General features: G+C 68.4%; 48 protein-coding genes and 7 pseudogenes (1 of these 55 running past the window's edge). 31 read left to right on the top strand and 24 right to left on the bottom strand.

The window, feature by feature from the left end:
- A protein-coding gene (locus IPZ69_RS17480) for a GNAT family N-acetyltransferase (RefSeq protein ID WP_235455055.1) crosses the window boundary here: on the top strand, positions 1-464 show its 3' portion. Its footprint begins 112 nt before the window's first position; the window shows 464 of its 576 coding nt (coding positions 113-576); its start codon lies beyond the left edge, outside the window; it ends in the stop codon at positions 462-464.
- Between the two features lie 138 nt (positions 465-602).
- Here IPZ69_RS17480 and IPZ69_RS17475 read toward each other — a convergent pair whose 3' ends face one another.
- Positions 603-1541 carry a squalene/phytoene synthase family protein gene (locus IPZ69_RS17475; RefSeq protein ID WP_235455054.1) on the bottom strand — a complete coding sequence of 313 codons (939 nt, stop codon included), beginning with the start codon at positions 1539-1541 and terminating at the stop codon, positions 603-605.
- A gap of 537 nt (positions 1542-2078) precedes the next feature.
- Between IPZ69_RS17475 and IPZ69_RS17470 the strand changes: the two genes are divergently transcribed.
- The 3 genes from IPZ69_RS17470 to IPZ69_RS17460 all read left to right on the top strand — a co-directional run bounded on the left by IPZ69_RS17470 (position 2079) and on the right by IPZ69_RS17460 (position 3846).
- The gene (locus IPZ69_RS17470; RefSeq protein ID WP_235455053.1) at positions 2079-2564 is read left to right on the top strand and encodes a DUF2975 domain-containing protein; all 486 of its coding nucleotides are present in this window, start codon (positions 2079-2081) and stop codon (positions 2562-2564) included.
- Positions 2564-2785: a helix-turn-helix domain-containing protein gene (locus tag IPZ69_RS17465; RefSeq protein ID WP_232650045.1), complete on the top strand. Its 222-nt coding sequence runs from the start codon at positions 2564-2566 to the stop codon at positions 2783-2785. Before IPZ69_RS17470 ends, IPZ69_RS17465 begins: the two co-directional genes overlap by 1 nt.
- Positions 2786-3174: 389 nt before the next feature.
- Positions 3175-3846 carry a hypothetical protein gene (locus tag IPZ69_RS17460; RefSeq protein WP_235455052.1) on the top strand — a complete coding sequence of 224 codons (672 nt, stop codon included), beginning with the start codon at positions 3175-3177 and terminating at the stop codon, positions 3844-3846.
- Positions 3847-4040: 194 nt separating this feature from the next.
- Here the strand turns inward: IPZ69_RS17460 and IPZ69_RS47810 are convergent, their stop codons facing one another.
- The gene (locus IPZ69_RS47810; RefSeq protein WP_374293332.1) at positions 4041-4430 is read right to left on the bottom strand and encodes a transposase; all 390 of its coding nucleotides are present in this window, start codon (positions 4428-4430) and stop codon (positions 4041-4043) included.
- Between IPZ69_RS47810 and IPZ69_RS17455 the strand changes: the two genes are divergently transcribed.
- The 3 genes from IPZ69_RS17455 (at position 4409) to IPZ69_RS17445 (ending at position 7660) form a co-directional block, all read left to right on the top strand.
- Entirely contained in the window at positions 4409-4582 is a 174-nt protein-coding gene (locus tag IPZ69_RS17455; RefSeq protein WP_235455051.1) for a hypothetical protein, read from the top strand. The genes IPZ69_RS47810 and IPZ69_RS17455 overlap by 22 nt on opposite strands.
- A gap of 361 nt (positions 4583-4943) precedes the next feature.
- Complete coding sequence (locus tag IPZ69_RS17450; RefSeq protein ID WP_235455050.1) at positions 4944-5420, top strand: hypothetical protein; 477 nt, start codon at positions 4944-4946, stop codon at positions 5418-5420.
- 140 nt (positions 5421-5560) lie between these two features.
- Complete coding sequence (locus IPZ69_RS17445) at positions 5561-7660, top strand: tetratricopeptide repeat protein (protein WP_235455049.1); 2100 nt, start codon at positions 5561-5563, stop codon at positions 7658-7660.
- Positions 7661-7774: 114 nt separating this feature from the next.
- Here IPZ69_RS17445 and IPZ69_RS17440 read toward each other — a convergent pair whose 3' ends face one another.
- The 9 genes from IPZ69_RS17440 to IPZ69_RS17400 form a co-directional block, all read right to left on the bottom strand.
- Positions 7775-8143: a hypothetical protein gene (locus tag IPZ69_RS17440; protein WP_235455048.1), complete on the bottom strand. Its 369-nt coding sequence runs from the start codon at positions 8141-8143 to the stop codon at positions 7775-7777.
- Positions 8144-8242: 99 nt separating this feature from the next.
- A complete protein-coding gene (locus IPZ69_RS17435) occupies positions 8243-10939 on the bottom strand; it encodes a fumarate reductase/succinate dehydrogenase flavoprotein subunit (RefSeq protein ID WP_235455083.1) in 2697 nt (898 codons plus the stop codon).
- A gap of 56 nt (positions 10940-10995) precedes the next feature.
- Complete coding sequence (locus IPZ69_RS17430) at positions 10996-11790, bottom strand: ABC transporter ATP-binding protein (protein WP_235455047.1); 795 nt, start codon at positions 11788-11790, stop codon at positions 10996-10998.
- Complete coding sequence (locus tag IPZ69_RS17425) at positions 11774-12706, bottom strand: ABC transporter permease (RefSeq protein ID WP_235455046.1); 933 nt, start codon at positions 12704-12706, stop codon at positions 11774-11776. The genes IPZ69_RS17430 and IPZ69_RS17425 overlap by 17 nt, the downstream gene beginning before the upstream one ends.
- On the bottom strand, positions 12703-14049 hold the full coding sequence (locus tag IPZ69_RS17420; RefSeq protein ID WP_235455045.1) for an ABC transporter substrate-binding protein: 1347 nt from the start codon (positions 14047-14049) through the stop codon (positions 12703-12705). Before IPZ69_RS17420 ends, IPZ69_RS17425 begins: the two co-directional genes overlap by 4 nt.
- Positions 14050-14063: 14 nt before the next feature.
- Positions 14064-14291, bottom strand: coding sequence for a 4Fe-4S dicluster domain-containing protein (locus IPZ69_RS17415; RefSeq protein ID WP_030180763.1), 228 nt, complete (start codon positions 14289-14291; stop codon positions 14064-14066).
- Positions 14292-14324: 33 nt separating this feature from the next.
- Complete coding sequence (locus IPZ69_RS17410; protein WP_235455044.1) at positions 14325-15113, bottom strand: GntR family transcriptional regulator; 789 nt, start codon at positions 15111-15113, stop codon at positions 14325-14327.
- Positions 15114-15673: 560 nt separating this feature from the next.
- Positions 15674-16666, bottom strand: coding sequence for a DUF6924 domain-containing protein (locus IPZ69_RS17405; RefSeq protein WP_235455043.1), 993 nt, complete (start codon positions 16664-16666; stop codon positions 15674-15676).
- Between the two features lie 100 nt (positions 16667-16766).
- A complete protein-coding gene (locus IPZ69_RS17400) occupies positions 16767-17144 on the bottom strand; it encodes a NucA/NucB deoxyribonuclease domain-containing protein (protein ID WP_235455042.1) in 378 nt (125 codons plus the stop codon).
- Between the two features lie 661 nt (positions 17145-17805).
- Here IPZ69_RS17400 and IPZ69_RS17395 point away from each other — a divergent pair.
- Positions 17806-17991, top strand: a complete 186-nt coding sequence (locus IPZ69_RS17395) for a hypothetical protein (protein ID WP_235455041.1) — start codon at positions 17806-17808, stop codon at positions 17989-17991.
- A 28-nt stretch (positions 17992-18019) separates the two neighbouring features.
- A complete protein-coding gene (locus IPZ69_RS17390) occupies positions 18020-18409 on the top strand; it encodes a hypothetical protein (RefSeq protein WP_235455040.1) in 390 nt (129 codons plus the stop codon).
- 12 nt (positions 18410-18421) lie between these two features.
- Here the strand turns inward: IPZ69_RS17390 and IPZ69_RS17385 are convergent.
- From IPZ69_RS17385 to IPZ69_RS17370, 4 genes and pseudogenes are all read right to left on the bottom strand, one after another.
- Positions 18422-19721, bottom strand: a pseudogene (locus IPZ69_RS17385) (IS110 family transposase).
- Between the two features lie 375 nt (positions 19722-20096).
- Positions 20097-20225: pseudogene (locus tag IPZ69_RS17380) on the bottom strand (IS21-like element helper ATPase IstB); the annotation flags it as partial.
- Between the two features lie 189 nt (positions 20226-20414).
- Positions 20415-20723: a hypothetical protein gene (locus tag IPZ69_RS17375; RefSeq protein ID WP_374293326.1), complete on the bottom strand. Its 309-nt coding sequence runs from the start codon at positions 20721-20723 to the stop codon at positions 20415-20417.
- Positions 20724-20740: 17 nt separating this feature from the next.
- Positions 20741-21157: pseudogene (locus IPZ69_RS17370) on the bottom strand (transposase); the annotation flags it as partial.
- 134 nt (positions 21158-21291) lie between these two features.
- Between IPZ69_RS17370 and IPZ69_RS17365 the strand changes: the two are divergent.
- Positions 21292-22374 carry a protein kinase family protein gene (locus tag IPZ69_RS17365; RefSeq protein WP_235455038.1) on the top strand — a complete coding sequence of 361 codons (1083 nt, stop codon included), beginning with the start codon at positions 21292-21294 and terminating at the stop codon, positions 22372-22374.
- 21 nt (positions 22375-22395) lie between these two features.
- On the opposite strand, the gene IPZ69_RS17360 is transcribed toward IPZ69_RS17365, so the two are convergent.
- Entirely contained in the window at positions 22396-22539 is a 144-nt protein-coding gene (locus IPZ69_RS17360; protein ID WP_374293324.1) for a hypothetical protein, read from the bottom strand.
- 396 nt (positions 22540-22935) lie between these two features.
- Here IPZ69_RS17360 and IPZ69_RS17355 point away from each other — a divergent pair, with 396 nt between their 5' ends.
- The 4 genes from IPZ69_RS17355 to IPZ69_RS17340 all read left to right on the top strand — a co-directional run bounded on the left by IPZ69_RS17355 (position 22936) and on the right by IPZ69_RS17340 (position 27243).
- Positions 22936-23217: a hypothetical protein gene (locus IPZ69_RS17355; protein WP_235455087.1), complete on the top strand. Its 282-nt coding sequence runs from the start codon at positions 22936-22938 to the stop codon at positions 23215-23217.
- Positions 23218-23414: 197 nt separating this feature from the next.
- Positions 23415-25145, top strand: coding sequence for a sensor histidine kinase (locus IPZ69_RS17350; RefSeq protein ID WP_235455037.1), 1731 nt, complete (start codon positions 23415-23417; stop codon positions 25143-25145).
- On the top strand, positions 25133-25780 hold the full coding sequence (locus IPZ69_RS17345) for a response regulator transcription factor (RefSeq protein WP_235455036.1): 648 nt from the start codon (positions 25133-25135) through the stop codon (positions 25778-25780). The genes IPZ69_RS17350 and IPZ69_RS17345 overlap by 13 nt, the downstream gene beginning before the upstream one ends.
- A gap of 23 nt (positions 25781-25803) precedes the next feature.
- Complete coding sequence (locus IPZ69_RS17340) at positions 25804-27243, top strand: sensor histidine kinase (protein ID WP_235455035.1); 1440 nt, start codon at positions 25804-25806, stop codon at positions 27241-27243.
- On the opposite strand, the gene IPZ69_RS17335 is transcribed toward IPZ69_RS17340, so the two are convergent.
- Positions 27233-28750, bottom strand: coding sequence for a TRAP transporter substrate-binding protein (locus IPZ69_RS17335; protein ID WP_235455034.1), 1518 nt, complete (start codon positions 28748-28750; stop codon positions 27233-27235). The genes IPZ69_RS17340 and IPZ69_RS17335 overlap by 11 nt on opposite strands.
- Positions 28751-28942: 192 nt before the next feature.
- On the opposite strand from IPZ69_RS17335, the gene IPZ69_RS17330 reads away from it, so the two are divergent.
- From IPZ69_RS17330 to IPZ69_RS17320, 3 genes are all read left to right on the top strand, one after another.
- Positions 28943-29929 (top strand): hypothetical protein, encoded by a 987-nt coding sequence (locus IPZ69_RS17330; RefSeq protein ID WP_235455033.1) that lies wholly within the window; start codon positions 28943-28945, stop codon positions 29927-29929.
- A gap of 251 nt (positions 29930-30180) precedes the next feature.
- Positions 30181-30444: a helix-turn-helix domain-containing protein gene (locus IPZ69_RS17325; RefSeq protein ID WP_308407488.1), complete on the top strand. Its 264-nt coding sequence runs from the start codon at positions 30181-30183 to the stop codon at positions 30442-30444.
- A gap of 71 nt (positions 30445-30515) precedes the next feature.
- Positions 30516-30812 carry a hypothetical protein gene (locus tag IPZ69_RS17320; RefSeq protein WP_235455032.1) on the top strand — a complete coding sequence of 99 codons (297 nt, stop codon included), beginning with the start codon at positions 30516-30518 and terminating at the stop codon, positions 30810-30812.
- 361 nt (positions 30813-31173) lie between these two features.
- Here the strand turns inward: IPZ69_RS17320 and dnaK are convergent.
- Positions 31174-32877: pseudogene (gene dnaK, locus IPZ69_RS17315) on the bottom strand (molecular chaperone DnaK); the annotation flags it as partial.
- Positions 32878-33102: 225 nt separating this feature from the next.
- Between dnaK and IPZ69_RS17310 the strand changes: the two are divergent.
- A complete protein-coding gene (locus IPZ69_RS17310; RefSeq protein ID WP_235455030.1) occupies positions 33103-33264 on the top strand; it encodes a hypothetical protein in 162 nt (53 codons plus the stop codon).
- Positions 33265-33309: 45 nt separating this feature from the next.
- Here IPZ69_RS17310 and IPZ69_RS17305 read toward each other — a convergent pair whose 3' ends face one another.
- Positions 33310-34131, bottom strand: a complete 822-nt coding sequence (locus IPZ69_RS17305; RefSeq protein ID WP_235455029.1) for a hypothetical protein — start codon at positions 34129-34131, stop codon at positions 33310-33312.
- A 727-nt stretch (positions 34132-34858) separates the two neighbouring features.
- Between IPZ69_RS17305 and IPZ69_RS17300 the strand changes: the two genes are divergently transcribed.
- The 6 genes and pseudogenes from IPZ69_RS17300 to IPZ69_RS17275 all read left to right on the top strand — a co-directional run bounded on the left by IPZ69_RS17300 (position 34859) and on the right by IPZ69_RS17275 (position 39487).
- A complete protein-coding gene (locus IPZ69_RS17300) occupies positions 34859-35047 on the top strand; it encodes a hypothetical protein (RefSeq protein WP_235455028.1) in 189 nt (62 codons plus the stop codon).
- A gap of 457 nt (positions 35048-35504) precedes the next feature.
- Entirely contained in the window at positions 35505-36122 is a 618-nt protein-coding gene (locus tag IPZ69_RS17295) for a DinB family protein (RefSeq protein ID WP_235455027.1), read from the top strand.
- Between the two features lie 274 nt (positions 36123-36396).
- A complete protein-coding gene (locus IPZ69_RS17290) occupies positions 36397-36966 on the top strand; it encodes a hypothetical protein (protein ID WP_235455026.1) in 570 nt (189 codons plus the stop codon).
- Positions 36967-37102: 136 nt separating this feature from the next.
- A complete protein-coding gene (locus IPZ69_RS17285; RefSeq protein ID WP_235455025.1) occupies positions 37103-37663 on the top strand; it encodes a hypothetical protein in 561 nt (186 codons plus the stop codon).
- A gap of 330 nt (positions 37664-37993) precedes the next feature.
- A pseudogene (locus tag IPZ69_RS17280) lies at positions 37994-38335 on the top strand (MauE/DoxX family redox-associated membrane protein); the annotation flags it as partial.
- Between the two features lie 114 nt (positions 38336-38449).
- Positions 38450-39487 carry a peroxiredoxin family protein gene (locus IPZ69_RS17275; RefSeq protein ID WP_235455086.1) on the top strand — a complete coding sequence of 346 codons (1038 nt, stop codon included), beginning with the start codon at positions 38450-38452 and terminating at the stop codon, positions 39485-39487.
- A 166-nt stretch (positions 39488-39653) separates the two neighbouring features.
- Here the strand turns inward: IPZ69_RS17275 and IPZ69_RS17270 are convergent, their stop codons facing one another.
- Entirely contained in the window at positions 39654-39863 is a 210-nt protein-coding gene (locus tag IPZ69_RS17270; protein WP_235455081.1) for a DUF6207 family protein, read from the bottom strand.
- 693 nt (positions 39864-40556) lie between these two features.
- Between IPZ69_RS17270 and IPZ69_RS17265 the strand changes: the two genes are divergently transcribed.
- Entirely contained in the window at positions 40557-41012 is a 456-nt protein-coding gene (locus IPZ69_RS17265) for a hypothetical protein (protein ID WP_235455024.1), read from the top strand.
- A gap of 823 nt (positions 41013-41835) precedes the next feature.
- Here the strand turns inward: IPZ69_RS17265 and IPZ69_RS17260 are convergent.
- Complete coding sequence (locus tag IPZ69_RS17260) at positions 41836-43773, bottom strand: S41 family peptidase (RefSeq protein ID WP_235455023.1); 1938 nt, start codon at positions 43771-43773, stop codon at positions 41836-41838.
- An 848-nt stretch (positions 43774-44621) separates the two neighbouring features.
- Here IPZ69_RS17260 and IPZ69_RS17250 point away from each other — a divergent pair.
- Both IPZ69_RS17250 and IPZ69_RS17245 read left to right on the top strand, forming a co-directional pair.
- Positions 44622-45623, top strand: a complete 1002-nt coding sequence (locus tag IPZ69_RS17250; protein WP_235455022.1) for an NAD-dependent epimerase/dehydratase family protein — start codon at positions 44622-44624, stop codon at positions 45621-45623.
- A 195-nt stretch (positions 45624-45818) separates the two neighbouring features.
- Positions 45819-46418: an SMI1/KNR4 family protein gene (locus IPZ69_RS17245; protein WP_235455021.1), complete on the top strand. Its 600-nt coding sequence runs from the start codon at positions 45819-45821 to the stop codon at positions 46416-46418.
- 63 nt (positions 46419-46481) lie between these two features.
- Here IPZ69_RS17245 and IPZ69_RS17240 read toward each other — a convergent pair whose 3' ends face one another.
- The 3 genes from IPZ69_RS17240 to IPZ69_RS17230 form a co-directional block, all read right to left on the bottom strand.
- A complete protein-coding gene (locus IPZ69_RS17240) occupies positions 46482-46682 on the bottom strand; it encodes a hypothetical protein (protein ID WP_235455020.1) in 201 nt (66 codons plus the stop codon).
- Positions 46683-47238: 556 nt separating this feature from the next.
- Positions 47239-47538: a hypothetical protein gene (locus tag IPZ69_RS17235; protein WP_235455019.1), complete on the bottom strand. Its 300-nt coding sequence runs from the start codon at positions 47536-47538 to the stop codon at positions 47239-47241.
- 97 nt (positions 47539-47635) lie between these two features.
- Positions 47636-48862 carry a PP2C family protein-serine/threonine phosphatase gene (locus tag IPZ69_RS17230; RefSeq protein ID WP_235455080.1) on the bottom strand — a complete coding sequence of 409 codons (1227 nt, stop codon included), beginning with the start codon at positions 48860-48862 and terminating at the stop codon, positions 47636-47638.
- Between the two features lie 1305 nt (positions 48863-50167).
- Between IPZ69_RS17230 and IPZ69_RS17225 the strand changes: the two genes are divergently transcribed.
- The 4 genes and pseudogenes from IPZ69_RS17225 to IPZ69_RS17210 form a co-directional block, all read left to right on the top strand.
- Positions 50168-52699, top strand: a complete 2532-nt coding sequence (locus tag IPZ69_RS17225) for a SpoIIE family protein phosphatase (protein ID WP_235455018.1) — start codon at positions 50168-50170, stop codon at positions 52697-52699.
- Between the two features lie 92 nt (positions 52700-52791).
- Positions 52792-56382 carry a sodium/proline symporter PutP gene (putP, locus tag IPZ69_RS17220; RefSeq protein WP_235455017.1) on the top strand — a complete coding sequence of 1197 codons (3591 nt, stop codon included), beginning with the start codon at positions 52792-52794 and terminating at the stop codon, positions 56380-56382.
- Between the two features lie 323 nt (positions 56383-56705).
- A pseudogene (locus IPZ69_RS17215) lies at positions 56706-57195 on the top strand (integrase); the annotation flags it as partial.
- Between the two features lie 254 nt (positions 57196-57449).
- Positions 57450-57671 (top strand): annotated as a pseudogene (locus tag IPZ69_RS17210) (dipeptidyl aminopeptidase); the annotation flags it as partial.

The following is a 57671-nucleotide window of genomic DNA, read 5'->3' as shown; positions in this document are numbered from 1 at the left end:
TCCTGGCGGAGCTGGTCAGGGGAGGTGCTGCGCTGGGCTGGGTCGAACCACCCTCGCGGGACGAGGTGGCGGAACACCTCGGCCTCGTCATCTCTGCGGTGCAGGTTGGGGATGCGGCCCTGCGTGCCGCTTACCTCGACCGTCGGCTTGTGGGGTTGGGGTACTGGCTGCGCTACGCCCGACCGACCCATCGGCCACACGCCGATCTTGAGAAGATCGCGGTAGATGCTGCTGCCCAGGGGCGTGGCGTCGGTCGGGCGCTGGCAGACGCCTTGATCGCTGACGCCCGGGCGTCGGGTGTCGAGGTCCTCACCCTGGACGCCCGTGGTGACAACACCAGTGCCCTGCACCTCTACCGGTCGCTGGGCTTCACTGAATACGGTCGTCTCGCCGACTTCGTCGCCGTCGGCGAACACCGCTACGACAAGCTCTTCTACATGATGGACTTCCGCCGGCAAGACTGACCACTCATCCTCCCGGCACAGCGCCGCCCACGGCATCCGTCACGCCCCGAAGTAACCTGCACCGTTAAAGACCTCTAGCCGTTCCGAGTCGCCCTTCTGCTCGGTGCGGTAGGTGGCCGGTACTCGGCATCCCAGCTACTACTGCGCGCGACGCTGTTGGATGCGTGCGCGACGGTACTGCCGGGCGAGGACCCGCAGGGAAGCCGGCCCTGACGGCCCCGTCCCGTGGCGAAGCAGTGATCCCCCCGCGTGTCTTACCGCGTGAAGCTGAAGCTCCTGGACAGCAATGAGGGCATCAAGGAACGGCTGATGCTCGGCCGCAACGAGTGAAGGAAGCGTCCGGCACCCCGCGAGAGCCGCCTCGGCGAGATCGGCCTGTGCACGGACCAGTTTCTCCAGCGCGGGCGCGCACGCCTCCGAGCGGGCGCGCAGGTCGTCAAACTTCAAGCCGTACCGAGCCAGTTCATCTGCCGGGATGCCGATTCGGCCGCTCGCGGCATCTTCGGGCAGGTCGGCCAGGAAGTCGCATCGCTGCCACCCTTCGATCAGGGCCCGGCACCCGCGAACGAACGGCTCGTCCGCTCCGGCGGTCGGATCGGGCGCGAGTAGCGAGGCGGTCAGCATCAGGCCGGGCAGTGAGTAGCTGTCCACGTAGGCCTGGAAGTCGTCCTCCGTGTCGAAACCGGTCCAAGCAGCTTCGACCGGAGCGCCGTCAAGGAAGGCGCGCACCCGTGCACCCATGTGGGGGTGACGGCGCGTGGTGTCCCACAGAGCCAAGAGGGCGTCTTGGGCAGGTGGCCCGCTGCTCGCCAGTGCTTTTGTGGTCTCGGCGTCCCAGGCACGCAGCGCCGCCTGACGGGCGGTCACGTCGCCCGCATCGATCAGTTCGTCGGTCGCATGCATGTACGCCACCGCAGCGATGACGGGCGGGTGAAGGCGCGCCGGCAGCAGCAGGCGCACGGCGACGTACTCATGCAGCGCGAATCTGCGCACTGGCCTTCGCTGGGCATCGTAGGTCTCCCGCAGACGCGGATCAGTGATTCCGGCCCTTGTCAGGGCGGCAGACCAACGGATCATGGTTCTCCTAGTGTTCGGCTGTTCGGCTGTTCGGCTGTTCGGCAAGCACGGTGGGCTGGATCGGCTAGCCGTACATGAGCATCCGGGCCGCCCTGAGAAGGACACGGGGTCGGGTGAGTCGAGCGTCAGGTGCGGAACGCGCTTCGGTGCAGGGAGGTTTGATGGCGCAGAACGCACTGTCCTTGGTGTGGCGGTTGCTTCCCTTGATCATAGGATCGAATCCTTGCCGGCGACCACGGTCAGGGCCCTCTACACGTTGCTCTCCACCTTCTACGTGAAGATCATGCCGAGTGCCGCCACCGTGTTTTGCGGGGCCACCGAACAGCCAGGGCTTCGGCGTCGTTGAGTGGCGTCCGATTTGTGCTCGAGCGAGGCCGACTTCTACAGGATCAAGAAGGTTCGCGTGAACGCCATGCCACGGGAGGGGGCGACGGCGTTCCGCCACAGTGTGAAACCGCCCCCACCCTCCGTCCCGACTCTTGCTCTGCCTATCGAAAGTCGATAGATTTCCATCGCAACTCGTTGGAAGGGTGGGTCATGGGAAAGCTGACAGTGCGTGCGCTGCGTGCCGTGCTCGTGGTGGTGCTCGTCGGCACCGTGTTCGTACAGGCAGGGATGGTGTGGGCATTGGCCACCGACCCGGAGGACGGGTCGCTCCCGCTGACCCCGCTGCGCGTGATGACGATCCTGGGCATGGTGTCCGCCCAGTTCGCCCTGGTCTGCGTATGGCGGCTGGTGACGATGGTGCGACGCGGAACCGTGTTCTCCCACGCCGCTTTCCGGTACGTGGACGGGATGATCGGCGCGATCGTGGCGGCTGCCCTCGTGTGGTTCGCGGTCACGGCCATCAATGCGCCGGGCCAGCGGGACGACCCGGGCGTCACCGTCATCATGGCCGGGATCGGCGTGGCCATCCTGGGGGTCGCACTCATCGTGCTCGTGCTCCGGATGCTGCTTGCCCAGGCCGTCGCACGCGACGTCGAAGCGGCGCAGATGCAGGCCGAGTTGGACGAGGTGATCTAATGCCGATCGCCGTCGACATCGACGTGATGCTGGCCAGGCGGAAGATGTCCGTGGGTGAGCTCGCCGAGCGCGTAGGGATCACGCCCGCCAACCTGGCGGTACTCAAGAACGGCCGCGCCAAGGCGGTGCGCTTCGCTACGCTCGCCGCCCTCTGCGAGGTACTCAAGTGCCAGCCGGGCGACCTGCTGCGCTGGGAGGCCGAGGACGCCGCGGGCGGATGACGTGCCCCAGGGTGGGCGTGAAAACCTCGAGGTCGCGGGCATCACGGACCTGGATGCCGTCCTGGACGATCCGCGGTGGGTCGAATGGCGCGGCCGGTGCCGCCCACGCGTGGAGCGACGCCTGACCTCACCGTGGCCACTGACACATGCACACGTCGTGTCGCAAGCGCAACGAGCCCGCCTCGGTGAGCGACACAGTACGTCGCGGCGTGCGTCTCGTCCGCCGTGGACCTGCGGGTACCCGGGACGGCATGCGACTTCATGGCGCGTGTGCTGCGCTTGTAGGAGTGGACGGGCCCGCGGCACGCCCCGGGCCCGTTCATCGGCGGGCCGCTGCCGACGGGCGGTCCGGGCGCTGGCGCGGAGAGCGGCTGTCAGAAAGAGGAGCCATGTCCCACACCACGAAAGCGGCGCGGCACCTGAGCGGTCTGCGGAACGCTCGTTACGGTGAGATCCTTCTCATCTCGCCGTGCGAGGACGGTCATATCAAGGCGTCCGTTTACAACACCTTTGGTCTCAACGACTGTCCGCTGCAGCTGTGGAACGCGCTCGACCCCCGCGCGCTGGCAGAGCAGCTCCAGGTGTCGATGGTGTTCCTGAACGGACCTCGCTTCTGGACGATTGACGAGGTCACGGCGTTCGAGTGGGGGGACATCGCGACGTTCGACAGTCTTGAGGCCCGCTGCGTGGCCGAGGTCCGCATCCCCCCGGAGATCGACCTCACCGGGGCAGCGGCCAAGAAGTTCTACGTCGATACCACCGTGAAACGCGACACCGAATACGTCCTGTCCCGCAAGAAGCCGGTGTACGCACTGGTCGCCCCGGGCGACCGCACCTACATTTTGCAGGCGTACTCCCACACCGTGGATGACAGCCAGACGCTGGACTCTTTGGCCACACTCGGCCAACGTCTTCGGCTTCCACAAGGCTGGGAGTACCGGGTCCGTACCCTGGAAGAAAACCTTGTCGTGCGAACGGTCTCGGGCGAGGCCCATGTCGTACAGGACGAGTTGGAGAACACCTACATGCTCCTTCACCCCCGTGACGGAGCTCCGTCGTAACCCGCGGCTCGCCCGATCCGTAGCTGGTCCGTCTCCGATCCGGATCGACGGCACTCGGTCAATCGGTCATCCCATTCTGAAGCCATGCGGGTTGGCCGACAGGTCGCGGCCCGCGCAGCGGCGGGCGTCGGCCCACGCGTCGTGTCTGCTCGGTCAGGACTGAGGTTGATCCCCGGGTGACTCTGCTGGTGAATTCACGGGCCGGTCACGGAGAGTGATGCTTTGAAGCGTGTGAGGCGGGAGATCCAACTTTCTTGGAACCGGGCCTCGTTGAGCCAGGCGGCGACGCGGACGATGTTGAGGGCCATGGCGGTCAGGGCGTGCCCAACGTGGGTGCGAGCCTGGCCGCGGTAGCGAGTGTGGTGGATGTTGCACTGGCGGGAGGCCTGGGCGAAAGTGCCCTCGACGTCGGCCCGTCGGGCGTAGCGTTTCTTCCAGGCGGTGGTGGCCTGCTCGGCGCGAAACCGGGCCGAGGCCGAGAGCGCGGGTGGGGTCGAGGGTGGTGAGCGCCCCTGTGCCGCTACCTCTTGCCGTTCCGTGTCTACAACCTCTGGACGGAGCAGTGGGTGCGCAACAAACCCCATCGCTCGACGCCATTGCGCAGAAATGCGCAGCCCACGGGATCACTGCGCAGCACAACAAGCCCCTCACGACCAACTGCATTACCGAGCAGCCCGTCGACTTCAAGCGGCGTCGGCAGGCACTGATCCGCCACCACCCGCAGTATCAGCAGTGAGGACTCGCGCCCCGCTTGCCACTGCGCACTTGAGAGAAACCGCAGGTCAATCGAGCACTGTGCAGCCATGACCCATTGCGCAGCCGGTGCGCACAGCAATGTGTGCTCTGCGCACCCCCTGTCGAGACAGGAGGACCATGCGCGCCTTGCGCATTGCCCCCGACACCACCGTCACGGAAATCGACCTGCCCGGTTTTGTCCACGAGTTTGGGAAGTACCCCGGTACTTGCGCTCGGCTACCTCGCGCGCTCGCGCATCGCGTGACGAAGGTACTCCGAGGCGACCGTCCGATACGCCCCTGCAGGGCATCCCATTCGGCGTTAGGGTTTTAAGAGAGGCCGTCCAGGTGAGGAGGCCGGAGATGCTGGTGGAGACGCTGGCGGCCCTGGCTGTGGCTGGCGGTGGTGCGGTGGTGCAGGCTGCGGGGACTGATGCGTGGGCCGGGTTTCGGCAGGCGATTGCGCGCTGGTTTGGGCGGGGTGACGCTGAGCGTGAGCGGGCGGAGCTGGAGCGGCTGGATCAGACCGCGACCGCGTTGCAGACCACCGACCCGGTCCAGGCGGAGCGGGCGCGAGACAGCCAGGAGGAATTCTGGCAGGCCCGTATTGAGGCGATGCTGGAGAACTTGGGCGAGGGGGAGCGCGGCCCGGCAGCCGACCAGCTGCGTGCCCTGCTGGCCCAGCACGTCGGTGACGTCCGAGTGGCGGCCGGGCCGGGCGGGGTGGCCGCTGGCGGCAACATGGACGTCCATGCGGAGGACGGCTCCATCGCAGCCGGGGTCATTCACGGGGGCGCGCACATCGGCCCCCCTCCGACGCCGGATCCGCCCAAGGACTGAGCGGACCGGCAAGCCCCAGCCCGCTCTCCAACCCGGCACCTGGCTTCCTTCGTGCACCAGGGAGTATCACCGCCAGCGATCACAGTCTCGCAGTCGGTCGGGCTGGCAAGGTCGAGTTTCACGCCGCACCGCGTCCCCCGGTGACCTGGCCGCACCAGGTCGGCGTCCTGCCCCGAGAAGCCGACTGCTTCCAGGACCGTGCCACCGCCCGAGAGCTGAGTTACGGGGTAGGCAGGGACGGGACCGAAGTGCCCTGCCAGGTATTGGCCGGCCTCGGCGGAGTCGGCAAGACCCAGCTCGCCGCCCACCACGCCCGCACCCTGTGGCAGACCGGGCAACTGGACCTGCTGGTATGGGTCACCGCAGCCAACCGTGACGCGGTCGTCACCGGCTACGCCCAAGCCGCAGCCGAGATTCTCGGCGCGGACCCCGCTGGCCCGGAGCCCGCCGCACGCGCGTTCCTGGCCTGGTTGGAGCCCAAGCCCGCCACCAAGCGCCGCTGGCTGGTCGTGCTTGACGACCTCGCCGACCCCGCCGACCTGCGCAACCTATGGCCCCCCGCCAGCCCCCACGGCCGCACCTTGGTCACCACCCGCCGCCGCGATGCAGCCCTGACCGGACGCTGCCGACGACTGGTGACGATGGGCCTGTTCACCACAGACGAGGCAGCCGCCTACCTCACCACCGCCCTGGCCGCGCACGACCGCCACGAGCCCGCCGACCACCTCCTCGGGCTTGCCGACGACCTCGGCCACCTGCCGCTGGCACTGTCCCAGGCCGTTGCCTACCTCACCGACGTCGACCTGGACTGTGCCACCTACCGGCGCCGGCTCTCCGACCGTGCGCGCACCCTCTCCGACGCGCTGCCCGACCCTTCCGGGCTGCCCGATGACCAGGCGACCACCGTCGCCGCAGCATGGTCCCTGTCCATCGAGTGCGCAGACCACCTTCCGCCAGCGGGGCTTGCCCGCCCCATGCTGCAGCTCGCCTCGATGCTCGACCCCAACGGCATCCCCGCCGCGGTCCTGACCAGTCGGCCAGCGTTGGGCCACCTCGCCCAGCACCGCAATGCTGTCCCAGAACAGACAGATTCTGGAGAGATCACGGCCCCAGACGCCGCACAGGCGCTGCGTGCGCTGCACCGCCTCAGCCTGATCGACCACACACCCGACAGCCCACACCACACCGTCCGCGTGCACCAGCTCCTCCAACGTGCCATCCACGACCCCCTCCCCGCAGGCCAGCACGACCAGCTCGCCCGGACGGCTGCCGACGCCCTGATCGCCGCCTGGCCCGAAGTCGAACGCGATACCGCCCTTGCCCAAGCTCTGCGCGCCAGCACCGAGGCGCTCACCCTCCACGCCGAGGGCGCCCTCTACCAGCCTGATGTCCACCCCGTCCTCATCCGCACCGGTCTGAGCCTCGGTGAGGCCGGCCAGGTCGCGGCCGCCCTGCAACACATCCAGCACGTGGCCAGCGCCGTGCAGTACCACCTCAGTCCCGACCACCCCGACGCCCTCACCACCCGGTGTCACCTCGGCTCCTGGCAGGGAGCGGCGGGGGATGCGGCTGGGGCCGCCACGGCCTTTGAGGAGCTGCTCGCGGACCGGGTGCGGGTGCTGGGGCCCGACCACCCCCAAACCCTGATCACTCGGGGCAACCTCGCCTTCTTGCGGGGGGAGGCGGGGGATGCGGCAGGAGCGGCCACGGCCTTTGAGGAATTGCTCGCGGACCGGGTGAGGGTGCTGGGGCCCGACCACCCCGACACCCTCGCAACGCGGGGCAACCTCGGCTGCTGGCAGGGGGCGGCGGGGGATGCGGCTGGAGCCGCCACGGCTTTTGAGGAACTGCTTGCGGATCTGGAGCGCGTACTGGGGCCCGACCACCCCGATGCCCTCTCCACGCGGGGCAACCTCGCCTACTGGCGGGGAGAGGCGGGGGATGCGGCTGGGGCTGCCACGGCTTTTCAGGAGCTGGTCGCGGATCTGGAACGTGTACTGGGGCCCGACCACCCCGCCGCCCTTTCCACGCGGGGCAACCTCGCCTACTGGCGTAGGGAGGCGGGGGATGCGGCTGGGGCCGCCACGGCCTTTGAGGAGCTGGTCGCGGATCTGGAACGCGTACTGGGGCCCGACCACCCCGACACCCTCGGCACCAGGAACAACCTCGCCTACTGGCGAGGGCGGCGGCGGTGGCGGCTGATCACCAATCGGATTAGGTCCGTCGTTCGCGGCGAGTGACACGGTTCTTACCGGCACGACGGCCGTGAGTTCAGCGCGACTCAAGGACCTTCACCAGGAGCCCACGGTGTCTTCGACAGGCAGGCTCGAAAGTGCGGTCGGTTCGCCGCCACCCTACTCGGGAGGAGACGGTTGCGCCGGGTCGATCCGGCCCGGCTGATAAGGACTGAGTTCGGAGAGAGTTCCTTCGGTTCCTCGGTCGGGGAAACGGGTGCGGTTCGCCGCAGGGCAGCGGATGTGGTGCGGATCGAGGAGATTGACCAGTTCAACAAGCTGGTGTTGCAGCCGGAGCAGACGGTCCGTCGCGTCATCGGGTTCGCGGGCTGCCGCATCGATGTGGTCGAGTTGTCGGCGCCGGTCGGGCCGCGCACCGCCCCGTTCGACCTGACCAGCCCCACCGCGCCCGGCGTGACCGAGACCTACACCACCTGCAAGCAGCTCTCGGACGAGCACGTGGACGCCGGGGTCTATTGCGGTGTCCACACCGGTCGGCCGATGAGTCGGCGATCACGCTCGACAGGAGCGTGGCCCGGCACGTCCGGCGGAATACGGGACGCTTCCTGGCCGCACGGTAGGTCGCGGTCACAGTGCCCGCGCCGCATAGGCCCTGACGTCCGCGTCCCGGTCCGTCGTCGCGGTGGCCAGGGCGGCTCGGGCGTCCTCGATGTCACGGTGCCGGGTCAGGGCCAGGACGGCTGCCTTGCGGACGTCGGCGTTCAGGTCGGTGAGGGCCTTGGCGAGGGCCGGCACGGCCAGGTCGGAGTCTGCGACGGACAGAGCGGTGGCGGCGCCGGCCCGTACCTGCCAGGCCAGGTCTGACAGGGCGGCCTCGGCGCGTGTGGCCAGGGCGGCTGGGCAGCCCGTCGTGCCCAGAGCCTCGTAGGCGGCCCCGCGCACCAGGGCGTCGGGATCGTCGACGAGCGCGGCGAGGGCCGAGCAGGCCATGTCCGAGCCTGTGCCCAGGGTGGCCAGGGCCTTGGCGATCGTGACGCGGACCTCGCGGGACGGATCGACGGCCGCCGCGCGGGCCAGCTCTGCGGTGGCGTCGACCGACACGAGCGCACGCACGGCCGCGATGCGTACGGCGGTGTCGGAGTCCGACAGGGAGTGCGCGAACAGCTCGGCGTCACCAAGCCGTAGGGCACGCAGCACGTCCAGTGTGGCGGCACGGACGGCGGGGTCGGCCTCGGACAGGGCGGCGGCGAGGCCGTCGCGCAGGGCCGGCTCCGGGACCAGCGTCTCGACCAGTTCGCGCAGTGAGGCGACCGCGGCGGCGCGGACGCCGGCGTCGGTGTCGGTGAGCGCCGCGGCCAGTGCCGGTCCGGTGCCCGGCGGCACGCTCTCCGTCAGGACCGTGACGGCCGTCCGGCGCACGCTGGGCTCGGGGTCCGTCAAGTAGCCGGCGAGCACGGAGAGATCAGGGTTGTCCTCCGCGAGAGAGAGGAGTTCGAGCAGGCGAGGTGTGGCCGGCGCGTCCGCTTCGGCACGGGGCCGGGCGGCTGTGTCGGCCATGGTGAGTTCCTGCCGCGGCGCCACCGGCGCCGCTTCCCTGGCCCCTGCCGTCGCCACATGTTCCGGGTGGATCTCGCCGAGGTGCCGGGAGGGGCCGCCGGTCGGGGTGAAGCCGTCGACCGGGACCAGGTAGGGAGCGACGGGACGGGCCGTGAACTGCATTGCGCCGGAGGGGGACTTGTACAGGTCGAGGTGGTGGAACCAGGACGTGTCGTCGCGCCGTGGGTGGTCGATGCGGTCGTGGTAGAGGCCCCAGCGAGACTCCGTGCGGGCCAGCGATGCGCGTGCGGCCATCTCCGCGCAGTCGCGGATGAAGGTGACCTCGGCGCAGCGCATGAGTTCGTGCGGTGTGCGGGCGCCCATCGCGGCGATGTCGGTGTGCATCCGCTCGAAGGCCTCCAGGGCGAGGGAGAGACGGGCGCCGGATTTCGGCGGGGCGACGTAGTCGTTGACGAAGCGGCGCAGTTTGTACTCGACCTGGGTCTGAGGCGGGCCGTCCGGGTTGCGCAGCGGGCGGTAGATCAGCTCGTGCGCCTCGCGGAGCTGTTCGGCGGGCAACTCCCCTTCGTACGCCTCGTACTGGGCGGCGTCCGCGCCCGCGAGGTCACCGAAGACGAACGCGCCGATCATGTAGTTGTGTGGTACGCAGGCAAGGTCCCCGGCCGCGTACAACCGGGGGACGGTCGTGCGGGCGTGGTCGTCGACCCGTACGCCCGAGGCGGAGTGGCCGCCGCACAAGCCGATTTCGGAGATGTGCATCTCGACGTCGTGGGTGCGGTAGTCGTGCCCGCGGCCGGAGTGGAAGGAGCCGCGGGTCGGGCGCTCGGTGGAGTGCAGGATCGACTCCAGCGCGGAGATCGACTCCTCCGGGAGGTGGCTCAGCTTCAGGTACACCGGGCCGCGGTCGCTGGCCACCTCCGCCGCGAACTCGGCCATCATCTGCCCCGACCAGTAGTCGGAGTCGACGAAGCGTTCGCCGTGCCGGTTGACCTGGTAGCCGCCGAAGGGGTTGGCGACGTAGGCGCAGGCGGGGCCGTTGTAGTCCTTGATCAGTGGGTTGATCTGGAAGCACTCGATGCCGGTGAGTTCGGCGCCCGCGTGGTAGGCCATGGCGTAGCCGTCGCCCGCGTTGGTGGGGTTCTCGTAGGTGCCGTAGAGGTAGCCGGAGGCGGGCAGTCCGAGGCGGCCGCAGGCGCCGGTCGCCAGGATCACGGCGCCCGCGCGGATGGTGACGAAGGCGCCCGTGCGGGTGTGAAAGCCCACCGCTCCGACGGCCCGTCCCTCCGTCGTCAGCACGCGCACCGGCATCACCCGGTTCTCGATCCGGATCCGCTCCCGCATCTCACGCCGCCGCAGCTGCCGGTACAGGACCTTCTTGACGTCCTTGCCCTCCGGCATCGGCAGCACGTAGGAGCCGGAGCGGTGGACCTGGCGGACCGCGTAGTCGCCGTGTTCGTCCTTCTCGAACTTCACGCCGTACGACTCCAGGCGCCGCACCATGGCGAAGCCGCGCGTGGCGGTCTGGCGGACGGTGGACTGGTCGACGATGCCGTCGTTGGCACGGGTGATCTCGGCGACGTAGTCGTCGGGCTCGGCACGGCCGGGGATGACCGCGTTGTTGACGCCGTCCATGCCCATGGCGAGTGCGCCGGAGTGACGTACGTGGGCCTTCTCCAGAAGGAGCACGCTCGCGCCGTGCTCGGCTGCGGTGAGCGCGGCCATGGTGCCGGCGGTGCCGCCGCCGACGACGAGGACGTCGCAGCTCATCTCATCGGCGCCGGTGAGGGCCGGGATCTGCAGGGGGGTGTCCACCGGGGTGCCTTTCAAGATCCGAGTGACGTGAGGACTTCGCGCCGCAGGGCGATGCGCGCCGGATTGTCATGGGCGGCGCGCTCGCGTGGGCGCGGCACTTCTCGTACGGAGATGAGGCGGCCTGCGCCGAGCAGGGCCACGCGGTCGCCGAGGAACAGGGCCTCGTCCACGTCGTGGGTGACGAAGACGACGGTCGCGCCCGTGCCGTGCAGCACCTCGACCAGCAGATCCTGCATGCCGGCGCGGGTCTGGGCGTCGAGCGCGCCGAACGGCTCGTCCATGAGGACGGCGTGGGGCGCTCCCGCGAGGGCGCGGGCCAACTGGGCGCGCTGACGCTGGCCGCCGGAAACACGGTGCGGCAACTGCCGGGCCTGCTCGGCGAGTCCGACCCGGGCCAGCCACGCCTCCGCCTGAGTGCGGCGGTTCGGGCGCGACAACCCGCGTATGGCCAGCGGGAGTTCCACGTTGGCGCGCAGGGTGCGCCAGGGGAGGAGGGCGTCCTCCTGGAAGACCAGGGCGCGTTCGGCGGTGGGGCCGGCCAGGGACTGCCCGTCCTGGCTGATCTTTCCGGCGAGCGGGGGCAGCAGGCCCGCCAGGGTGCGCAGCAGGGTCGACTTGCCGCAGCCGGACCGACCGACGACGGTGAGGATCTCGCCCGGCGTGATGTCCAGGTCGACGCCCTCCAGGACGGAGGCGTCGGGGCGGCCGAGCGTGGCGGCGTGGAGGGTGAGCCGGGTGCCGCGTACGGGGGACGGAGCGTTGTCCACCGTACGGAGGTCGGGCTTGGTGTCAGACGAGGTGCTCATCTCGTGCCTCCTCGGTGTCGGAGGGCTGGTCGGTGTGCGCGGCGGTGGGGGCCTGCCGGGCGGGCACGGGCGCGCGCGGTGCCGCCGGCCGGGCTCCGGGGACGTACGACGTACGCGGCAGCCACCGGGTCAGGCGTCGGCCCAGGAGTTCCACCGCGGTGGAGGTGAGCCAGCCCAGGACGCCGATCGTGACCATTCCGACGAAGACGCCGGGGTAGTTGACGATCGTGTAGTCCTGCCAGGTGCGGTAGCCGACACCGTACTGGCCGGAGATCATCTCGGCGGAGATCACACAGATCCACGAGACACCGAGGCCGACCGACAGGCCGCCGAAGATGCCGGGCAGTGCGCCCGGAAGGACGACCGAGCCGAGAATCCGCCACTGGCCGCCGCCCATCGTGAGCACGGCCTCCTCCCACACGGGGGTCAGCGCGCGGACGGCGTGCCGGGTGGAGACCAGGATCGGGAAGAAGGCGGCGGTGAAGGTGATGAAGACGATGCCCTGTTCGTTGGAGGGGAAGAGGAGGATCGCGACGGGGACCAGGGCGATCGCCGGGATCGGGCGGACCACTTCCAGCAGCGGGCCCAGCAGGTCCTCGGCGAGCCGGGAACGGGCCACGAGCACGCCCACCGCTACGCCCACCACCGCAGCCAGCAGGAAGCCGGTGAGGATGCGGGTGAGGCTGTCGGTGAGGTCCGTCCAGTAGTCCGCCCCCAAGAGGCGGTCGGCGAAGGCGTGGGCGACGTCGGTGACCGTGGGGAACTGCGAGAAGCGCAGCCACAGGTCGACGTCCAGGCCGGTCAGGAGCTGCCAGAGGCCGAGGGCGGCCGCGAGGGCGGCGACCCGCAGCGCATACCGGCCGATCGGCGGGAACGGTCGACGGTACCGGCCCGCTCGCGGCGCGGACCGGCTCATGCGGCACGCTCCAGCGCGTCGGCGTAGGTGATGACGCGGGAGCCGCCGTGCGCGGAGACGTACGCCTGCGCCGTCGCCGGGGCGACGAACGGCAGGAACTGGTCTCCGTCGGCCACCCACACCGCCTTGTCCGCGAACCACACGGTGCCGGTAGTGGCGTCGGGGACGTAGGCGGCGCGGATGCCGTCGCGGTGGGCGACCACGTACCTCAGGAGCTCCGCAGGGGACTTGAAGGCCTTGGTCTCCTCGGCGCCCTCCGGCCATGCCTCGCTCGCGGCAGCCGGGGGAGTAGCGGCGAGCTGCTTGGCGTACGACGCCCCGAGAGCCTTCTTCACGTACTGGTCGTCGACGAAGGCGTCCACGTCCACATCACCGGTCAGCTTTGCCGCCTTCAGGACCGACACGTCCTGCTTGAGCGCGGAGACGAGCTGCGGCTTGACGGCCGGGTCGAAGGTGGAGATGCCGTGGGCGCCGTTGTAGAGGTAGACGACCTCGGCGGGCAGGCCGGTGGCCTTCGCGACGTTCTCGGCGGCGGTCACGGGATGGGCGTTGAGGTAGTCGGTCGCCTCTGCCTGGGCCTTCAGGAAGGCCTTCAGCACGGCAGGGCTCTTCTTCGCGAAGTCTTCGCGGGCGGTGACGCCGTGAAAGGTGGGCAGGTTCAGCTGGGCGCCGTCGTACAGGGCCTTCGCCTTGCCCTGGTAGGCGAGCAGACCGGGCCAGGCGACGAACTGCGAGAGTGCGTCCGTGCTGCCCGCCGCCAGGGCCGACGCGCCGACGGCGGGCTGCTGGTTGAGCTTCTCGACGCCGTCGTTCGGATCGATGCCGCTGCGTTGCAGGGCTCGTACGAGTGTGCCGTCTGCGGCGGAGCCGACGCTCGTGGAGACCTTCTTGCCCTTCAGGTCCTTCAGGGAGGTGAGCTTGGAGTCGGGGGCCGTGACGATGGTGTTGAGGCCGCCGCGGAGGTTGTAGCCGGTGACGGAGACCAGGCGGGTGGGGCGGTTCAGCTGCTTGCCGCGGGCGGCGTTGATGAGCAGGGGGAAGTCGCCCATCGAGCCGATGTCGATCTTCCCGGCGGTCATCTGCGCGGTGATGGGGGCGCCGGTGGCGTAGTCCTGCCAGTCGACCTTGTACGTGCGGCCGTCGCCGAGGGAGTTCAGCTCCTTCTCGAAGTAGCCGAGGGAGCGCAGGAGCGTTCCCGCGGTGACGGTGTTGATGGTCTTGGACTGGTAGCCGACGGTGACCGTGACGGTGGAGCCGGCACCTCCGGCCGCGGCGTTGCCGCCGCAGGCAGTGAGCGGCGCGAGGAGCAGGGCGGCGGCTGTGGCGACTGCTGTGCGTTTCATAGGGGTGTGGCCTTTCACCGGAGCAGGTAGGGCATGTTGACCGTGACGGCTCCGGTGGGACAGCGGGCCGCGCACGGGCCGCAGTACCAGCACTCGTCGACGTGCATGTACGCCTTGCCGGTGCTGTCGTCGATGGCGAGGGAGTCCAGCGGGCACATGTCCACGCAGAGCGTGCAGCCGTCGATGCACTTCGACTCGTCGATGGTCACGGGCACGTCGGCCCGCTGGGGCGCCAAGGGCATGGCTGTCTCCGGGAATGTGCGTGAGAGGGGTGTTTACAGGGACCGGTGCAGCAGACCGCTCATCGAGATACGGTCGCCGCGGAAGCGGATGAACTCCAGGTCGACGGGCCGCCCGTCGGCGAGGTACGTGAGGCGTTCCAGCATCAGGACGGCCGCACCGCGCGGTGCCTGCAGTACGGCGGCGGAGTGGGCGTCCGCGTTGACCGCCTCGAGGCTGATCTCGGCGTGACCGAGGCGCCGGCCCGTGAGGGACTCCAGGAGCCGGAAGATGTCGGTGTTCTCCAGGTCCTCGCCGAGCAGGGCGGTGCCGAGGTCCAGGGGAACGTAGGTGAGGTCGAGGGACAGGGGAAGGCCGTTCAGCCGGCGCAGACGTTCGATGTAGAGGACGTCGGTGCCGGGTGGGAGGCGCAGGCGGTCGGCCACCGGGGCCGGGGCGGGGACGGGGCCCACGGTGCGCACCTCGTTGGTGACACGGCCGTGTTCGCGCAGGGTTTCCGCGAGGCCCATCAGGCGGTCGAGTCCGTGGGGGTACTTCTGGGCCACGACGACCGTGCCGACGCCGGGGAGGCGTTCCACCAGGCCCTCGGCGCGCAGAAGGTCGAGGGCCTGGCGAACGGTGTTGCGGGAGGCGCTGTAGTCCGTGGCGAGGGTCGTCTCGTGAGGAAGCGCGCCGTCGGGGAACCCCCCGGCCAGGAGCTGGTGGCGGAGCAGGTCGGCGAGCTGGCGTGCCCGGTCCGCACGCAGCCGCCGCCGCGCGCGGTGGGCGGCGACGGTGGTCGCGCCCTGGCCGGCGTGGTCTCGGACGCGGTCGGTGGCTGACATGCTTCGGACCATACCTATCTGGTAGGGAAAGCGGTGTTGCTGAAGTGTTGCGCCACCTGACACATGACCAGATGTCCGCCTGACCTGGGATTTCGTCGGACGAGCGGGAAGATCTGCCAGCGCCGGGGTCTACGGCTCGCGAAACCCCACGAAGCGCTTCGCGCGAGATTCGCGAAGGCGATTCTCGCTACGCGCCTCGACGCGGGCAGGGCCCGCCGCCTCCTGTACGGCCCCTCAGTGAGGCGGCAAAGGACGCGGAGATGCGCGTGTCGCGGTACGAGAACGCGGTGCTGCGCCGCCATTTGGCCCCCCGGTCCGCTGTGAACCCGCGGACCGGTTCAGGTGTCGTCGGCATTCCAGAATCGACGGACGGTGACGGGGACGCCCAGCGCTACCCCCAGGTCCGCTATGCGCTGCTTGGCGGCCGAGAGGTCGTGGGTGAGGGCGGAGCACAAGCGGTAGGCAGCCCACTGTCACGGGTGCCCGTCAGACGGGCAGCAGCCCGGGCAGCCAGCGAGTCTCAACGCTTCCGGTCCATCCCCTATCGCGCCCCTTCCCGCCTATGCGCCTTCGGCGGGTTCTCGGTAGATGCCGTCGTCACCTGCGTCCCGGGACCACTCGCCGAAGTCGGTGTTTCCCAGGTCCATGTTCACCACGAAGCTCTCCAGGTACTCCCGTGGGATACGGAAGGACGGCGCGGGTTGACCGGGTGGGTTGTCGACGGCGAGCAGCGGCAGGTCGGGGGAGGCGAAGGCTTGCTGATCGGCGATGAAAAGGACGGTGTGGTGGGGCCAGTCGTCCTCGTCACGGCCGATCAAGGTGCGCAACTGGTCTTCGGTCAGGCCGTCGTAGGCGGTGTCGTCGATGGGTGTGACGTCGATGCCGCCGCCGTCCTCGGAGCCGTTGTCGATCAAGTCCTGCAGGCGGTGCCACGCCTGGGGTGCGGTGAAGCAGGTGCGGACGAGGACGATCCCGCCGCCCTCGGAATGGATTGTGGGGGCGTCGACGGCCGGCTGGTAGGGCGAGGTGCTGGGGCCGGTGTAGTCGGCTGCGGGAAGGGTGGTGTGGTTGCTGCTCTTGTGGATCTGCTCGGGGGCAGTGGGGGCCTTCCACACCTGGACGAGATATGTCTCGGAGGGAGGGCGGGCCTTGGAGGGCCGGGGCTGGCGGGGCAGGGCGGCGTTCTTGGCGTCGGCACGGCCCCGTGCGTGGGTGCGGATCCGGTAGGTTCCGGCGCCGTCGAATGCGAGGTTGGTGGTGAATGCTTTGTCATAGCTGGCGACGAAGGCCTGGCCGCGGGTGAAATCGGCGGAGATGTCGAGGACGTCGTCCCAGCCGTCCGTGTCCAGTGCGGGCTGTTCGGCGTGGATCTCGACGGTGATGCGGAGATAGCCGCGTTCGAAGCCGGTCAGGATGGTGCCGAAGTCCTTGTGGAAGCCGATGAGGGTGTTGGTGATGCCGGAGTGCTCGGGAAACTCGATGACGCCCTGGAGCATGGGGTCGATCAGTAGATCATGGTCTTCGACGTAGAGGTCCTTGGTCTCGGTGGTCACGCCGTCTTCAACTCCGTCTCGCCTTCCCCGTGTACGGCGCTGGGTGCTGCTCCCAATCGGTTGGGGGCAGCACCCAGATCATCGATGCGCTACGGCAGTCCTACTTGATGTGGACATAGTAGGCGTCGCTGTTGAGGACTCGCTGGCTCTTGTAGCAGCTGCCCAGCAGCGCGTCGGCGGTGCGGTTGTCGCCGGCCGAGATGACGCGGATGCTCCCGCGACGGGGGTTGCCGCCTTCCTTGGTGGCTGCAAAGGGGTACTCGTCACAGTCCTTGCCCGAGGGGGCGTGCGACCGACCGCACATGGCGCTGCGGTGCTTGCTGATGGTTCTCTCGTCGGTGATGCGGTGCAGCGGCGTGGAAGCGCCCGGGTGCCCGGTGATGGCCCGCTGGGCGTCGGCGATATGGGTGGCGGACTCGTTCACCTTGGGGTCGGTGTGGGAGAGGCTGAAGGTGGGGGCGAAGCCGGGAAGGCGCATCCCGCCTTCTTCAGACGCGTCCGGTTGTCCCGTGACCAGAAGGTGTCGTCGCAGCGGAACTTGGCGGAGTTGTGGCTCTGCACCGCAGGCTGGCGGAAGTAGACGATCCGGTGGCCCAGGAGAGCTTGATCCTGGCGATCGCCCAACTCGGCCGCGAACACAGGAAGAACACGCTCCCGCGTGGGCCTGGGGTCTGTGGTCAGATCCAGGCCGACCGCCCGAGGTCCGCAGCGGTGCCGGCCTCGCCTGGCTGTGCCTGGTCGACGACCCCGTTCCCAACGAGCTCCGCACCCTCCTGACCGACCCGAGCACCGATCAACGCAGCGCCCTACTTCAGCGGGTGCCATGGCTTTCATCGGTCGACTCCAACAGCGGACTGCGCCGCTGCACCCACGAAATGCTCACGCCGAATATCCCCTGGACTGGCGCTTGCCGGCCCGCCGCTCGGAGGGCGGATGACCAGCATGGAGATGTCAGTAAGCCGGCTTCGACCTGCTCGGCGCGGGCTCGGGTGCTGGCGAGGCGGTAGACACCTCACGGTGCCAAGCGGTCAAGCCGGTGTCGTGGGAGGCCGGTGTAGCCTTCTGCCTGTTCGATTTCAGGCAGAGGCTGGGATGTGATGCACGTAGCGCGGGTCATGGAGTCGTTGGCGGAGCAGGGTGTGACGGTGTTGTTCAAGGTCGACGCCGAGCGCATGCGCGATGGGACGCAGCCCTGGACCTTCGTCGCGAGCGGGGCTCCGTTTCGGGGTGATCTCCTGGTCCGCACGGACGCCGTCTCTCTGGAGGCGTGCCTGGATGTCTGCCTTCCGCGACTTCGTGAGCTTGGCCTGGTGATTCCCGATTGACGGCGCGGCCCAGAGCGGGCAACGAGCCGTGATAGAGCTTCCCGAAGGGTCATGGTGGGACTGGGACATCGTCGCCTGGGACTCCGGGCGGTTGCGTCTGGGCGCCGGGCACGACATCTCGTATGCCCACCGCCTGGAGCTGGTGTTCAGCGACCCGGTCTTCGTCACGTGCCCGGCCGCCTTCCAGGACCCGGTGTTCCGTGCGCCAACGCCTGAGGTCCGACTCGTTGCCCGGCAGATCGGTGAGACACCTCCCGTACTGATTGCCTTCGAGGCCGATGCGGGCGGGCCGAGTCTAGCCTCGGGCCTGGTCGCGGCCGGGCAGCTCGACATCGTCCTCGGAACCGTCTTCCGGTACTGGCGCGAGAATCTGGCAGTCGGGGAACGGCTGGCTCCCTGGGTGAAACCTCCGGTTTGATCGGTCCTCGGCCTATGCGGCCGCCGCACCGAGGGCTTCGCCCGAAGGCGGGAAGGCAGCGAGTTCGTCGAACAGGCGGCGGTTCTTGAGGCAGTGGTAGAGCTGGCCGAGCAGCCGGTTGAAGAGATTGCGCTGGGCGGCGGCGTGCCAGTCGGAGTGCTCGTCGCGTCGGCGCCGGTAGTGGGCTTTGGCTCCGATGGAGGCCGTCAGGGAGGCGAAAGCCCAAAGATATGCCGCATGGTTGAAAAGATATGACGCATGGTTGAGACGGTCGTTCTTCACCCAGCGCCGGGTGATGCTCGACTTCTTCGCGGTGGCCCGGGTGATGGGTGAGGCGCCGGCGTAGGCCTTCAGGCCACGGACGTCGGCGAACCGGGCGCGATCGTCTCCGATCTCAGCAAGCACACGGGCACCGAGCTGGGTGCCGAGGCCTGGAAGCTGAGGATGATCTCCGCGTCAGGATGCTGCGAGAAGGCCTCCTCCACCGCCTGTGCGAGTTCGTCCGCGGCGGCGCAGGCGGCCATGAACTGGTCCAGGAGAGCGAGCATTTGCCTGCCCAGCGCGTCCTCGACCAGAGGCGGCTGGTGGGCCCAGTCCGGGCGGAATGCCTCGCGGAGCCGCTCGGCTTCGGCTTCGATACCGCGCTTGCGGCCGGCTCGTTTGAGCGCGGCCGTGATCTGCGGGCGCGTCGGAGGGGCGGCCCTGGTCGGCGTGGGGACCAGCTTGAGGAGCTCACGGACCTCCGGGCGGCACAGACCCTTGTCCCAACTGGCGCAAGCCGCTAACACGGCTGGGTTGTACTCGCGCAGCAGGGAGCGAAGCTGGTTGGCGAGCTGCTGTCGATTCCAGACGGCGTCCTGCTGGGCCCGAGCCAGGACCGCGGGACCAGGTCGCTGTCATCGGGCAGGGGTCGGTGGGCATGTATGTCGATGCGGAGGATGTTCGCCAGGACGAGAGCTTCGCCAGGGTCGGACTTCTTGCGGGAGACGGCGTGCCGGTCGGGGTATCGGGCGGCGGCCAACGGGTTGATCGCGAACACCTGCCGCTTCCCAATCCGCAGCGCGGGTACGAGCAGGCCGCGACTGGTCTCGATCGCCACCGGAATCGGGTTCTCCTCGGTGTCTCCGTACTCGGCGAGCAGGTCCAGCAGGACCTTGTAGCCGGCCGCGTCGTCGGTGATGTGCCGCCTGGCCATCAGTGTGCCGACATCGTCGACCAGGGCGACGTCGGGGGTTCGTTCCGCCCAGTCGATCCCGCAGTAGATCAAGATGTCCTCCCGAATGTCCCGGTGTTGAGTTGGTCGCGAGCACATGCGGGCCGCGCAGCGACCTAATTCCAGGACTCAACCAACTGGCTGGTCCGCCACCTCACTAGCCGTTCGTGGCACCAGCGCGCCCCACGGGCCTCGGCCCATTGCTGGAGCTCGGACGGCTCGGGCGTAGCGAGAGGTCTCCATGTGGCGGCCTCGCATCACCAACACCAACGAGGGCTCAAGCGCGTGGTGTTGACAGTGCTGGGGTCCCGAAGACGCCGAACGCCGCCGCTCTACGACGAGGGATCAAGAGTCAGGAGTCAGTCAGGCATCCGTTCGACGCCCATGGGACGCCCCCAACGTTACGAGTGCCGTCTCCGGCATTCGAACGGACCAAGAGCTGCGGCTTGGCTCCCACGATCCGTTAGCGAGGAATTAGGAGTCCATGCCGGTCTCAATGATGGTGCCGTTGAAGGTGAGGCGGTCGACGACAGCTGCGCAGAAGCGAGGATCGGTGAATGTCTTCGTCCAGCAGCCGAGCGACTCGTCGGGGGCGATGGCGACGCCACCACCGGCCTGCCCAGCACCTCGAACGCGACCTCGTTGCCGTCATGGCCGGCCTCTCACAACCCTGGAACTCCGGCGTCGTTGAGGGACATGTCAACCGGATCAAGATGCTCAAGAGGCAGAATGTTCGGCCGTGCGGGATTCGAACGCCTCCGCAACGCGTCTTGCTCTACCCATGAAGCCAGGTCAGCTGGCGTCCTCGACGAGCCCCATATTGGCAGGGAAGCCCTCCAAGAACTCACGGCGCGCAGGATTGGTCTCTTCCGCAGCCATCCCCCCGAGCAGGTCGATGAACTCACTTCGCTGGTCGTTCGACAACTGAGTCAGCAGGTGGGCGACGCCCTCCAAGATCTTGACCGCGTCATCCGGATCCATCTGCTCGTCCGAACACCCCTCAACGAACCAGAGGACATCCACCAAAGCCTCGGCCAGAGCACAGGCCAGCGACGGATACATAGGCATCGAACCGATCTCCCACCGGACGGCGAACAACACCCAGCCATCCCACCACACACCAGGTGGATCTTCGATCCACTCTTGCCTCGGTCGGTCGGATTCGGCCCGGTCGGTGCCCCCTTTTTTTTGCCGCTCTGAGGCTGACGGAGTCGATCGCGCATCGCGACCAGTCCAACTCGCCGCGGGCGCCGAGTTCGTCCAGGAGGACTCGGTGGAGCCTGGCCGACACACGGTCCTGGCTCCACCGGGCAAAACGTCGGTAGACGGTGGGCCAGGCAGGGCCGAAGACCGGCGGCAGCTGTCTCCAGGTGCAGCGCGAGGTGGCCACGAAGATGATCGCGGCCAGTGCCTCTCGGTCACCTGCTCGAGCTCGCCCGCCGCCCTGCGGGCCGCTTGACCTCGGAAGACGGCCCCACATGCCGGAACAGCACCCACAACTCGTCCGGAACCAACCGCTCAACCAGGTCTCCCACGAACCACGCAGCGGCCCAAAGGCACCACAAGAACCGGCGTCGTAGGGAGTTAATTGGCGGCGACTTCGGGAGTCGCGTGCACCACCCTGGCATGATCAACAGAAGTCAGTTTTGATGTCAGGCTGGAGCCGCCGATGGACGTGACCGAGTCAGCGCATGCCGCGCGAGTGTCCGCTTACGCGGCCGTGGGAGCACGGCTGTCCCTGTTCAGCGACCGTCGGCTTGAGGATGCGGTGGCTGCCGCGCCAAGTCTCGGCTCCGGTATCGGCGGTAGGTCGGCGGAGATGGAAGTCGAGGGGATGCGCGTCTTCGTCAAGCGGGTCCCGCTGACGGACATCGAGTTGCAGCCGGAGCACGTGCGGTCGACGGCAAACGTGTTCAAGCTTCCTCTCTTCTACCAGTACGGGGTGGGGTCGGCGGGGTTCGGCGCCTGGCGTGAGCTGGCCGCGCACATCATGACGACAGGCTGGGTACTGAAGAACGAGTACGCGGGTTTCCCGCTGCTGTATCACTGGCGGGTTTTGCGCGACAGTCCCCCCGTCGGCTTCATCGACGAGTTCGGCGGCCTTGAGGGGGCCGTAGCGCATTGGGAGGGCTCGTCGGCAGTGCGCCGTCGGCTGGAGGCGATCGGAAGGTCCTCCTTCAGTCTGGTGCTCTTCCTGGAGCATGTGCCACAGACGCTCGCCGAGTGGCTCGGCGATACCCGTGATGCCGCCCCGCCGGAACCGGGAGGTGAGTCGCCCTATCGATGGGTCGAGAATGCGTTGCTGCGGGGGACCGAGTTCATGAGCGCGCGCGGGCTGGTCCACTTTGACGCGCACTTCGCCAATCTGCTCACAGACGGCCAGCGGGTGTACTTCGCAGACTTCGGGCTCGCGTTGAGCCGCGACTTTGAACTCTCAACGGATGAGCGCGATTTCCTCGCTGATCACCTTGTGTACGACGGCACCTTCGCGCTGAACCACCTGCTTCACCATCATCTGCCAGACGACGTGCGTGGTGGCACCGAACACGGGGCCTTCCTGTGCGAATGGGTCGACGGCCACCGACCCGCAGACGTTCCGCCCGACATCGTCGCGATCATCAACCGTCACGCTCCGCACGCAATCATCCTGGATGACTTCCATGATCGACTACTTAGGCAGAGCAAGCGCACTCCCTTCCCCGCGGCTGAGGTCCAGCGGGCCCTGGCTGGCGCGTCAAGATCAGTGGAGTGAGAGCCCGTTGCTCCGCTCTGGTCAGCCGACGGTGGCGCGTTCGGCCTGGGCTTTGGTGTGGGCGGGGCGGTAGGACTTGGTGCCGGTCTGGATGATGGCGCCGCTGAAGGTCAGCCGGTCGACGATGACCGCGGCCGTACGGCGTGCGGTGCGGGGGAGACGCACAGGGCTTCCTCTCGTAGATCACGAACGGACCGTGATCTTCGTACGCCACATCGCTCAGCAACCCTGGCCACCCATCACTTGACCAACACCTCGATCGTTTGGCGCAGGCAGGGACAGCTACTCATCAGGCCTGTCGACGGTCGTAGCGGCCCGACACCACCCCGGCAGCTCGGCCTGCATGATGGGGATTCCTGCCGCTCAAGTGGCTGCCCGTGGGCCGCGACCGGCAGGGCTCAAGCCCTGGCGGGCTGTCACCCGATGGGAAGGTGGCCGGGGTGACGAGGTTCCCTGCCGGGGCGTGGCTGTCCTACGGTCCCGAATGCGTGTCCCGCACCTGGGGGAGCGGGTCGGGCCGGTTCGGGGAGAGGACTGCACAGGGGTAGGCACGGATGAGGAGTGGAGCGAGCACGTGCGGACCTCGCCCACATGCTCACCCACCTGCAAGGCGACCGACTTCCCGCATGGATCGAAGCGGCCGGCGCCACCACCGAACGGCCCAGCCTCTGCCACTTTGCTCAGCACCTCCTGCGCGACCTCGACGCCGTCACCGCCGGCCTCACCCTCCCCTGGAACTCCGGCGTCGTGGAGGGCCATGTCAACAGGATCAAGATGCTCAAGTGCCAGATGTTCGGCCGCGCAGGATTCGAACTCCTTCGCAGGCGGGTTCTATTGGCGTGACCGAGCGTTACCGGACCACAAGAGGTGGACCAGAGCCGGTTCTCGTGAACAAAGCCACGACGGCTGAGGGCGCTGCTGTTTACGCCGGGGCGGTGGTGACGAGCGTGCCATATCGGCTGGACGCGGCGGTCCTGGCGGCCCCTTGAAAGGCGGCGGACTGCACCGCTATACCAATGCCATCAGGGGGAGGGGTGCGCATGTGGACGAGGGTGCGCGCACCGGTGCTCGCGTGGTGGGCGGTGCTGCTCGCGGGACTGGGGCTGGGCTTGGCGACGGTGCGGATCGCGACGGAGGCACCCGGCTACGGGCTCGCCGAGGCCGGGGCGCCGGTGGTGGTGGAACTACTCGCGGGGTGGGGCCTGATGTTGGCGGGCTTGTTCTCCGTGGTGCGCAGGCCGCGGGCGTCGTTCGGTCCGCTGTTGGTGGCGGCCGGGTTCGCGTGGTTTCTCGTGGAGTGGAACAGCGCCGTGGTGTCCTCGTCCGTCGCGTTCACGGTCGGTCTGGCGCTGTACGCGGCGTGCCCGCCCATGGTCGGGCACGCGCTGCTCGTGTACCCGGACCGGCGGTTGCCCGGGGTGGACACAGTGGTGGCCGGAGTTGGTTATCTCACGACGGTCGGCGCCTTGGGTGTACTTCCTGCGCTGGTGTTCGATCCGGCGGCGCAGGGCTGTTCCGCGTGCGCGACGAACCTGCTGATGGTCGTGGACGGTCCTTTCGCCACGGTGAACCGGATCGGGGTGGGGCTGGCCGGCGCCGGGGTGGCGCTGTCGGCCTTGTGGTGCGGCGGGCGGCTGGTCCGGGCCTCGGCGGTGCTGCGCCGGAGGTCGGGGCCGGTCGTGGTGCCGGGCCTGGTCTATCTCGTCCTGGTGGTCGCCGATTACGGGCATGCGCTGGGCCGGGGATACGTGAGCAACGATCCGGTGGACCGCGGGCTCTGGCTCGGGCAGGCCGCCGCCCTCGTCGCCGTCGCCGCCGGCGCCTGCTGGGAGTGGCAGCGGGCCCGGCGTACCCGTACGAAGCTGGCCAGGCTGGTGATTGAGGTGGGGCGCACTCCGCAGGCGGGCGGACTGGTGGGCGTGCTCGCCGAGTTGCTGGGCGATCCGTCGCTCGCCGTGTTGTATCCCGTCTCTGACGGCCGCCAGGTCGACGTCGACGGACGGGCGGTGGCGGTGGACACCGGCCGGGAAGTGACCCGGCTGGTGCGGCGCGGTGCGGTGGCTGCCTCGCTGGTGCATCGGCCGGGGCTGCTCGAGGGCGTCGGCAGTGCCGACGACATCGCCCGTACGGTCCAGTTGGCGCTGGAGAACGAGCGGCTGCGGGCGGAGACCCGGGCGCAACTGGCGGACCTGCGGGAGTCGCGGGCCCGGATCGTGGCGCTGCGGGCTGCCGAACGGCGTCGGCTGGAGCGGGACCTGCACGACGGGGCCCAACAGCGCCTTGTGGCGCTGGCGCTGGCGATCCGGCTCGCCACGTTGCGGGCCGACGACCAGGACCTGGCCGACCGGCTGACGCGCGCGGAGTCGCAGGTGCAGGCCGCGCTGGCCGATCTTCGTGCCCTCGCCCACGGGCTGTACCCGGCGGCGCTCGCGGAGGAGGGGCTCGAGGCCGCACTCGATGTTCTCGCCGAAGGCGCAGCGGTCCCGGTCACGGTCGCCACGACGGCAACGGGGCGCTGCGCCCCGGCCGTCGAGCTCGCGGGCTACCTGGTAGTGGCGACGGCGGTCGGGCACAGCGGCTGCCGCCGGGCCGACGTTCGGGTGGACGATGCGGACGGGGGGCTGGTCGTGGAGGTCGAGACGGACGCCGGCCCGCCTGGGGAGCTGGGCAGAGTGCAGGACCGTGTCGGCGCCCTGGACGGCCGGCTGACGCTGGCGGGCACGCCGGACGGCGGGACCCTGATCCGTGTGGAGCTGCCGTGCGCATCGTGATCGCCGACGACGAGGTCCTGCTGCGCGAAGGCCTTGCGCGGCTGCTCGTCGAGACCGGACACGACGTGGTGGACACCGTCGGCGATGCGAATGCCCTGCTGCGGGCAGTCGAACGTGAGAGTCCCGACGTTGTGGTGGCCGACATCCGGATGCCGCCGACCCATACCGACGAGGGGCTGGTGGCTGCCGCGGCCATCGGTGACACACACCCCGCCGTCGGCGTGCTCGTGCTGTCGCACTACCTGGATTCCCGGTACGCCCTGCGGCTGCTCGAACGGCTTCCCGAGCGTGCCGGATATCTGCTCAAGGAGCGGGTGTCCGATGTGGCGGTGCTGCTGGACGCCCTGCAGCGGATCACGGAGGGCGAGTGCGTGATCGATCCGACGATCGTGTCGCGGCTCATGGCGAAGAAGCGGGCGGCCGGGCCCCTGGATCGGCTCAGTGCGCGGGAGCGCGAGGTCCTGACGCTGATGGCGCAGGGCCATTCCAACGGCAGCATCGCGGCCCAGTTGTTCCTCAGCCAGCGGACCGTCGAGGCGCACGTCGCGCATATCTTCACCAAGCTGGGCGTGCCGGAGTCGGCGGACTACCACCGGCGGGTGCTCGCTGTGCTGTTCCTGCTGCGGGGATTGTGATCCCCGGCGGCGGCACGGCTGTCATGGACCTCGGTGTCGGGATCGCGTTCCTGGCCGCCGGGCTCGTAGTCGCGCCGCAGCGGCGCACGGCGGTCGCCGCGCTGATGGTCGCGACGGGCGGATCGTGGCTGGCCGGTGATCTGGGCGCCGGCCTCGCGCTCGTACACCGGGGGCCGCTCGTACATCTGCTGCTGAGCTATCCGGAGGGCCGGCTGCGCAGGCCCGCGCTCCGCGTGGTCGTGGTGCTGGCGTACGCCGATGCCCTCGCCTATCCACTCGCCCGCTCGGAGCCCGTGACCATCGCGCTCGCGGTGACGGTGGTGGCGGCCGCGGGCACCCGTGTCGCGCGTACGAACCGCTCCGGGCGCCGGTCGTCCGCGCTCGCCCTGGCCGCAGCCGCCGCCGTCATGCTGGCTCCAGCAGCGGGGGCGGTGGCCCGGCTGGCCGGTGAGCCGCACAACCGGCCGGCGCTGTGGGCGTACGAGGCGGCTCTCGTCGGCTGCGCGGTGGTGCTCGCCGCCGATCTGCGCTGGCGCCGCCGAAGTGACGCGCTCACCGGGCTGGTGATCGACCTCGGTGATCTGGAAGAGGGCGCCACACTCCGGGAAAAGCTCGCCGACGCCCTGGGAGACCCGGCGCTGACCGTCGGGTACTGGCTTGCGGAGACCGGCGGCTACGTCGACGAGTCCGGGCTGCCCGTCGATCCCGCCGCTGCGGCGCCGGGGACTGCGGTCACGGCGCTGCAGGAGGACGGGGCGCGGGTCGGGGTACTGCTGCACGACAGTGCCGTGCTCGACGATCCCGACCTGGTGCGGTCGGTCGCGGCACTCGCCCGACTCGCGCTGGTCAACGCCCGGCTGCAGGGGCAGGTACGGGCCCGGGTCGCCGAGGTCGAGGCATCCCGTCGCCGTATCGTGGCCGCAGCGGACGAGGAACGTGACCGGCTGGAGCGTGAGCTCGCCGAGGGCGCTCAGCGGCGGCTCGGCCTTGTCGCGGAGTTGCTCGACGACGCACCCGACGGGATCCCCGGCCAGGTGTGCGCCGCCCGCGCCCAGCTCCGGGAGTTCGCCCGCGGCGTCCACCCGCGCACCCTGACCGAGTCCGGCCTCGCGGCGGCGTTGGACGAGCTGGCCCGGGAAGCGCCGTTGCCGGTGCGGTCCGCGGTCAGCGGGCACCCCCTTGCGCCGGCGCTTGCGGCCACCGCGTACTTCGTGGTCTCGGAGGCGCTGACGAACACCGTCAAACACGCACACGCCACGGCGGCGCGGGTCACGGTCACCGTCGCCGAGGGCGTCGTCACCGTCGAGGTGGCCGACGACGGCGTCGGCGGTGTCGACCCGGCACGCGGTTCCGGGCTCCGGGGCCTGGCGGACCGGGTCGACGTGCAGGGCGGGACCCTGGACGTCGACAGCCCGGCCGGCCAGGGCACTCGGATACGCGCCCGGCTGTCTGTCACCCCGTGAAGGCCGCCGCGGGTGGCGGGCACTTCCGGCTGAGGAGACCGTCGTCAGGGGTGTCGTTGATCCGCCGCCACGGCTTGACCCGGAACGGCGTCGGCGAGACCTGGCCCTTGACGCCGGCGAGTGTCAGGAGGTCGCGATACGCGCTCCACTGGAAGACGAAGCGCTCGCCGAACTGATTCGTGGCGTGGTTCGGACTGGTCCCTCCGCCGCCCCCAACCGTCAACGTCAGCTGCCGGTCCCGCACGGTGAACTCACCGTAGGCCCAGACGCAGGCCTCGCCGTTCTCGGTGGTGAACGCGAAGCGGCCCTTGGCGAAGACGAGCCTGAAGTCGCCCCAGTTCTCCGGCTTGGCCTCATCGCCCGCGGCGCCTGCCGCGACCAGCTCGTCCTCGGAAGTCGTCATCCTGTACGTCCCGTCGAGCGCGCTTCGCTCGGTGGGTGAGCGATTTGTGCCCTGGCCCTCGCACGAAGGGATCTCCGCGTCCCGGGCCGCCTTGGTGTCGTGTCGCAAGGCTCGGATGCGGTCCAGGTACCCGCGGGTCCGGGCGTCTTCGCGCAGCCATGCATGGACGGGCTCGACGGCCTTGCGTAGATGGGCGAGCTGGGCAGCGGTGGCGGTCTCGAACCGCACCCGGCCGCGCTGGCACAGGGCCTGGCTGCCTTCGTCGGCTTCCGCCTGACGAATCTCCGTGGTCATGGACTCGACCGCGGCATGCGAGGCCCGGCGCAGGTCGCCGCGCTGATCACCGCTGAGCGTCCGCAGGCGTTTCGGGTTAGCGACGACGACCGCCGGCCGCGGCCACAGGTTCACGTTCGCCGTGATCGATTCCGCGGTGGCGTCGTACCGGTCCTCCTCCACGTTCAGCACCTGGTGCTCCACACCGTCGAGTCCGGCGATCGACGCCCCGTAGAAGGGGCGCGGTACGGGCCGCGCCCCGAGGGTGCGCAAGGTGCGGGCGGCGACCGCAGAGGGCGCGGCTCCGATCCTCGCACCGCGGTAGTCCTCCGGCCCGCGCAAGGACCGGGTGATCCCGACGGGTTTGCGCATCGGCCCGGGCAGTATGCCGATCCCGTCGACGCCGACCTTGCGGACACCTTTGAGCATCGTCGCGCCGATATCGCCGTCCAGCACCTTCTGCTGCAGCGCGTAGCTGTCCACGGCCAGCGGCGCGACCAGCGCGTCGAAGTCGGACACACCGGCGCCGTGCCAGGCGCGTACGGGCACCACCGCCAGGTCGTAACGGCCATCCCTGACCGCGCGGATGAGGTCCGCTTCGCCGGACTCCCCGTGCTTCGAATGTATCCGATCGATGCGGAGCTCCCCCTCGGAGACCTCGCCGACCCCCTGGATGAACGGCTCCACCTCGTCGAGCCCACTGAACATTCTCAGAACCGTGGGCCGCGGCTCGCTCCCGCCGCCCGCCTTGTCCACCGAACCACCGCATCCACTGGCGACCAGCAGCGCGGTCACGGCACCCAGCCCCGCCCACAGACGTCTGCTCCGCATGGCGACCCCCTCCGTTGACCCGAAGGTACGCGCCGCCGATGCCTGCCCGCGTCGGGCAGAACACCCGAAACCGCGTCCCGACCGTACGTGCCGGCACGTACTCCCACCACCGACACCCGCGCGCCCGCCCCGATTCCGCCGCGCGCCGCCGCTCCTAGGGTCCTTCGTTGCCACTCGAAGGAGGCCACCGACATGAACAAGCTCCGCTCGGCGCGGCTCATCTCGACCGCGCTGCTGACCCTCGGCGCCACCGCCGCGCCCCTGTCGGCGTCGTACGCGAACACGGCCGGTGACCCGACCGGCCACATCCTCTTCAGGAAGACCTATCCCCGTGACCGTCAGGCGTACTTCGCCGCGACAGCGGACGGCGACAGGCAGCGGGTGCTGACCCGGCGGGGCGCGTACTGCTGTCTGCTGCGTGTCTCGCCCGACGACCAGCTGATCCTGGTCATGCCCGGCACCATCACCGAACTGCCCGTCACCGGCGGCACCGTCAGCATCGACGGATCCGGCTACCGGAAGCTCACACTGACCGACCCGACACTGAACCTGGTCCCGCAGGCATGGTCCCCGGACGGACACCGGGTCGCATACGAAGGCTGGGACTTCGACGACCCCGACCGGACCGGGATCTACACGGCGAGCCATCCCGACGGCACCGACCTCGTCCGGGTGACCACCCGTCCCGGATCAGCCCACGACATGCCGCTCGACTTCTCACCCGACGGCAAGCAGTTGGTGTTCTACCGGGCCGCGCGCAGCGAAGACGACGGACCCGCCGACCTCGGCGGCTCCCTCTGGGTGGTGAACACCGACGGCTCCAACCCGCACCGGATCACCACCGAGGCGGTGCCCCCCAACTGGTGGGCGCGGTGGTCACCTGACGGCTCCCGCATCCTGTTCGCCGGCGAACGGTTGCAGCCCAGCGGGGCGATCTGGACGGTCGCCCCCGACGGCAGCCGTCTGACTCGCGTCTTCGCCGACCCCAAGGGCGGTTTCCCGATCGAGCCGACCTGGTCACCGGACGGCGACTGGATCATGTTCGCACTCGACCCGACGAACGACCAGTTCACCCACCCCGCCAACCGCCTCGTCGCCATCAGGCCCAACGGCAGCGGACTCCGCGTGATCAGCGCCACGCACGACTTCAAGAGCCAGCCCGAGTGGTACGAGGAGTAGGGTGCGGCGCACATTCAGGTTGTCGCCAGTGTGATGCGCCAGAAATCCTGAAGGTTAGTTACTGCCTTCTTTTCATGGCGCACCGTGGTCCTGCTGCTGTGAGCATTGTTCCTTCCGAGGGAGAGCGTGTCGAACTCGTGGGCCGGGCGGGGCTGCCAGACCTGCGAACGGCTGAGCGGGCCCGAATCATCCTGGCATGCGCCGAGGGGACGTCGGTCCGCAAGTGACGCGGGAGGTTCGCCGCCGAGCGGATGGCGAGGCTTAAGGACGAGGGCCCCATCGGCCGGCCGAAGACTGCCCAGTACCTCGCAATGCGGGCGAAGATCGTGCTGCGGTGCGCCGGTGGTGTGACGAACAAGCAAGTCGCAGCTGATCTGGGTGTGGACCAGTCGACCGTGGACCGTCGGCGTGACAGAGCGTCACCGGACCACAAGAGTCCACAACCAGGGACAACCAATGAGGGGATGACTGGAGCCGACGGCAGCCGATGTGCCGGGGCCGGGGCAGCGAGGTAGGGTCGCCCTGGCCCAGGGTTCGACACTGGTGGTCCTGAGACGTGAGGGGGAAAGGTGAGTCGGCTCAGCGGATGTTCTGGGCGCTCGACGCGTACTCCGGCGGAGCCACGCGACCTACTGAGGCCCGCATCCGGGCCGTCCGGCACCCGTTGCCTTTCGGGGCCGTAGGCGCGGTGTTCTCCGGTGGCATGTGTGCGCTGACCATCGGCCGGCTGGACTGGCAGGTCGTACTCTTCGGACTGGTGTTGGGCATGCTTGTCGGTCTCGTCATCGTCTTTGAGCGCAAGCGGCTGGAACACTACGGTTTCCGGCCGGAGGCGGCTTCGAACGGTCGGGAGCACGACGGCGACGCTGAAGGCGCGCGCTGACCGGCCTCGACTCAGAGAGCCGGCCCCTCCACCAGCCCCGTCAGGTTGTCCAGCGCCATCCGCTGCCCCAGCTCATTGTCCGGAGGCGGCACCACGTCCGAGACGCCCTTACTAAGATCGGCAGTCACGCTGCGTACGCGACCACAAGAAGTGGACCAGAGCCCGCACTGAGATACACAGCCACCGCCTGCCAGCACCGCTCCAATCACTCGTGGACAGGACCTTGAGTGCTGGTCGGCGTCGCGAGGCTCCTCGCCCCGCCTCCATGGCAGCGGTCGGTCTCGTACGAGCACGATGTTGGTGGTACGGGTTGCGCGGAGCACTCAATGGTCCACGCAACCTCAGTGGTGCCTCAACGGTGGAGATTCTGCGCGGTGATGGTGGCTTTCTCGGTGGCCTCGCGGACGGCCGCGTCGTCCCCGTTCTTGAGGGCTTCCTTGACCTCTCTGACCGCGGCCTCGGCCTCGGTCTTGATGTCGCCCGGCACCGTGTCCGCGTGGTCCTGAATGAACTTCTCGGTGGCGTAGACGAGTTGATGGGCTCGGTCGCGCGTCTCGGCGGATTTACGGCGCTGACGCTCCCGCTCCGCGTACCGCCCGGCCTCACGCACCATGCGCTCAAGGTCGGCCTTTGGCAGGGCGGATCCACCCGTGACCGTAACGCGTTGCTCCTGGCCGGTGCGCAGGTCCTTGGCGGACACGTGCATGATGCCGTTGGCGTCGATGTCAAAGGTGACCTCGATCTCGGGCTCGTTGGCCTTCGCCGGAGGCAGATCGGTCAGTTTGATCGTGGCGATCTTCCTGTTGTTCGCCGTGAGCTCGCGCTCGCCCTCGTAGACCTTGATCTCCAGCGCCGCCTGGTTGTCCCGTGTCGTCGTGAAGATCTCGGACCACCTGCTCGGGATCGTGGTGTTGCGCTCGATGACCTTGGTCATGATGCCGCCCTTGGTCTCGATACCGAGGGACAGCGGGGTGACGTCGAGCAGCAGGACGCCCTTGACCTCGCCCTTGAGGATACCGGCCTGGAGGGCTGCGCCGACGGCGACCGGGTCGTCCGAACGGACGCGTTGGCGCTCCTTGCCGCCGGTCAGTTCGTCGACCAGCTCGATGACCGCAGGCATGCGTGTCGAGCCGCCGACGAGGACGACGTGGTCGATCTCCGCGAGCGGTATACCGGCATCCTGGATGACGTGGTGGAACGGCGCCTTGCAGCGCTCGAGTAAATCGACCGTGAGCTGCTGGAACCCGTCCCGGGTGAGCCTCTCGTCCAGGTGCAGCGGGCCCTCGGCGGAAGCCGCGATATAGGGCAGGTCGATCGTGGTCTCGGCGGTCGAAGAGAGCTCGACCTTCGCCCTCTGCGCGGCCTCGCGCAGGCGCCGAAGCGCTGTCCTGTCCTCGGCGAGATCGACGCCGTGGTCGTCGGCGAATCGCTTGACCAGATGGTCGACGATGCACTGGTCCCAGTCATCACCGCCGAGTGCGTTGTCGCCGCTGGTGGCCTTCACCTCCACCACGCCGTCGCCGATCTCCAGCAGCGACACGTCGAAGGTGCCGCCACCGAAGTGGATCACCATGACTGTCTCATCGTCCCGGTCCAAGCCGTAGGCGAGAGCGGCGGAGGTCGGCTCACTGATGATGCGCAAGACGTTCAGCCCCGCGATCTGGCCGGCCTCCTTGGTGGCCTGCCGCTCGGAGTGGCTGAAGTACGCCGGGACGGTGATCACCGCATCGGTGACCAGCTCGCCCAGGTACGACTCGGCGTCCCGCTTCAGCTTCTGCAGGATGAACGCGCTGATCTGCTGCGGCGTGAAGTCCGTGCCGTCGATGCCTACCTGCCAGCCGGTGCCCATGTGGCGCTTGACCGAGCAGATGGTGCGGTCCGTGTTGGTCACCGCCTGCCGCTTGGCCGCCTCACCGACCAGCACCTCATCGTTCCTCGTGAAGGCGACGACGGAGGGCGTGGACCTGTCACCCTCCGCATTGGTGATGACGGTCGGTTCACCACCTTCGAGAACACTCACCACAGAATGCGTCGTACCAAGGTCGATCCCGACAGCACGAGCCACCGTCCGCTCCCCCCAGCCGCCGCGGCGACAGCCGCGCGTGAACTTCCCCTCAATCAGGTTTCCCTGACGGCCAGTTCGTACACGGCTCTTCAACGGACCTCAGGCTCTCCTCTTGGAGAGGGACAGCCAGCCCGGCCGAAGGGCGACGCGACGAGCTGACCTCCAGCTTGCTGGTGACCTTGCGTGATCTCCAGGGGCGTATCGGCTCCAGGCTCCGCCGGTCTCGTGCCCGAGCCCTACACCGGCTCCCAGACCGCCCACTCCAAAGACGGAGCGGAGACAAAGCTGAAGAACGCCGTCTGCGTCGGCACCAACACCCTGTCGTCCGTCCGCAGCGCGATCAAGAACAACTGGACCACGGCGCTGCAGGTCACCGAAATCGGCTGACCCCGGCTTCTGACACAAAACGAGCGACCGACAACGCTGATCGCATCAGCGGCTCGGGCGACGGTCCCCGCGCCGTCGTCGAGAGTCGTGGCGCAGAGCACCTGCGCAGGTGGACTTCAGGCGGCGGGAGCGAGCCCGCAGGAGAAGCGCCGCACCCGCTGCTGAGGCGAGGAGTACACCGCCCGCGGTCCAGGCCACCAGCGCGGTACGGGATGTCCCGGAGGGGTGCGCCGCCGCCTCCGTGGAGCAGGCGGCCGCACGTGCGGCGGGGGCGATGCGCAGCCGGGCCCACGCCTTGTCAGGACCGGACTGGTCCACGTCGTGCCGGTAGACGACGTAGAGCCCGGGCGCGGCGTCGCACTTGAGGGCGGTGGTGGCGGTCAGGACGGCTTTGTCGCCGCGCAGGACGGGCCGGCCGGTGAACGCACGGGAGGTGAGGGTGATGTCCCCGTCCGCTCCCTCGTCGAAGTTGTGTGTGATCGTTATGCGACTGCCGGCCCGGAAGGGCCGCACGTCCCACTCCGACTGGGGCCAGGTGTCGTCCGGAGCCCAGCGTTCCTCCGGGTTGGGCGAGGGCATCTTCGTCACCTTGTCGCGACAGGCGCTGCGCGCGGCCTCGTCGGCCGGTTCGACACGTACACGCGCCCAGCGGAAGGGATGCTCGTCCGGGCCCAGGTCTCCGGCGCCCCTCTTGATGACCGTGTAGGTGCCCGGCCGGGCTTCGCATGCGATGGTGACGGCGGTGGTCAGCAGCGGGTTCATCATGCGCAGCTTCCCTGCTGCGATGAACGCAGGTGATTCGATGATGTCGGCGTAACCGGCCTCACCCTCTTTGGCCTCGACCGTCAGTGCGTCGCCGGGATGCACCGATCGGACACTTCCGAACGGCAGCGACGGTGCCGACGCGGAGGCCGAGACCGGCCCAGCCGCCAGGAGGGGCAGCAGGAGCGGGAGTGCCGTCCACGCGGCTGTACGGAGTCGGTCCATCGCCTACCTGTCTGATATTTAATGCCATATCAGGAACTGATGGCTCATATGCCACTAATCTTCATGTCAAACTGGCTTGCGATTCCGAGGCGTTCGGTACCGCTCATCGTTCGGCCTCCTCCAAGATGGAGAGACACCCAGTTGCGTTCCAGGTACAGATGGGTTCCGGCCCTGGCGCCCGGCCTGTGCGCGGGCGTACTCGGCACCGGCCCGGCGTCTGCCGCGGCCGGCACTCGGCCGCCGTCCGCTTCCGCCATGCCAACGGCCTCCACTGCAAAGGCCAAGAGGTCGTCGGCCCCCTCGTCGTTGTCGGCGGTCGCGGGGGCCGGCGAACCGACCGCCCCGCCATCCGCCTCGGCGCCGGCCACGAGCACGGAGCCCACCGAACCGACCGAGTCCCCCAGGGCGACGGAGCCAAATCAAACTGCTATTGGGGCGGTTGTCGGCGTACTCGTTGAAGTGCTCGGCCGAGTACGGACGAACGTGCTCAGCATGTTGGAGCCAGCCAAGCCCTTTGCGCGGTCGAGCTCATTCCGTCTATCGTTCGATTTGCCATCATCGTGGACGTGGAACAGGACAGTGCCCAGGGCACGGGAAAGCGATCGCCATGGGCGTTTTTGTCCGAATCAGAGGCTGGCTGGAGTGCGACGACCGGCAGCTTGCCCAGGTCAAGGAGATCGTCAGCGCCGAGGACCAGGATCGAACGTATAGCGGCGGCTGGGGTTTCCCGGCGAGGCAGTACAACTTCACTAACTGGGTCTTCTTCGGCGCTGAAACGGTGTCGTGCGTGCCGTGACCGCCGGGCTGACGGAGTGGTGGGGGAGTTGTCCCAGGTGGTCAACCCGCGTAGCGCACCGTGGTGTGGGCGCGGTTGTCTCGTTGGCGCAATTCTCCAACCCTCTGACCACCACCGACGAGGAGAAGTCGGCTCTGTCCTCCATGCTGGATGCCTGCACCAACTGAACCTGGCCCCGCGCCAGGCGGGCTGTCCATTGCAGAGGACATTCGGCTGGCCGCGTGGAAGGGGTTGCCTAGGGTGGAGCTACCGACGCGGGGTGTAGCAGCTCGGTAGCCCGCTGGGCTCATAACCCAGAAGTCTTCTCTGAACTACTGAGGCTGGACTCGTGGTGTCGTGAAGTGCTGATGCTTCACACACCATCTCTCTGCGGCATGCCCCAGGCAGGCGGTTCCGCCTGGCAGTGGAGCCGGTTGGAGGTTGAGCCTGTCGGCGGCGCATGACAGGCTCATGCCCCGTGATCGATGATTTCGCGAAAGAGTACCTCCACAACGATCTGCGAGTGATTCGCGACGCGATGCTCTGGAAGCTCGACGGGCTCGGCGAGTACGACATCCGACGCCCCCTGACCTCGACGGGTACCAACCTTCTCGGCCTGGTCAAGCACCTCTCGATCTGGGAGTCCAGGTACTTCGGCGAGGTCTTCGACCGGCCTTTCCCTGAACCTCTGCCTCGGTGGGACGACGCCGGGGAGTCCGGTGCCGACATGTGGGCGACCGAGCATGAGACGCGTAGGGAGATTGTCGACCGTTACCGTCGAGTATGGGAGCACTCGGACGCGACGATCACCACCCTCGCCATCGACGCTCCTGGCTGCGTGCCCTGGTGGCCACGCCCCAACGTGAAGCTGTTCAACATCTTGGTTCACGTGCTCACCGAGACCAGTCGGCACGCCGGACACGCCGACATCCTGCGCGAGCAACTCGACGACTCGACAGGGATAACAGCCGAATACGCGACTCCGCAGCGAGACGCGGTGTTCTGGAAAGCCCAGTGCGCGAAGATCGAGCGAGCTGCTAAAGCAGCCGGCACCAATCCCGATCACTTTGATATCACCAACGCAGGCGTCCGCTAAGCCGAACCGACCGTGTGAGCGGATGAGACAGGTCCCCAGCGGCTAAGAGGTCGCTATCTCCCGGACGTCACCGCGCGACGCGCTCGCACTACCAGAACGCATAGCGCTCCTCGGCGAAGCGCGTGCCAGCCCACGACGCGGCCTTGGCCTTCCGGGGGCGGCTGTGGTGGGGTGAATGCGCCGAGACACCGCTGCATCTCCAATCGAACAGGCCCGGTATCGTCGCGCTGCTGGCTGTCCAGGCTTGGGGCGCTCTACTGACCGGAGGTTGATCGTGGTGACGGACGTCTGGGGTGTGCTGGAGGAGGAGCAGCGTCTCCCGTGGGCGTTCACGCCGTTCGAACGTGTCGGGCCACTGGAGTTCGGCATGACACACGAGCAGGCGGAGGCGGCAGTTGATGGCGTCCTGGAGACCGGTCTACTGGCGGGTTTTCCCGGGAACGAGGTGCGGGCTGACTTTTGGTTTGAGGAGTGCCTTGATGCAAGGTTTTTCGGGCCAGCTGTAACTGTGTATTACAACAAATCGATTGGCCTGGCAGGCATTGCCGTCAACGCGCTGCGTGGGCCGCAGGTAAACCTGGACGGGTTGGCACTCGTGGGGCAGGTGCCATCACGGGTGGAGGATCTGTTCATCGAGTACCTCAAGACGCACAAGAAGGAACTGCATTACTCGCAGCATGCCGATCCGTGCTCGGTGCAGCTTGGTCTGGTGCTTCGGGCTCAGCGGGCTGGCGATCTCGTGCTGAGCCGTCCGGTGATGGTGGCCGAAGCATGGGCCGACCGTTGCGGGGACACCACGGAGGGTTGCATCCCCCAACAGGAGTGGAAGACCTTCGAGTGGTGAGCGCCGGCGGTCCCTTCCGAAGTAAGACGATGTCTTGATTGGGGGCGAAAGGCGAGAGCAGGGAGTCGGACTAGAGCGTTTCCCCCGGGTGCCGGTCGCATTGTGTCGCCAGGGTCGTGTGGGCGATCATGGTGCGGTGAACACGGACTATTGGGCGGTGCTCGCTGACTCGGACCGGGAGCAGTGGGGATACGTTCCCCGCCAGACGGTTGGACCGCTGAACTTCGGGGTCGATCGACATGAAGCGGTCACGATCATGGCGGGGCATGGCTTTGTTGCCGAGGAACGCGAGATCGAGCGCTGGAACCCGCAGCGTGCGCAGTGGCGAGTCGTGTTCCGCAGGACTGAGCCGGACGAGCATCGACCTGCCGTGAACTGCTACTTCATCGAAGGCGTGGGCTTGACCTGCGTGCTCGTCGATGGGCTGCGTGGTCCTCAGGTCACTTGTGAGGGGATCCGCCTGATCGGCCGTGTGCCGTCAGAGCTTGACGCGGAGATGGAGGCGCACGCTGTAGCGCGGGACTTGAGTTGGAGGTACTGCCCTACGAACGACCTATGCTGGTCCGACTTCGGGTTCGATCGGGGCGCGCAGCGCGCTGGAGATACGGTCTTGAGCTGGGCATCGTTCTCCAACCCAGGGGAGCTCGCGCACAGTTCCTGGGACATCACTCCGGCAGAGGTCCGGCGCCAGGGGTAGTCCGCCCCGGTTACTGAGGCACAGCTGGGAGCTGGTCTCACTGGATGACGCCCCGGACAACCAATCAGCCAACGTGTCTGACACGCTGACCTGGAGCGATGACTCAGCGTCGGAACCAGCCGAGGACCTTCAACGGACGCCATCGATGTCGATCGGCTGCCGGGTTCACGGCCGTCTGGGTGAGTCTGACCGGTGGAGTGTTGTTCGCGGCCTCGCAAGGCGGTACGAGTCGATCGGGGAGCCGTGGTATGTGTGCGTGATGCCTGCGCTCCGTCCGGAGGGCATCCAGAACGGTTGGAGTGAGCGGGTATGGTCCTGGCATAACGGCTGGTGTTGGCTGCGGTCTTCGGGGTCGCAGGGATCGCCAAACTCATGGACCACAAGAGGCTGCCTCACGCAATCGTAAGCTTCGGCCTGCCCGCTCGAACTGGAATGCTGCTTGGATACCTTCTCATCTTCTATGAGTTCGTTACAGCCTTGGCCCTTATGGTCAACCCGTGGGCAAGAATCGGTGCGCTTGGAGCGCTCGGTCTGTTGCTGACGTTCTGTTTGGCCATCGTGGTGAGCATGGCACGCGGCCGGACCCCGGATTGCCACTGCTTCGGAGGGCTACGCGCCACGCCGGTTGGGTGGAGCACGCTCGCACGCAACGGGCTCCTCGTAGTTACGGCGGGATTCGTCGCAATCGACGGACGTGTCCCATGGTTCTTCACGGGCCTAGGGACCATCGCAGCGGCGTGTTGGGTGGTGTTGGGACTCAAGCGATCCAGGAAAGTGCGACCCGGCATGATCACACCGGGCTTTTCGCTGCCTGACGCAGCGGGACAAGTATGGACTCTCGACAAACTGTTTGCCGCCGCGCGTCAGCCACTCCTGCTTCTCTTTACTGATCACGCGTGCAGCGCGTGCGACGCGCTGTTGCCACAGGTGGCCCGGTGGCAACAGGACCATGCAGAACGGCTGACCATCGCAATCGTGAACGGCGGTTCCTCCGCGGGCGGCGTTGCCGTCTCACGTGAGCACGGGCTGCGGAACCTACTCGTAGACGAAGACCGAATGCTGCTCACCACCTACGGTCTGACCGCCACCCCCAGCGCACTGCTGATCGACACCGACCAGATCCTCGCCGCCGCGCCGGCAGTCGGGTCTGCAGAGATCGCCGATCTGGTGGCCGGAGCACTCCAACCGCGTGGTAGATCAACGATCGCACGACGCGCGCTGTTGTTCGCCTCGGCCATGGTGGTGCCCGCCGTCTTCTCCCCCCGCGCGACAGCCCGCGGCCTTACTTGGGCGAACTGGCGCCCAAAGCAAGTGAAGTTCGCTGGGGGATGGCTCTGCAAACAGCGCTACGCGCTGTGCACCAAAGCCGCCTGCAAACCCTCGCCGAGCGACCCGAACATCCTCATCTGCCGCTGTGTGGTCGAATACGGGTACTCCTACGGCTATACCTCGTGTGCAGAACGGGCACCAGTCGACAGGAGATTGGTTTCGACGTTCTCGACACAAAATACCAGCCACCATACCCGCACCATGACCTGCACATCCCGAGCACAATGGGCAAACTGTCTGGACGTGGAGTGTGAAATCGACCCGTACAACCCGAGAAACGCAGTGTGCCGCTGCAAGTCCGTGGAGAGTGGCGACTTTTTCACATTCGGGGGAAACTGCGACACCAGCACCTGTACCTCTGTGATTTGGTCAGCGGCAACCCCTCCCGGAGTCCCCTTCCAAGCCGCTATGGAGAGCATCGGCCTATCAGTCACACTCCCCGAAGCATGCCCGACAGGCACGGACAACGATGGCCTTCCCGTCTACTGGCCCTAACAGAAGTGGTTGATCATGCGGCCTCGGGCTTGTCCGTTCGTTGGTGATGACCTGCACCAATCGATCCGAACGGTGAGCCAGGAGGCCTGTCCGACCATGCCGTGGCTTCGGGTTCGGCAACGCGTCGGTGCGGCGGAGCCGTCCACCGCACCGGAGGTGGCGTGGTTCAAGGCTTGAGGGGCTGGCGCAGGTCGAGGTGGCAGCGGAGTCGGACTCCAAGTCGCCCGGGGCCCCGGCTCGCGCGCTCGACGGTGGTAATGGCCCACATCGCGGCGAGCGCAGCGTGAAAGGCGAACGCGGTCTCGTCGTCGGCGGCCGCGATGTCGACCACCACCAGGCCCGGTTCCGACACGTGTACCTCGTGAATCACGTCCATGACCGGCACGACGGTCTCCTGGTCGGAGTGGATTCGTCCGGAGCTCACATTTCACCCGGTTGGACATTCCAGGCGTAACTTGATCCTCCGGTGCTGGCACAGGACGCCGTGCCGGGTGCGAGCGCGACGCTGTATCCACCAACCAGGTGGCCGGCCGACGGGGCACCGGCCAAAGGGTGATCGCGGGGCGAAGGCAGGGTGACGGGGTCCCGTTTCCTCATGCACCCCTGTGTGCCACTTGGCGTCTCCGCGGGGCGAGGGCGGCCGGAAGCCCGCGGACGGCGAGGTGTTCCGCGATGTGCCGGAGCAGGGCACCCGCCCGATCGGCGAGACGTTTCCCCGCACGGCGGATGCGCACGGTCGTGCACACCATTGGCCAAGGCGACTCGGAGCGGGTGGCGCTCGAGGCGGGTACTCCCGCTTCCCGGTCACCGTCCCGAACGGCGCCCTGCTGGGTTGTCTGCCCATCAAGGACACCCGCGGCATCACCGAACGGGACCGAAGGACGCGGGCGGTGACGCGTGACTGCGCTCGCGTCGCAGGGCGCAGGTCGGCTGAATCATCGGCATGCGTATAGAGGTTTGATTCCGTTCACCCCCTCACAGGCCGATGTGGTCCCTTTTGGGTTATGTCGAGTGTGTCGTCCCTTGTCCAGGGGATTTGTTCTATCGGACACCCTGGGGGAGGCCCTGCATGTCCAGCGCTGTCATCACCGGCCGACACGCGGCCCGCAGCGGTGTGCGCGGTACGCTGCTGGTGGCCTTACTGACATTCCTGATCACGACGTGCATTTCCGCCTTCGCTGATGTGCCGCCGTCTGCTACCGGCGACAGCGCTGTCCTGCACCATTCGCAGGCATTGACGCCAACGTCCGACGAGGATGACACCGGCGAGACCCTGCAGGTGTCATCGTCGTCGGACGGCGGCCTCGACGTGGTGCGCGACGCACCGCATCACGGCGGAGGGCACCGGGCATCCATCGTCTCGCCCTGCCGCCACCGCTCCCGCCTGGCGGTCCTCGGCTGGCATCGGGTCGTGTGCGACACCCTCGCCCGGGTCACTGCCCTTGGCGCCCAAGGACGGGCACCAGCCTCGGCTCATCGCCGGGCCGGAGACCAACTCCCTCAGTACGACGTCCTGCGCTGCTGACCGGCCCGGCCGCGTCGCTCCCCCTGCCCGGCTCGCGTGCGGGGGCAGCGACGGCCAGTCCGCGCTGCCAGCAACCGGTCCAGACCGCAGGAGATTCACCATGTCTCGCGACATCTACGCCGTCATCGCCGCTTGGGTTCGCGCAGAAGCCACCCGGCAGCCCGTCCCCCCAACGCCCGCACCCGAACCGGCCTCCCTGCCCGCGCCGGCCACCCCGGCCGACGATGCCCCAAGTGCCCTCGGGCCGTCCCCAGCGGGAGGCAGTATGACGCGTCGCTGTTGGCCGGTCCGCCTGGTGAATGGCGTGGCATCAGCCCTCCGCCGAGGCACCGCGGCCGTCACCGCGCCATGGCGCCGGAAATGCTAACCCCCTGCCCCGCCGTACCCCCATCTGACGATCTGCGCCAGAGATGAGCCTTGCCCATATCGACGGACATCTGGCGCTACCCGTGCAGCGCGGCGACCAGACTGATGACGCGGTCGAGGACCTGGAGGAACAGGTTGCCTCCTTGGAGAGGGGGAGTGGTCGCTCCCGATCACCGCTGTCCTGGCGGTCACCGCGGTGCCGTTGACGATTCTGGGTGTTACAGCTGAACAAGTTGCCAAGGCCGTGCTGCGCGGGCGGTCGACCAGGGCTGCAGCGGTCGATGTGCCCCGCTACCTGCCCCTGGTTTACCGCGCCTACGGCTTCAGCCCCCGCCTTGTTCAGTACCTGGGCAGTCTCGGCGGGCAGGCCCGCCGAGACTTCGGGCACCAGCCCCCTACCCGCTGCTAAGATCGAGCACGGCTACCGCGAACTCACACATGTGCCGGGCATGTTCTGTTAGTTGAGCTGGGCGGTGTTGGTGGCGACGAGTTCTCCGCCGGCGAAGCCCTCCACGCGCGCCGAGTGGGCGGTGGCCGCGTCGGGGACGGTGACGTCGGCCTGGCCGTCGGACAGGTCGACGGAGGCGCGCGGGCGCTGATCGACGTAGACGTCCAGCCGGTCGATGTTGGTGGCCTTGACCTTGAGCCGCAGCGCACCGCCGGCGGCGGTCGCGTTCGTGATGTTCACGGCGTGCGGCGTGAGGCCCTTGAGGATCTCCCCGGCGCGCTCGAATAGGTCGGCGTTGCCTTCCATCAGGTCCCGGCGGGTCATCCGGTAGGGGATGTCCGGGGTGATGCCCAGGTCCTCCACCGGCGTGCCGGAGTTCGTGCCGACCCGCAGGCTGCGGCGGATCGCCACCCGCATGCCGGCGCCCTTCGGCAGGGGCCGGTATGGCGTCTCGGGATCACCCGTGAGGAGGTCGACGAGGTGTTTGTGCTCCCAGACGTTGGCGCCGCCGGCGCCGGTGTTCTCATCGGTGCCGAGGACGGGGCCGATCTGGTGGTCCTGGAAGCCGGCGGCGAAGATGTCGGTGGCCGAGTAGCAGCGGGCGCTGGTGATGAGGACGACCGGGCCGACGTACTGCTGGCCGATCGCGTTGGCGCCGTCCTCGGGTGTGAGGGCCACGGCGCTGGAGTAGGTGGCCCCGATCTCCACGGCCTGCTCCATGGAGGGCAGCCAGGCGCCCAGGTCGTCCTGGTTCCTGCGGCAGATCCGCAGGTTGAGCGGGGTGTTGATGAACTGCGTCGGCTCGGGGGTGATGCGGCGGGGGGTGAGGGTCTGTAGGGCGAGTTCGGAGTTCCAGATGACGCCGCCGCCGTTGTCCCGGACGTCCAGGATCAGACCACGGTCCGGCATCTCGCGGAGCAGTCTGACGAACTCGTTGATGAACCCTTCCACATTGAGTTCGTTGAAGGTGAAGATCCGGATGTAGCCGAACGTGCCGGCGGCTGTCTCCACCTCCTGCGCCCGGAACACCTTGGGCATCGAGGAGGAGATCTCGCCGGCCCGCACCTCGGGGGCGGCCTCGCCCGCTTCGAGGGCTTGCTGCCGTGCGACGACCTTCGGCGCGAACAGCATCACCTTGGCACGGTTGGCCTCGTCCATGTCTAGGTCCAGGCCCACGGCCAACGCGGCTCCCGTCGGCGCCGCTGCGCTGACGAACGTCGGGAGGAGGTTGTTGTCCACGATCCGCCAGCTCTCGCGCAGCTCGCGCGCGGTGCCGTCGGCGTCGAGGTAGCTGACGGTCACCCACTCCTCGAACGGGGGAAGGTGCATGACGAGCGGCCGCAGGGTCAGCGACTGGATGCCGCGGCTGCGGCGGGCGGCCGCGTTGCTGCCGGCGAAGCGGGCGGCGTTGAGGTCGACGGCCTTGGCGATGGGGATCCCGCTCCAGTGGGTGATCTCGACGCCGGGCGCGAAGCCCGGGGCGGAGAAGCCCTGGGCCACGTGGGTGACCATGAAGTGCTCCCCCTGCGCGTCTTCGTACCGCTCGACGAGGAACGGCAGGAAGGCGACCTTGCCTGCGTAGGGTGCAGGGAGCAGGTAGTTGGTATGGAGGTCCCGCACCGAGTGGAAGATCTCCGACAGCTCGGCGTGAAACAGCCATTCCAGGGGCTTGGTCGACTCGGTCTGCCGCTCCAGTCGGCGGTGCAGCACCCGTAGGCGCTGCACCGGGTTGACGGCGTACATGGCGGACTTGAGCGGCAGGTGGACGTAGTTCTGGTCCAGCATGAGCAGGGCCTGGTCGACGATGAGGCGGCGCTCGGCCAGCGTCAGGGTGCCGGCGCCCGCGAGGAAGGTGGGCAGTGCGGTGGCCGCGGTCAGATGCTCCCGTACGGCTTCGGCGGAGTGGGGGACGAAATCCGGGGCGGAGCGGTCGGCGGGGTGTGCCATGGTGTGCCTTCCGAGGTGGGAACGGGGCGTTCGGGGACTTCACCCTCAGTTATCGGAATCCGCCCGCGGATGAGTGAGCCGGACATCCCCGTTTCGCCTGAAAGGACCGCCCACCGCGGACGATCTTCAAGCCGGCGACCTGACGAAGCATTACTAGACCGCTGGCAGAAGGCCGGGGTCTTCAAGCAGCTGCACCGCCTACTGCTTGTCGAGTTGAACGCGGCCGGCGAACTCAACTGGACCCGCGCGCGTGGACGGCTCCCATATCCGCGCGAAAAGGGGGGTGCCGCGACCGGTCCGTCGCCGGTCGACCGGCGGAAGGCGGGCAGCAAACGCCGTCTGATCTGCGACGGCAAGGGCACCCCACTCCCCGTCATCACCACTGCCGACGTCAACTCACGCAGTTCCTGAACCTGGTCGATGGCATCCCGCCCGTCGCCGGACGGCCCGGCCGACCGCGACGGCGCCCCGAGTGCGTCCTGGATGATAGAGCGTACGACTCCCGGGCGGTGCGGCGTGAGGTGTGGCGCCGCCGGATCATGGCGGTGGTCTCCCGTCAGGGCGCCTCGAAAATCAAGGGTCCGGGCAAGCTCCGCTGTGGCGTCGAGGACCTTCGCCCTCCTTCACGAGTTCAAACGCCGCGCCGTGCGATGGGAGCGACGCCTCGAACTCCACGACGTCTTTGTCTCGTTGGGCTGCGGTCTCATCTCCTGGCGACGTCTCAACAACGCCGCATCGTAATTGGGTTACGAGTCTGGGGGCAGGCAGCCCCGGTGCGCCCTGGCGGATCTCTCTGCTCTCGGCGAAGCAGGGATGTGCGTGCTCACAGTCCGTGTTTGAGTGACCCGATGAAGATCTTGGTGCTGGGCGGAACGGCGTGGGTGGGCCGCGAGGTCTCGCGGCAGGCATTGGAACGTGGGCACCGGGTGACCTGCCTGGCTCGCGGGGAGAGCGGCGAGGTGGCCGAGGGCGCCGAGTTGGTTGTTGCGGACAGACGTGACCCGTCAGCTTACGAAAGCCTGCCGGGACAGGAGTGGGATGCCGTTCTCGAGGTCTCGGGGCAGCCAGGTTTCGTCCGCGGGGCCCTGGCGGCGCTCGGTGAGAGCGCGGTCCATTGGTCGTACGTGTCGTCGGTCAGCGCGTATGCCTCGCATGCGCAGCTGGAGGCGGACGAGTCGGCGGACCTGCTTCCGGCGGCCGAGCGGGACGAGGTCGACCACGCCGAGTTCGGGGAGGCCAAGGTGGCCTGCGAGGAGGCCGCGGCGGCCGCAGTGGGCGACCGGCTCCTCATCGCACGGGCGGGGCTGATCGGCGGCCCCGGTGATCGCAGTGGTCGCTGCGGCTATTGGGTCGCCCGCGCGGCCCGCGAGCCGCTGGCCCCGCTGCTGGTGCCGGCTTGCCCTGGCATCCCGACGCAGGTGGTGGACGCGCGAGACCTCGCTGCATGGTTGCTCGACTGCGCGGAGAAGGGGACGACCGGAACGTACAACGCGGTCGGCCCGATCGTGCCCTTCGGGGAGTGGGTGGCGCTGTCGAGGGAGATCGGCGGGCACACCGGGCCGGTGGTGGAGGCGGACAACGACTGGTTGCTCGGGCAGAACGTGGTCCAGGCCATGGGTCCGGAGTCGCTCGCGCTGTGGGTGGCCGACCCGGACTGGGTCGGCTTTAGCGCCCGCAATGGCGCAGCGGCGGCCGCGGCCGGCCTGCGGCACCGGCCTCGGGCGGAGCTCCTGGCGCAGACCCTGCGCTGGGAGCGGGAGCAGGGTCTGGACCGGCCCCGTCGGGCCGGCCTCAGCAGCCGGCGTGAGCGCGAACTGCTGGAAACGTGGGGTAGAGCGGTGCGGGGGTAGGCGCGTGACCGAAAACGAATCGACGCAAACGTGACGCCATGTTCCCTATGGACATGGCCTTCAGGACAGCAGTTGGCGAATGCACCAAGCGCCGGAGTTGAGAGCTCCTGCAGGCCGTGGCCTGCCTCACCACGCTCGGAGGTGCCTCATTCAGGCCCCAGTAGAGTGGTGGCAGACGAGAGAAGAGATCCTCCGATGGACTCCCGCATATCGCGCATACGCTCCAAGTTGGCGAAGGTGCCATACCAGGCACAGCGCAGCCACTCGATGGGTGCCGAGCGCCACGAGTTTCGTGTTGGCCCGCGCGTCAGTTCCGTGCAGGCCGACGCCTTCGAGCGCGAACACCACATCGCATTGCCGTCGGCCTACCGAGAGTTCCTCGTCGAAATCGGAGGCAGCGGTGCCGGCCCCTTCTACGGCATGCTTCCGCTGGAGGACTGCAGGCTCTTCACCATGGACCGACAGCCCTCGGACGGCACCCCGCGGGGATTCCATCACGTGGACCACCCAGAGGCGCTGCAAGGAGATCGGTTCCTCCACATTGTTGAGATGGGCTGCACGGACCTGTGCCTCATCGGCGTGACCGGACCCCTCACCGGCCGCGTGGTCACCGGCAACGCGGAGGGCTTCTGGCACCCGAACGTCTCCTCGACCCAGGACTTCCTGAGCTGGTACGAACGCTGGCTCAACCACATGCGGGACGGTAAAGACAACCCCGCGCTGGGCCTCACCTCTCGCTCGACCGTCGCATGCGCCTCCTGGGGCCCCCGAGCCACGGCCCGGAGAACCTGGTGACCGCACGCTGCAAAGGGCCGAGGGGACGGGACGCGGAAAGAATTGAGGAGCAGTTCCCGGGGTTCAGTTGCCGGGCCGGTTCTTCTTCGTCCGGTTGTCGGTGGGCGGGCCTTTCCGGGACAGGCGTTGGGTCACGAGCGTGATGGAGGCCCAGTTCAGGTGGGCTTCGGCGTGCCGCGGAAGCCGCTCGTATTCCCGGCAGTTGCGCCGGGCATTCATGATCCAGCCGATGGACCGTTCGACCTTCCAGCGCCGGGGCAGCACGACGAAGCCCTTCGCGCCCCTGGGGCGTGTCTACGCTGTTGCGTCACGAATGGGGCAGCGCGGCTCCGCGACACAGCTCGCGGGATCGAAAAGCCGAAGTGGATGACGCGCCGTGCGGGGGTGTCGGGGGTCCGCATCGCTTCTGCCCGGCAGGGGAGCAGGCCGCGTCCGCCACCTGGTTGACCCGGCCAGTGGGGAGTAGGCCCGGGACATCAGGGCTCGATACCCGGGCCTTGCGCGGGCGGGCTACATCCAGCGAGCCGGCGTTCATGGGGCGTCTGGGCGTTGCTGTTGGCGAGGTCCCGGCACGAGCAACTGGAAAATGTTCGCCGCTGCCTCAAGCCGCGCCGGCGGCGATCGCTGCACTTGCCGGTCCGCTCGCGCCGGGTGACAGTCGCCGCTGAGGCCGCACACATGCGGCGAGGCGGACGGCGACTATTCGGGCAGCCGAACCATTGCCGCTGGCATAGCAGTCGCTCGATGCCGGCCGTGCGCAGGTGGCACAGGGTGCGCGGGGCGTCATGGCACAGGGGGTCGCGCAGCAGGGCGGCACAGGTCAGGCGACGGCCGCGCCGTCGAGGAGGGCGCGGCTGTCGACCGTCTTGACCCAGGTGGGACGTGCGTCTGCGGGCCCGAGGTGGCCGGCGGAGACCTGATGTTCGTCCATGCTGCCGGTGGCGCCGCGGCCGTGTTCCTCGGTGACGTCCATGGGTGCCGTCAGCTCCAGCCTGTGTTCCCGGGTGGTGCCGACGATGGCCTGGGCCAGTACGTGCGCCCCGGAGCGGTTCACGTTGGTGTTGGGGGTCTGGTGGCTGCTGTCCCTCACCGGCCCCTGGCGTTGCCTGAGCTCTGGCACGAGAGGCCACCCCGTCGCCAGGCGGCGCCGCTGGCAGACGGATCGTCGTCGACGTGGGCGGCGGTGTCGGGCGCGGACTCGGTCGACGTCGAGACGCTCAGTCGAGGGTCGCGAGGTGGTCGGCGGTGCCCCCGTTCCACTCGATCATGAAAAGGGTGGCGTCGTCGGTGGTGCGCCCGCCCCGCTCGCTCTTCAGGGTGTGGGAGAGTCGGCGCAGATCCGCCCGCACGCCCTCTGACGGGTCTTCCCCCAGGCGGTTGACGCAGCGGATGAGGCGTTCCTCGCCAAACGGCTCCCCGCTGGCGACATGCTCGTCGATGATGCCGTCGGTGTAGCAGAGCACCCGGTCGCCTGGCTGGAGCACGTGCTCCCTGACTCGGGGCATTTCACCGCCGAAGCCGACGGGCAGCGTCGTCGCGCTCTCCAGCTGCTGCACGACCCGGCCGCCGCGGATCAGCAGCGGCGCGGGGTGGCCTGCGTTGACCAGCTCCATCTCACCGGTGGCGATGTTCAGGTGCATCAGTTGCGCCGTGACGAAGTGGTCGGGCCCGAACTGCCGGGAAATGGCATCATCCATGAACGCGTACTTTTCGTCCAGGCTGATGAACACGCGTCGGGCATGCCGGTAGGCGCCGATGGCCACGGTTGCCATTGTGGCGGCGTCCAAGCCGTGGCCCATCGCATCAATGACGGCCATGTGCAGGATGTTGCCGTTGAGGGCGTAATCGAAGCTGTCGCCGGCGACGCGGTAGGCGGGCTCCAGGGCTCCGGCCACCTTGACCTGGGGCACGGACATCGTCAGCGGCGGCAGCAGGCTCCACTGGATCTCTGCGGACACGCTCATCGGCTCCCGACGCCGGGTCTGGAAGAACTGGTCGGTGTATGCGTTCTTGGTGACCAGCATGTCGGCGACCAGGCTGGCGAGCCTGTGCAGCAGGCGCCGGTCGTCGTCGCCGACTGTGTCCAGTGTGAGGGCCATTACGCCCACCTGGTCACTGCCGTCCAGCAGTGGCAGGTAAATCCGGACGCCGCCGCTGGCCTGCGGAACCTCGACCCTGTCCCCGCGCAGGAAGGCCCGCCCGGCGGGGGAGTCGGTCACCGGCTCGGGCTGGGCCACATGCAGTTTCGTGCCCGGCAGCGGCACCAACAACTCCTGCGCGTAGTCCTGGAGCAGGATGGAGACGTCACGACCGCCGATCCTGGCCACCCCCTCCGCGATGAGTGGAGCGATCATCTGGGGCGGCAGGAGCCGCGCTCTGTCCAGCAGCAGGCCGAGCAGCCGCTCGCCGAAACCCTCCGATCGGTCAATGCTCTCCGTGCCCATGGCCGGGTTTGCCACCTATCTTCCTGTGTCCACGCTGGTCACCGCCTCCGCACAACGTGACCTGGGAAGCCGCCGAAGCGGTTCATTACGCCATGCGCGGCATGTCGGCCGTACGGTTTCCGCGTTTCGTTACTCCTTGCCCGCAGAGCGTCTGCTCCAGGGAAAGACCACGCTGCTGAAGCGCAGGAGGGCTGCGGCAAGTCACCGGTGTCGGACAGCGAAGGAGTGGGCTGCGGGAGAGTGAGAGGCGGAGCTGACAGTCGGCGATGCATGACAGTCGGCGCGGCACGTCCTCGACCGACGGCAATGTGGTCGATGCGGTGCCGGAGCTCTCGACGTCGCGGAGATCTGAACAGAACGGACAGCAACGACAGCGGAGGCGGCGATGGATCATGGCGTCGGGGCGGTTGCGGGTGGCTGCCAGACCGCAGCTGGACACCCACATCCCAATCGGACCGACCGGCAAGAAGCTGCTGCCCCTGACGGTCTGGAACGCTGATCCGATGCCCGCTGCGACTGGTCACGCGCACAAGACGTGGGCCGACCTGAGAGAACCGCGCTGATCGTGCTTGGAGAAACCCGCCGGCTGAAGCGCTCAGCCACACTTGCCCGCGCTGCTGGGGGAGAGGGCTGCCCGGTCAGGTGTGGAAGAGTGAGAGCCGGCCGCCGGCCTTCTGCTCGGGCACAGCCTGGTCCTGCTCCCGGTGCTCGTGCTCGGCCTGGACGGCCTGGCGTTCGACGGTGACGGACCGCTGCCTGCAGGCGTCGCACAGGTATGGGTGGGTGTGCCGTACGGCGTCCCGACCAGCCTCCCTTTTCCTGGGCGCGGCTCGGACGAGCAGCCCTCCGCAGGGTGGCCGCGGACCTTGGCCTCAGCGTCACTGACCAGTGGACGAGCGGGCACCGATGGTTTGTCACCCTGGCTCAAGGAAGATCGTTCACGGGCCGCCCCGACGTGGGACCACCATGACGGGGCGGGCAGATCGCGGGCGACTCCTCCGGGACCTCTCGGGCCCTCGACTTGGTAGGCCATGCTCGGTGTATCGCCATCGGTCCGACGGCCATGACCTTGATCGATCGCGTCACGGCCGCCGGGCCGTTGGAGCGCCTCGTGGGCGACGGCCACAGTGTCCGACGAAGCCGGAATGCCAGGCTCGAGAGCGGCGTCAAGCCGTACCGGCTGACGGAGTCGGTCCTGGGCACGACCGGGGGAGGGCAGGGGCACGCGGACCAGGGCGCTGAGCGGTCAAAGTACTTAGGGTGTGAGTGACGATTCAGTCGTTCATCCACCTAGACGAGTGTTCTGTGACGGAAGAGCAGCAGTCGCCCGAGTTGCTCGGCGCGCTTGGAGCAGAGCAGGCCGCGGACCTGCCGTACCAGCAGTCCGCCTTGGACGCTGCTCGAGTCGTGGCTCAGGGCGCCGCCGTTGTGGCCGCTGTGCTGGGCGCGGCGGGTCTGTCCGGCTGGGTCTTCGGCATCGACGTCCTGAGACGCGGGCCCGGTGCCGGCGCGACCATGAACGCCAACACCGCCGTGGCGCTGTTGGCACTCGGAATCTCCCTGTTTCTGGTGGCTCGCGGATGCGTCACGCCGTGGATGATCGCCGCCCGTGGGGCCGCAGCCCTGGCGGCCTTCGTCGGCGGGCTCACCGTTGTGGAGTACGTGACCGGGGTGGGCCTGGGCATCGATGAACTGCTCTTCAGGGACGACACGGTGCGGGTGGCGACAGAGGTGCCTGGACGGATGGCATCGAACACGGCCACGGCACTGATGATCGGGGGCGTGGCAGCCCTGTGCGCGAGCTCGTCCCGGCTTCCCGCCTGGACGAGTCAGGTCCCGGGCCTGGCCGTTCTCACGCTGGGAATGCTGCGCCTGTACGGGTTCGCGTACGCCGTACCTGAACTGGAGCGGTTCGGCGCCTACACAGGCATGGCCCTGTACACCGGCCTGGCTCTGGTGCTGCTGGGCATCGCCGCCTTCCTCGCCCGGCCGGACCAGGGTCCTGCCGGACTGCTGATGAACGCGGGTACGACGGGGGCGCTGGGGCGCCGCCTGTTCGCCACCGTCCTGGTCGTACCGCCGCTGCTGGGCTGGCTCGTCCTGGCCGGTGAGGACGCGGCACTGTTCGGGACACGTCTGGGTACCGCGCTGCTGGTGTGTGGGCATGTGGCCGTGTTCACCGCGGTCATCTTCTCGGTCTTGGTCGTGGGTCGCCGTATCGAGGTGGCGCACGCCCGTGCGGAGTGGCAGGTGCGGCAGAACGAACTGCTGCAGGCGTTCATGGACCACACACCCGCGGTGGTGTTCATCAAGGACCTGGAGGGGCGCTTTCTGGCGGTCAACACGACGTTCGAGGAGAGCCTTGGCCTGTCCCGCGAGCGGGTACTGGGTCGCCGGGACCGGGATGTCATGCCGCCCGGCCTCGCGCGTCAGGCGCGGGCCGCAGACCTCGCGATGCTGGCAGGGGGTACCCCCGTACAGCGGGAGGAACTGCTCACCCTGCCGGGAGGCCCGCGGGACCTCCTCACCAGTCTGTTCCCGCTCACCACGTCGTCCGGCAAGCCCTACGCGATAGGCGGCGTGGTCACCGACATCACCGAACGAGTCGCGGCCCAGCACGAGGTCCGGCGCGCTCACCAGCGCTTCCTGGCGTTGCTGGAATCCGCGCCTGACGCCACCCTGATCACGGACGGCCACGGCACCATCGCCATGGCCAACGCTCAGGTGCAACGATTGTTCGGACATGCGCCGGCCGACCTCGTCGGCACCCAGGTCATCGATCTGGTTCCCGTCTCGCGGCGTCGACGGCACAGCGCCTTCCTCGGCGCCTACCTGCGGCAGGCGGACCCGAAGCCGATCGTCCTGGACCGGGGCCTTTACGGGCTCCACAGCGACGGCAGTGAGTTCCCGGTCGAGGTGAGCCTCAGCAGGCTCCAGGCCGACGAGGGGACGTTGGTGTTCCTGTCCGTGAGGGACATCACCGAACGCAGGCAGGTCGAGGCCGAACGCGCCGAGCGCTACGAGGAGCACCGACGAATTGCCCACACCTTGCAGCACAGTCTCATGGGTGAGCCGTCCCGTCTGCCGCACCTGTCCAGCGCCCACCGGTATCTGGCGTCCGTCCAGGACCCCGGGGTCGGCGGCGACTGGTTCGACGTCATTCCCCTGGACCGGGACCGCACCGGCATCGTCGTCGGCGACGTGATGGGCCGGGGGCTGGAGGCAGCGGCGGTCATGGGTCAGTTGCGCGCCGCGTCCCACGCATTGGCCCGCATGGGCATACCTCCCGGTGAGCTGATGACCGGGTTGGACGCGTTCGTCAGTGACCTGGCGGACCAGCTCGTCACCTGCGTCTACCTGGTGGTGGACCAGAGCGGCCATGAGGTCACCCTGTGCTCGGCGGGACACCTCCCGGTCATCGTCCTGCCCCCGGACGGGCCTGCCCGCCTGCTGCAGGCACCGGTCGGTGTGCCATTGGGCGTCAACGATTCGTGCTGTGGCGGCGGCGTGCCGTTCCGGCAGACGACCCAGCCGCTGCCACCGGGCAGCACTCTCGCGCTCTACACCGACGGACTGGTCGAGAGACCCGGCACTGACATCGAGGCCCAGATCGACATCCTCGCCCACACTCTCAACGACGCGCTGAAGGGCGTTCCCCCGGATGCGGAGAGCCTCGATCACGCCGCTGACCGGTTGGTCAGAACCCTCATCCCGGAGACGGCCAAGCATGACGACGACGTGACGCTGCTCCTGATCGGGTTGCCCAAGCCCGATGGGGCAGGTCATCGCAGTGAGCGCGTGAGCCCCCGCGCGCGCGGTGTTTCCGGTCCAAAGTGACCGAGATCTGTACATTTATCTAGGAGGAGCTACGAGCTGTCAGGCGTGCGACAGTGGCGCCCGTGCCCAGAAACCACGCAGGTGAGGGCAGTATGTTCGACTTGAGTGCGCCGATCGTGGTCACGTTCTTCGTGTACGTGGCCGTCATGGTCGGGACAGGTGTCTGGGCGTACAGCCGCACTCGTACCTTCGCCGACTTCGCGCTGGGGGGCCGCAGGCTCAGCGCGTTTGTTGCCGCCCTGTCCGCAGGGGCCAGCGACATGTCCGGCTGGCTGTTTCTTGCGTTTCCCGGCGCGGTGTACGCGGCCGGTGTCGGCGCCAGCTGGATCGCGGTCGGCCTGGTGCTCGGTACCTACCTCAACTGGCTGCTCGTTGCGCCGAGGCTGCGCACCTATACCGAGCGCGCCGGGAACGCCGTGAGCCTGTCGGCCTATCTGGAGGAGCGGTTCGAGGACCGCACCGGGATGCTCCGGATGGTCTCGGCGGTGGTCACGCTTGTGTTCTTCACCGTCTACGTCGCGAGTGGGCTGGTGGCCGGCGGGCTGCTGTTCCAGCAAATCTTCGATGTCAGGTTCGGGCTCGGAGTCGCCCTGACCGCCCTGGTGATCGTCATCTACTCGTGCCTTGGCGGCTTCCTCGCGGTCAGCCTCACGCACGTCATGCAGGCCACACTGATGTTCCTCGCCCTGCTCGTGCTCCCCATCGTCGGCATTGGGGCACTGGGTGGCTTCGGGGCACTGCGCGACACCCTCAACAGCAAGACACCCAGCCTGCTGGACATGGGTGCCCAGGTCGACTTCATGGACGGACGGTGGTCAGCGGGCGGGTCCCTCGGCGTCGTTGCGATCACTTCCCTGCTCGCCTGGGGTCTGGGCTATTTCGGTCAGCCGCACATCCTGGCCCGCTTCATGGGCATCCGCAGTACCGGCGCCGTCCCCACAGCCCGCCGCATCGAAACAGGGTGGGTCATCGTCGTGCTCGCCGGCGCCACGCTCGTCGGCCTGGTGGGCATCGCGCGGACCGGAGCGCCGCTCAACGACCCGCAGACGGTGTACATCACCCTGAGCCGGACACTGTTCGATCCATGGGGCGCCGGGGTGATGCTGATCGCCGTACTGGCCGCGATCATCTCGACGGCGGACAGCCAGCTCCTCGTGTCGTCCGTCGCTCTCACCGAGGACTTCTACCGCGCGCTCCTCCACCGGCGCGCCTCGGACAGGGCACTGGTGTGGGTCGGTCGCGCCGCTGTCGTCGTCGTGACCGTGGTGGCCTTCGTGATCGCGCTCAGGGGCGGCGGGCTGCTGGGTATCGTCGCCTACGCCTGGGCAGGCTTCGGAGCCGCCTTCGGGCCGGTCGTCCTTCTCTCGCTGTACTGGCCGCGCATGACCTGGGCCGGGGCCATGGCCGGGATCGTGTCGGGTGCGGCAACCGTGCTGCTGTGGAAGAAGATCAATCCGCTGCTCGGCCCTCTCGAGTCGGGCGTGTACGAGATGGTCCCAGGCGTCCTGGTCGCCACGGTCGCCGCGCTGGTCTTCGGCAGGTTCGTCGGCCGCCCCCCGAAAACGGCCTTCTGGCGGATGCCGGGCGGCGGAGTGAGCCAGCTGGTGCTCACTCCCTTCCTCGCCCACGCACCGGTCGGCATCGCAGTCCTCGACACGGACCTGCGGTACGTCTGGGTCAACGAGCCACTGGACCGCGAGATCCCCCTCGAACGGCGGCTGGGCCGACGGATGACGGAAGTGCTGCCGAAGGCGGAGGCCGAGGCCCTTGAGGAGAAGCTGCGCGAGGTTCTGGAGACCGGCGATCCGGTGATGGACTACGAGTACCGCGGCCCCAGCCACACCGACCCCGACCACAGCCGCGCGAGCTCCGCCTCCTTCTTCGCCATGAAGGACCGCCACGGCCGGAACGTGGGTGTCTGGTACATGGTCATCGACGTCACCGAGCGCTGGCGGGCCCAGGATCGCCTGGCCCTGCTCAACGACGCCGCCGCCCGCATCGGCAGCACCCTGGACGTGACACGGACCGCACAGGAACTGGCCGACAACGCTGTGCCGTCCGTCGCCGACTTCGTCGCCGTCGACCTCTTGGACTCGGTCACGAAAGGCGAGGAGCCGGCGCCCGGGCCGGTCGGTATGGCACCCGTCATCCGGCGCGCGGGGCAGCAGTCGGTGCGTGAGGGCTGCCCCGAGGCGACGCTGGCAGTGGGAGAAGCGGTTCGGCGCGCACCTTCCTCGCCCGTGACCCGGTGCCTGCTGGAGAGCAGAACCCTCGTGGAACGGACTCTGGACCAGACCACCAGCCCGTGGGTGACCGAGGACGAGTCGACAGGCGCCTCCATCCGCGCCTACGACATCCAATCGGTGATGGTGGTTCCGGTGCGGGCGCGCGGGGTCACCCTGGGCGCGGCGACGTTCGCCCGTTCCCGGCGATTGGGCCCGTTCGAGGAGGACGACGTACGTCTCGCCGAGGAACTCGTCTCCCGCGCCGCGGTGTGCATCGACAACGCGCGCCGTTTCACCCGCGAGCACACCGCCGCCCGCTCCATGCAGCACTACTTGCTGCCGCAGGAACTGACGGGAGGGTCTGCTCTGGAGGTGGCGTCGTGGTATCTCCCGGCGGATGCCCCCACTGGTGTGGGTGGCGACTGGTTCGACGTGATTCCGCTCTCTGGAGCACGCGTCGCACTGGTCGTCGGGGACGTGGCCGGTCACGGCATCAACGCGGCGGCGACCATGGGACGCCTGCGCACTGCCGTCCGCACGCTCGCCAACCTCGACCACTCTCCGGACGAACTGCTGGCGCATCTGGACGACCTGGTCATCGGCCTCATGGGGGCCCAAGGCAGCGACGGATCGACGGCAGCCGAGGACGCCGCCGCGGGTACCGCGTTCATGGGAGCCACCTGCCTGTACGCCGTCTACGACCCGGTCAGCAGGCGGTGCACGCTGGCCCGGGCAGGTCACCTCCCGCCGGTGATCGTCGGTCCGGACGGCGGCGCCGAAATTGTGGACCTGCCCGCCGGACCGCCACTCGGCCTCGGGTACCTCCCCTTCCAGTCAGTCGAAATGGAACTGGCCGAAGGCAGCCTCATCGCGCTCTATACCGACGGCCTCATCGAGTCCTTCGACCGGGACATCGACGTCGGACTCTCCCGGCTGGGTAATGTCCTCGCCGCGCCCCGGCCGACACTGGAGGAGAGCGGCCGCAGGGTGATCGACGACCTGCTGGCCAATCCGCCGTCCGACGACGCGGCACTGCTCCTCGCCCGGACCCATGCCCTGCCCCGGGAGCGCGTCGTCTCCTGGGATCTGCCCAGCGAGCCGGCCACCGTCGCGCACGCCCGCGCCCTCACCGCCCAGCAACTGACGGCGTGGGGCATACCCGAACTGACGTTCACCACCGAGCTCATCGTCAGCGAACTGGTCACCAACGCCATCCGCCACGCAACCGGACCGGTCTGTCTCCGCCTGATCCTGGACCGTGGCCTGATCTGCGAAGTTTCCGACACCAGCGGCACCTCGCCACGCCTCCGCCATGCCAGGACCACCGACGAGGGAGGGCGGGGCCTGCTGATCGTGGCCCAGATCGCCCGCCGGTGGGGCACTCGCTACACGACGACGGGCAAGATCATCTGGGCGGAGCAGGCCATTCCGGCCGACACCGTTGCCTCGTCGATTTGACTCGGATGGTTTCGCCGGGGTGGCCACACCGATGGCTTCCGTACTGGTTCATGCAGGGACACTTGGAATCGCCGCTGGTTCCGCCGGCAGACCAGAACGGCAGCCTGGTCAGGAGGCGAGAGGGGCGGGTGCGCAGAAGTGAGAACAAAGGGGATGCCGTGGTCGACGAGCCGATGAACTGGCCGAACTCCGGCCACTCACCGATCACGTCCAAGAGCTTGAGCGAGACCTGGCAGCGACCCTGTGCGTGCCGGAAACGTCATCCGCGCTGGTCAGCCGGCTGTCAAGCCCGGAGCCGCCGAGTGGCATGATGATCGCCAGCGCTGCTACGCCTCGCCTGCCTTGCCGTCACGAACGCCTTGGCCACCCTGCGACCGCTGCCGATCAGTGACCATACCAAGGACGCCGAGATCCTGGCCCTACGCCACCAGTTCACTGCGCTCGAACGGCAACTCAGCGCAGCTGGGCTCAGGTTCACTCCCGCGGATCGGGCGTTCCTCGCTGCCCATGGTCCGCCTCCGGCGTGGCCCCCAGGCGCCGTTCTCGCGGGCGATCCGCAGGATATCGGCGCATTCACGGCGAACTTGCCACCCTGGGAATCCGGATCGCCCCCTCCACTGTCTGGGAGATCCTCAAAGCGAGGGCATCGATCCCGTGCCGCAGCGGACCTCGACCACTTGGGCGGACTTCCTACGTTCCCAGGCTTGTGCCCTCCTGGCCATGGACTTCATGGAGACAGTCACCTTGACGGGCCAGCGCCGGTACGTTCTCGCCGTCATCGATCACGCCACCTGCCGGATCCGCATCCTGGGCCATCGTGGAGCAGGTGGTGGATGACGGTGGCCTTCCCACCCGCGCCCCGGGTGCTTCGGGCGGGCAACGGACAGGGGTGGACAGCAGCGGACAGTAGTCGCCCCCGCTGGCCCTGGAAGGTGGACATCGCTCTGCCGGATTCTTGATCACGCCAAAGGGCACACCGCGAGGGTGGCGGTGAAGGGCCGGGCGAGCGTGCTCGGCACAGAGGAAGAAGCGCATATCTGCGCTTCGGAAGAAACCTGGAGAACTCGATGAAGCAGCTGCTGTTCCCGAACAACATCCAGTTCTGGTACGAGAGCCTGCGTTCGATGAGTCACATCGCCTATGGCGGTGCGGACTTCGGTGAGGTCGTCTCCACCGCGGAGCGGATCAGCGAGGGTGATTACGACAGCTGGTACACGGAGTGGCTGGCCACTGCCGACCGTGTGTCCCGGGAGGCGGAGAAGGCGCTGGCGGCCGGGCACCAGGTCAGC

It is taken from the genome of Streptomyces olivochromogenes (assembly GCF_021538895.1).
Taxonomy (GTDB): Bacteria; Actinomycetota; Actinomycetes; order Streptomycetales; family Streptomycetaceae; genus Streptomyces; species Streptomyces olivochromogenes_A.
Note: the sequence above shows the minus strand (reverse complement) of the source record. Positions and strands in the feature narration are given on the sequence as shown.

Excerpts from the sequence above, each read along its gene's own strand:
- IPZ69_RS17475 (WP_235455054.1), bottom strand. The coding sequence starts at position 1,541 with ATGATCCGTTGGTCTGCCGCCCTGACAAGGGCCGGAATCACTGATCCG.
- IPZ69_RS17470 (WP_235455053.1), top strand. The coding sequence starts at position 2,079 with ATGGGAAAGCTGACAGTGCGTGCGCTGCGTGCCGTGCTCGTGGTGGTG.
- IPZ69_RS17465 (WP_232650045.1), top strand. The coding sequence starts at position 2,564 with ATGCCGATCGCCGTCGACATCGACGTGATGCTGGCCAGGCGGAAGATG.
- IPZ69_RS17460 (WP_235455052.1), top strand. The coding sequence starts at position 3,175 with ATGTCCCACACCACGAAAGCGGCGCGGCACCTGAGCGGTCTGCGGAAC.
- IPZ69_RS47810 (WP_374293332.1), bottom strand. The coding sequence starts at position 4,430 with ATGGGGTTTGTTGCGCACCCACTGCTCCGTCCAGAGGTTGTAGACACG.
- IPZ69_RS17450 (WP_235455050.1), top strand. The coding sequence starts at position 4,944 with ATGCTGGTGGAGACGCTGGCGGCCCTGGCTGTGGCTGGCGGTGGTGCG.
- IPZ69_RS17435 (WP_235455083.1), bottom strand. The coding sequence starts at position 10,939 with ATGAGCTGCGACGTCCTCGTCGTCGGCGGCGGCACCGCCGGCACCATG.
- IPZ69_RS17430 (WP_235455047.1), bottom strand. The coding sequence starts at position 11,790 with ATGAGCACCTCGTCTGACACCAAGCCCGACCTCCGTACGGTGGACAAC.
- IPZ69_RS17425 (WP_235455046.1), bottom strand. The coding sequence starts at position 12,706 with ATGAGCCGGTCCGCGCCGCGAGCGGGCCGGTACCGTCGACCGTTCCCG.
- IPZ69_RS17420 (WP_235455045.1), bottom strand. The coding sequence starts at position 14,049 with ATGAAACGCACAGCAGTCGCCACAGCCGCCGCCCTGCTCCTCGCGCCG.
- IPZ69_RS17415 (WP_030180763.1), bottom strand. The coding sequence starts at position 14,291 with ATGCCCTTGGCGCCCCAGCGGGCCGACGTGCCCGTGACCATCGACGAG.
- IPZ69_RS17410 (WP_235455044.1), bottom strand. The coding sequence starts at position 15,113 with ATGTCAGCCACCGACCGCGTCCGAGACCACGCCGGCCAGGGCGCGACC.
- IPZ69_RS17400 (WP_235455042.1), bottom strand. The coding sequence starts at position 17,144 with ATGCGCCTTCCCGGCTTCGCCCCCACCTTCAGCCTCTCCCACACCGAC.
- IPZ69_RS17365 (WP_235455038.1), top strand. The coding sequence starts at position 21,292 with ATGGACGTGACCGAGTCAGCGCATGCCGCGCGAGTGTCCGCTTACGCG.
- IPZ69_RS17350 (WP_235455037.1), top strand. The coding sequence starts at position 23,415 with ATGTGGACGAGGGTGCGCGCACCGGTGCTCGCGTGGTGGGCGGTGCTG.
- IPZ69_RS17340 (WP_235455035.1), top strand. The coding sequence starts at position 25,804 with ATGGACCTCGGTGTCGGGATCGCGTTCCTGGCCGCCGGGCTCGTAGTC.
- IPZ69_RS17335 (WP_235455034.1), bottom strand. The coding sequence starts at position 28,750 with ATGCGGAGCAGACGTCTGTGGGCGGGGCTGGGTGCCGTGACCGCGCTG.
- IPZ69_RS17330 (WP_235455033.1), top strand. The coding sequence starts at position 28,943 with ATGAACAAGCTCCGCTCGGCGCGGCTCATCTCGACCGCGCTGCTGACC.
- IPZ69_RS17325 (WP_308407488.1), top strand. The coding sequence starts at position 30,181 with ATGGCGAGGCTTAAGGACGAGGGCCCCATCGGCCGGCCGAAGACTGCC.
- IPZ69_RS17320 (WP_235455032.1), top strand. The coding sequence starts at position 30,516 with ATGTTCTGGGCGCTCGACGCGTACTCCGGCGGAGCCACGCGACCTACT.
- IPZ69_RS17300 (WP_235455028.1), top strand. The coding sequence starts at position 34,859 with ATGGGCGTTTTTGTCCGAATCAGAGGCTGGCTGGAGTGCGACGACCGG.
- IPZ69_RS17275 (WP_235455086.1), top strand. The coding sequence starts at position 38,450 with ATGATCACACCGGGCTTTTCGCTGCCTGACGCAGCGGGACAAGTATGG.
- IPZ69_RS17270 (WP_235455081.1), bottom strand. The coding sequence starts at position 39,863 with ATGGACGTGATTCACGAGGTACACGTGTCGGAACCGGGCCTGGTGGTG.
- IPZ69_RS17265 (WP_235455024.1), top strand. The coding sequence starts at position 40,557 with ATGTCCAGCGCTGTCATCACCGGCCGACACGCGGCCCGCAGCGGTGTG.
- IPZ69_RS17260 (WP_235455023.1), bottom strand. The coding sequence starts at position 43,773 with ATGGCACACCCCGCCGACCGCTCCGCCCCGGATTTCGTCCCCCACTCC.
- IPZ69_RS17250 (WP_235455022.1), top strand. The coding sequence starts at position 44,622 with ATGAAGATCTTGGTGCTGGGCGGAACGGCGTGGGTGGGCCGCGAGGTC.
- IPZ69_RS17245 (WP_235455021.1), top strand. The coding sequence starts at position 45,819 with ATGGACTCCCGCATATCGCGCATACGCTCCAAGTTGGCGAAGGTGCCA.
- IPZ69_RS17230 (WP_235455080.1), bottom strand. The coding sequence starts at position 48,862 with ATGGGCACGGAGAGCATTGACCGATCGGAGGGTTTCGGCGAGCGGCTG.
- putP (WP_235455017.1), top strand. The coding sequence starts at position 52,792 with ATGTTCGACTTGAGTGCGCCGATCGTGGTCACGTTCTTCGTGTACGTG.